Below are 57671 nucleotides of genomic sequence, written 5' to 3'. Positions count from 1 at the left end.
AACAAATAGCAATGTAGCAAAAGCTAGATACGAAGATTATATGAAATCTTATTCTCAAAATGAGCAAGCCATTAACGACCAACGAGTATTACAAGAGAATGAGATTGCGTCACTTCAGCTCGAACAATCTCAATTGAAAACCAAAATTGTGGAAACAAAAACTCTTGTGGAGGCTGGGGCTTTACCTTCTAAAGATTTAACGAACTTAAACGAGCAGCTGGCTGCACTTGAATTAAGAATTCAATCAGCGAATAAAAGGTTAGAATCGTTACGTTCACCTGTGCTTGCTGATCAAGAGCTAAAGGCTTCGATAGAGGCTGCTTCTGCCAAAGTGAGTAAGCAAAAATTACTACTAGATAAATACACAGTGAAAGCACCGATGGATGGAATCGTCATGGAGCGTATAGTTGAACCAGGAGCTTTTGTTCAGGCTGGGGAAGTAATCATGAAAATGGCTTCTGATCGTCACAAATACGCAGTCGTTGATATGGATGAGAAATATTTAAACGATGTTGCACTTGGAAAGGAAGCCCAAATTACGACAGAAGCTTATCCCGATGATGTAGTGAAAGGAATGGTAGAAAGCATCAGTCCAGAGATTGACAAGGACTCAGGTACTGTTCGGGTAAAAGTGAAGATTAACGATCAAACAGATCTTTTCCTACAGAATATGTCTGTGAAAGTAGAATTCGTTGGTCAAGCCTATGATCAAGCCATCGTGATTCCTGGTGACTATCTCATAAATGATGAAACACCAGCTGTTTATATCAAGGGTGAGAATGGAAAGGCTGTGAAGCAAAAGATTGTCATTGCTAACAAAAATGCCAAAGATATTATGGTCTTAAAAGGGCTCTCAGCTGGAATGGTGCTCTTAGATCCTGAAAAATTAGAGGAAGGCATGGAAGTCAATGTGACTCTTTCTGAAGAAAGTGAGAAAGGCCGATGATTTTCGAATGGAAGGTTGCCGTCAGGTTTCTTAAGGAAGGGAAAGGCCAGACATTATTTATTTTGCTTGGAATTACCGTTGGCGTTGGTGTCATGGTTTTTTTAAATACGTTAATTACAGGACTTCAAGCCAATATGATTCATACGGCTGTCGGTGATAGTCCGCATGTATGGATTTCTGGTGATGATGATTTTTATCAATTAAAGACTACAGAAGAAAGCAGCCATTCTATAAGAGGAAACTTTACCGAGAAAGATACAAGTCTTGGTAATTGGGAATCGATTGAAGAAATCTTAATGGGTCGTGAAGATATTTCAGCTGTTTCACCAGTTGCCGAAGGCAACGGTTTTGTTAACAAAAGCGGGCAAACATCCCCCGTCTTGGTAAGAGGAGTGGATCTGGAGAGGGCGAATAAAATTTACCGCATCAGTGATCGATTGATAGATGGCATGGGAATTCTAGATGGAAACTATGTGATGATTGGGAAAGAGTTAGCAGCAGAATATGAAATAGCTGTCCATGATGCGATGACCATTCAACTTGCCAATGGGACGACTCATTCCTTTACTGTATCAGGTATTTTTGACTTAGAAAATAAAGCTTTGAATAGTAGCTGGATCTTTATGGATTTAGAAAGGGCTCAAAAATTATTAGGCTTAAGAAATGATATTTCAAGTATAGAAATGCAAATCCATGATGTTTTTGATGCAGAACTTGTCATGGCTTCCATTGCGAATCGATTGGATGGGATTCACACAGACAACTGGATGGAAAGTAATGCTTCTTTATTAACGGGTCTTCAAAGTCAGCAGCAGTCATCACTTATGATTCAGGGCTTTGTTCTATTGGCTGTAACATTAGGGATCGCAAGTGTGCTTGCTGTATCAGTGGTGCAGAAATCTAAGCAACTGGGAATTTTAAAAGCGATGGGTACGAAAAGTAGAAGCGCCAGCCGGATCTTTCTTTTTCAGGGTGGCCTGTTGGGCATTATTGGGAGTACCCTTGGAGCAGGAGTGGGAATTGCCTTAGTAAAGGCTTTCCTATGGGGGACCTCCTTAAAAACAGGTGTACCACTTTTTCCGTTGCAACTAGAGGCGGGCAGTATTGTCCCTATTTGTATGATAGCCATCGTGGCTTGTACCATTGCGGCTTTTTTACCTGCACGAAAGTCATCCAAGTTAAACCCTGTGGAGGTTATTCGCCATGGATAATCATGTTTTAGAGGCTCGTCATATAAAAAAAGAATATGGCACAACGATTAAAACAGAAATTCTACATGGCATTAATTTTTCACTTACTGAAGGTGAATTTGTTAGTATCATCGGCTATTCCGGATCTGGAAAATCTACATTGTTAAACATACTTGGCGCGCTTGATACGCCTACAAGCGGAGAAATTCTTTTTAAAGGACAAGAATACGGGAAAATGACGGAGGATCAATTAGCGGACTTCCGGAATCAAAATATGGGTTTTATTTTTCAATTTCATCATCTATTACCTGAGTTCACAGCGATCGAAAATGTGCTTATCCCAACCTGGATTAAAATGGGGAATACGAGTAAAAAGCATGTGAATCGTGCGGAAGAGCTGCTTGAACTGGTTGGGTTGAAAGAGTATATCCATCATAAATCAACCAATCTATCAGGTGGTCAGCAACAAAGGGTGGCGATCGCTAGAGCCTTGATTAATAACCCTGCCATTTTACTTGGCGATGAACCCACTGGAAACTTGGATACAGAAACAACGGAACACGTCTATGAACTATTTAGAGATATTAATAAGGAATTTGGAACGACCATTCTAATCGTTACTCATAATGATAAAATTGCTAAAAAATCTGATCGAGTCATTGAAATGAAGGACGGTAATATTAGTAGGGATTATATGAATTAGAAATACGTGACGGTGTTTTGAAACACTCGAGTGAAGCATGCGGGCGAACGGAGTGGTGACATGTCTCCATTCTCCCCATGCATCAGTCCCAGTGTGACTTTGTTAGGTCACACTGTTGAGTTATCTTACGTTCTTTAATGCTGATGACCAGTTAACTAGCTGATCTAACATTTCATTCACAGTACCAGCATGCATTTCAGCTGGTTTGAAATCTGTTCCATTTTCAAAATCTGTGAATAGTGACAAGGCAGGGTGTGTACGGACATCAGCAACTGCTAATTCTCCTAGGATTCCGCGTAAATGTTCTGCTGCACGAGCTCCACCTACTGAACCATAGCTTACGATTCCCGCAGCTTTGTTGTTCCATGCCTCACGAGCAAAATCAAGTGCATTTTTTAATGCCCCAGTGATACTGTGATTGTATTCTTGAACAATGAATATGAAACCATCCAAGTTGGCAAGTTTTTCATTCCATGATGCAATTCCAGGTTCGGTACCATCGGTTGTTCCTAAAAATGGCAATTGGAAATCAGCAATATCTACAATTTCATAGTTGGCATCTCCGCGCTTGTCCGCAATTTCTTTTACCCAATTTCCTACTTGTGGACTGAGACGTCCTTGACGTGTACTACCTAAAATAATTCCGATATTTAATTTTTCTGTCATGGATTCTTCCTCCTTCGTTGTTTTTCCAAATAGATTGTCTAAGAACCCCATTTCATACACCGCCTATTTCTTTGGTTGTTTCTAACTACAGGACAAACTCACTTCCCTAATTTTTTTCTGGACAACTGGAGCCCAATAGGAGTAATTACGGGTGGAGATAGAGAATGCCTAATACTTTTCACTTATATATATTACTTTATGTAAGTAAGTATATTTATATAATTATATTTTGTCAAGTAACCTAGTTTTATTAAGTAAATTAATTCCTAAATTATAGGGTTATGAGGAACGGTGTCAGATAAACATTCCCTTCATAATTAAATAACGAATCCATTACAAAGGATTAATACTAAATTAAAACTTGTCGTGTTTAATAGAGTTATAAACCACAAGGAGGATTTAATAGATGACAAATAAGAAACTTGTGAAAAAGGGAGCTGCTTTGGCACTAGCTCTTGCGATTACAGTTCCGGCATTATCACCGGCAGAAGTAGCTGCTCAGGGGAATCTTAAAGTAGATTCTGTTCAATTTAATGGAATGAAAGCCCCATCTACTATTGATGAAATGGTAAAGACATATACAACTGCAACAGTTACAGTGAAATACAAAAACGGAAAAGAGCAAACATTCCCGTTGACCTACAAATCTTTATTTAAGTCAGAAGATAAAGTAGCAACAGTCAATGGAGAAGAAATTCCTGCAGGTACACCGATTGATGTGAATGGAAAGCCCATTGTTGATCCAAGCAGCCCAGAGAAAAAATACTTTGTTTCAGATGCTCCTGATTCCAATTCATTGTTAAATCCAATTAACGGCAAACTGTACATGATAACGCATTATGAATATCAAACAGTGGATGCTGCTGGGCAATCTGCTTATGGATTAGTACCTGCTTCCATGTCTTTGACTGAATTGACTCAAGATCCAAAAACAGGTGAGTTGAAACAAAAATCTGTGAAGAAAATTGACTTTTCTGCAGTAAATGGACTATGGATTCCATGTAATGGCTCTTTATCACCGTGGAATACACATATAGGTTCTGAAGAGTATGAACCAGATGCTCGTCAATTTTTGGATGTAAATTCAAAGACAAGAAGCCAAGTAGAAACCTTTGCTCAATTTTATTTTGGCGATAAAGCGAAAGCAAATCCATACTTCTATGGGTTCACTCCGGAAATTTCAGTAGATAATAAAGGAAATGCTTCCGTTGTAAAACATTACAGCACGGGACGGATTTCTCATGAATTAGCAAAGGTTATGCCAGATCATCGAACGGTTTATTTTGGTGATGATGGTGGCAATACTGGATTATTTATGTATGTAGCAGATAAAGAAAAAGATTTATCAGCAGGTACATTGTACGCAGCAAAATTCAATCAAACAGGGACTGAAAATGGTGGTTCTGGGGATTTGGAATGGATCAGCCTAGGGCATGCAACGGATAAAGAGGTGGAGAATATCATTCATAGCGGCATAACATTTGATGATATCTTCGAAACTTCAGAGGTTCCTGCTGAAGGGTTTACAGCGATTAAACAATATTCTTATGGTAAAGTGGAATATTTAAAAGTAAAGCCTGGTCAGGAAAAAGCAGCCGCTTTCCTTGAAACACGCCGATACGCTGCGATGCTTGGGGCAACGACTGAATTTAATAAAATGGAAGGTTTAGCCTTAAATCAACAAGATAACAAATTATATATTGCCATTTCTGATCAAAGCAAGGGCATGGAGAAGGATTCTACTGGAAAAGACCCGGTGGATCACATTCAATTGCCTAAAATTAAATCTGGTGTAACCTATGAGTTAGATTTGCAAAATGGTCAAAAGGACAGCAAGAGAGCATCTATTAATAGTTCTTATGTAGCTCTTTCCATGCATGGATTAGTTGTAGGTGAAGATCTTCCTGAAGCGGATGCTTACGGTAATACTGCGAATGTAGATAAAGTAGCGAATCCAGATAACTTGAGTTATTCTGAAGCCATGAGAACACTTTTTATCGGCGAAGATAGCGGCAACCACACAAATAACTTCGTTTGGGCTTATAATGTGGATACCAAAGAGTTAGAACGTATTTTATCGAATCCAGCTGGTGCGGAAGCAACTGGACTAACTGCAGTAGATGATAGCAATAACTTCTCCTATATCTTTAGTAACTTCCAACATCCTGGTGATGAAGTGGCTGATAAGGCTATTACAGCCATTAATAAGGACGAGCTGCTGAAGGCAGTGGATGAACAAATTGGAATTAATAAGACAGGTGGTATTGGATACATCTCTGGTCTACCTTCTTTCACAAAAATGTCAGATGTCAATCCATCGAAAAAGTAAATGTTAATGTAAAAAAAATCTTCCCTGAAGAGAACTCAGGGGAGATTTTTTATGCGCCAAAAAAGAATGGTTACATGGAGGTTGGCATGAATAGTGAAGAAATTTGTTTCTTGATGGGATTATTTAAAGATCAAATTTTTCCCCGGACCAAAGACTGTGCTTTTTTTCTTTTTCCCGCGCGCACGGAACTTGTTTTCTAGGAATTGAAAAGATACGTTTTTATACCTTCCTTTTCGTTTTCGATCCTTACAATATACGATTTTCGTTTTCTTATTGTTTATTTGTAGCCGATAGGCACTTAATCTTCTGCTAATCTGCGAGAGGAGTGATTTTGCTTCTTTTTTACTTCGACAATGAATGATGATATCGTCCATAAATCGTTCAAACACTAAATTTGGATGATGCTGTTTCATCCACTGATCGAAAATCTCATGCATATAGAAGTCTGCGAGAAAAGGGCTGAGTGTATTATCATGTGGTAGGCCTTTTTTAGGTCTGAATAGTAAAGATCCATTCTTTGTTTGGATAGGCACTTTCAGCATTCTCTCTGTATAACGCAATACCCATGGACTGTTGAAGTGTCTTCTAAGCATTTTCATCAGGCTCCGATGGATAATGTTGTCCCCATACTTCTTAACATCTAGGATGAGAGCCCAATCATATTTTAAACAGCGCTTTTTTGCTGCTTTGAGGGCTGCTTTTTTCGCTGCTTTTCCCCGCAGGCGCAAAAAAGAGTTCGGATGCCATCGTTCCTTGAATGCAGAGGAAAGATAATCTCTCAGCATGGTTTGGACGATATGATCACGCACAGTAGGGATTCCTAAAGCTCTCATTTTTCCATAGGGGGTACGAGTGTAAGCTCTCTGAACAGGAAAAGGGACATATTCCCCTGATGACAATTCCTCCATTAGATGATTCAGCATTCCCGTCGAGTGGAATTTCTGGATGGACTCCATATCGATGCCAAATGTTTTTTTTCTTTTACATTGTTCGTATGCTTCCGTAACCGCTTGTTGGGGGATATCAAATCTGACGACTGTTGTGGGGAAGGTGTAGACCTTTTGTGCTCGGGAGTTGGGAGGAACCACATGGGGCTTGTAATCCTTCATTTTACCTACTTTACGAGAATAATGAACAAGACGTCTCCTGTTTGTTTTCCACGTATGATTACTGTTTCGTTTTCTTCTTTTATAGACATAAAAAAAGCGATTGGTAGAATATATTTTGAGGCCATTGGCATGACAATCCTCGTAAAATCGGTTATCTTCCCCTAAAGAAACATCTCTAAACTGGACCTTTTCAAAGACTTTCCGTTTCGCAAGAATGGTGCCACCCTGAATACGTGAAACAAACTGATTCTCCCGGGTTGGAAAGCGAAGATATAAACGCTTGCTGTCAGGCAAGTACATGAAATGGGTCCGTTTACCTACCACATCTGCATTGGTGAGTTGCATCGCATGCAACGAATCAGAAAGATAGGCAGGAGCATAATAATCATCATCATCAAACTTGGCGATGTGATTATATTTTGCTTTTGTTATGGCGTAATTTAAACAGTTGCCGAGAGAGACTTTTGCAGAGAGTTGGTACACGGAAACATTTTCAAATTTCCTTGCTTCCTGTCGCCACTCGTTCAGGTTTAATTGGTCATTGTTGAGAATAATAATGAGTTCTTTGTTATTCACCGTTTGCTTGTGGTAGTTGGTGAAGATGTTTTTCATAAACCTGGATTTATTGGTACAGGTAATGACAGAGACACCGTAATTTACGTTTGTTCTTTCCATAGGAAATCGCCTCCTTATTTATTCGTAAATATCGGTCAGGAGGAGCTAAGATGGCTGACTTTCTTTTTACTTATATATATATACGAATTAGTTAATAGTTTGCGATAATGCAATCGTGGAAATTGGTGACTTTATTTCTATAAAAATATTAAGCTCAAGGTTCGAAGGTAGCCATTATAGGTTTGAACTGATGGATTTAGAAGGGTTAGAGAAAAACGGTGGCCGATTCGGACTGAAAGCAGGCTAGAGGGAGAAACTGAGTCCGAAACCGAGCATGATTCGGACTGAAACCAAGGTAGAGGGAGAAGCTGAGTCCGAAACCGAGCATGATTCGGACTGAGAACAGGGTAGAAGGAGAAACTGAGTCTGAAACCGTGTATGATTCGGACTGAGAACCGGGTAGAGGGAGAAACTCAGTCCGAAACCGGGCATGATTCGGACTGAGAACTGGGTAGAGGGAGAAGCTGAGTCCGAAACCAGGTATGATTCGGACTGAAACCAGGGCAGAGGGTAAAACTGAGTCCGAAACCGAGCATGATTCGGACTGAGAACAGGGAAGAGGGAGAAACTGAGTCCGAAACCGAGCATGATTCGGACTGAAACCAGGGCAGAGGGTAAAACTGAGTCCGAAACCGTGTATGATTCGGACTGAGAACAGGGCAGAGGGAAAACTGAGTCCGAAACCAGTTATGATTCGGACTGAAACAAGGGCAAATGGAGAAACTGAGGCCGAATCCAATCCTCCATACCTCTATCTGTAATAAGTATCTTTGGTAGTTCCAAACGAGGTATAGTTTTTCTTTAAAACCCTAGAGTAGGTCTTACTATTTAGATCCGCATTGCACCAATTATAGATGCTATGGGTTGTAATCTTGCGGTCGGGGAATAGAAATTTAAATTCTTCCACATTTCGCAGGATGGCGTGTTCCATGCTTTCTCGTTCCCCGCATGCTGCACATACAAAATCACTCTTTCTTTTATCAAGCAAAAATGAACCGCAATTTTTACAGTAAATCCCCTTATGTAACCTGTCAAAATCATACTTAGGCAGCATCGGAAATGGATTCTTCGTTTGATGTAGTGAAAGTAATTTTTGGGCCAATTTTTTGTGTCCTTCATCTAATATGGATGGGGTTTTATTTAAACCTTTTAAAAAACGATTGATTTGGGTAGGCAAAATGATAGGTTGATCAAATGGGGCTTGATATAGGGTGAACTCGGGGTTGATAAAAATTACGAAGGCTTGAACCGTATAGTTTTGTTTAAAGCTATGGAGGAGTTGGCGGAAGAGGGCATCGGTTCTTTTTAGCTGGATCAATGGGTTTTTATATTCTCGTCCGGTTACCAAGGCAATAAACTTGTCTGATTCAAAGTAGTAATCACCTTCAATATTCTTTATTTCAAAAAGATGAATAATCCCCTGTGAAATCATTAATGAATCAATTTGAAAATAGGAGCCGCACACCTCGAGGAGTAAGTCATTGAGTATAAGCCTTTCTTCTTTAAGATTCTCTATTAGTTGATCAAATTCCAACTCGCCTTGATAACCTTTTTCAAGATATTGTAACTTCTCCTTTTCAGGTAACTCCATTCGCTTGTCTAGATACCGCATTGCTATTAATTCGTCCGATTCGGACCGACCTCTAAGAAACATAGGAAACTTCCTTTCTTTTGATTTTTTATTGACTATTCAATATATTCGGTTTAAATTATATTTATCCTCTTTTAAACTTCTTAAAAATACCTCGGAATTCCCCGTGTAACAAATAGTCCACTAACCGATTGAAGAATAGATAAACGCTAGAATCCCCAACACTCACCATGAGCATTGGGGATTCTGCTTCTCTCCCGATTATTCAGGAATATTTCCACCGGCAATGCGTGCCCCTGCATTCCCAGCTGGGTCGGATTTGCCATCATCTTCAGTAGCGTGGATGATGAGTGATTTTCCATAAATAGAGTTGGGCTTTCCTTCCTCAAGTGTCACGCCCGGTACGGGGATGAGTGCTTCTACGTTTCCGTTCTGATCCACAACTAGATTTTGCATGTCACCGAGATGTGCGCCTGCAGGATTATCCTGACCATGCTGTTTTCCTTCAGGATTGAAGTGGCCGCCAGCGGATGTCAAATCACCATTGGCAATTGGATTTTCATGGATGTGGAATCCATGCTTGCTGTTCGGAGTCAATCCAGAAGCTATTACTTGGACAAAGGTTTGAGGTCCAAGATTATAGAAAGCAGCATACCCAATCTTTTCCGATTTATCGTTCAGCAGATCGACTTTTACTGTTCCGATCGACATCTGCTCTTCATCCGTAATAAAGTAATTATGGATATCAAAATGCGGTGTCTCAAATCCAGGATGTCCTACTGGTTGGTGTTCAATATCAGTCTGAACAACGGTTGGGGACGGCAAGCCTTTCATACCTGGTACATTGCGATGCGATTTTCCTTCCACGAAATCCTTTTGAGCAATCATATATTCCAAGAAAACCAAACGTCCGTCAAGGACACCGTAGATCGGTCCCAGCGGCATTTCATCAGGTTTTGCCCAATGTTCTCCCATCGCAGGAACAATTTCTCCCGGAGATAAATTAATTGTTCCTTCAGGTAAAACAAGCACATAAATTTCCTGGGCGGCTCCATCCAGCGTAATGCGTCCGTTGACTGCATTGCTTAGGTCTTTAATCCAAGCCGTTTGCTCGCCGTTTACTGTTTTGGTTGCCATCGTTTTTCCGTTAAAGGTAACACTCTTTTTATCTGCAGACCAGATAACGGGCCGATCGAATAGATCCGTATAGGCCTCTACAGATACATAGTACTTATCACCTTCCATATGGTTCGCCTTGGATTTGACCTCCACTCCATTGACGAGAACCTTTGCTGCATTGCCGATCTTGACAGGGGTATTGACGGGAGCCTTTTCCGCCTTCTGTGGAACGGGTGTGCCTTCGTGTGCGGCAGCCAGTCCAGAGCTAAGAAGCAGCGCACCGGATGTGAATAATGGAATCATTTTTTTCATATGTATTTCCTCCTTGATTCGTGAAAATTAGATCGTTTTTACCATTTGCACCTAAAGAATAGTATATATCACCTAATTTATAAAATAAATAAGAATATTTTGAAATAATTTAACAGATTCTGTCGGAATAGAAAAAGCCGCCAAAATAGGCAGCTCTAATTTTTCTTTTTCGTTAAAGCCGTTTCGGTGACTACCGCAATCAGGGCACCAAACACCAGGCCATTGCTCAAGATCGAGACAAGCGTCGGTGACATGTTGGAGAATGCCTCGGGGGGAATAAACATCGTGCCCATCCCGGCAAATAGAGAGATACCAACGATTTGATAAAGAGCCTTCTTGTTTTTTACTGATTCAAATTCATGCAGCGCCATACCAATGAGACTGGCGAAAATCGGGAAAATGGCAGCATAGCCAACGGCTTTCGGGATCGCAGCGACAAAGGATGTAAAGGGTGGAAAAAGACTAATTAAAATGATCGTGAACGAACCCAAAAGAAAAGGGAGCTTGCTTGTTATTTTGGTTGTGTCAATAAATCCGGCGGACCCGGAAATTGGCACGGCCCCGATGGAAGAAAACAAGCCGCCCAATAACTGATTCACCCCCGATACCACCCCCGTCTGTTTTAAACGATTACGATCAACGCTTACCTGGTGATTTTCCAACACCTGCGAAACGACATGAACGGAAGCTAATAAGTTTGCAAGCAGCAATAAAGTAATAAAGATGACCATAATGATCATGCTTGGCTCGATTCGCGGTGGACCAAAGGCAAAGATCTTGGGCAGATGAAAGAAGTCATTTACTTTCGTAATAGGCTCGGCAAGACCAAAAAGGGAAAAAATCACCCAACCAAATATAATACTGACTAACACGGAGTAATGTCCGACCCGGGGGATCCTCATAAAAACATATGCAACGAGGATGATTAGAAAGGAAAGAAACAGGACTTTGGTATTCACATTGGGGTTTAAACCCTCTAAACCAAACATCCCTTGAAAAAAGGACTGGCTTAATTGGGCGATTAGCAGGATCAAATAGATGCCAGTGACGGTTGGTGTGAACAGACGTGCCAGCTTTTCAACCAATCCGAAGACACTCAAGAGAATAAAGATCACGCCGCTTAATAAAAAAGCATACTGCATAACTCGCAGTGTCTCGATATGTGACCCGAATAGAACGGTACCAAGGCCAGCATATAAGGAAAACACTCCCCACCAAAGACCGGCAGGTCCTTCTTGAATGGGCATGTGATGACCAAAAAAAGTTTGTAAAACTCCCGCCAACCCAAGGACAAATAAGGTTCTTTGCACAAATTCAATTGTTTCCATTGGGTTGAGCTCATAGGTAGAAGCGATGGCGACAGGAACCACAACACTACTCATTAAAATAAATAAAGCCCATTGCAGAGATGAAAAGATAATTTTCATATTGATCCTCTCCTTCGGTGATAACTATAGCATGGACTTGATCCTCTCCTTCGGTGATAACTATAGCATGGACTGGATGGTGGAAAATCATGAGAGGGATGGGCAATATGGGTAATTTTCTCGCCTATCCATGAGTCAGCAGGTGCCATTTTTACCCTTATTCGGGCTATTTTTATTCCTTTTTGGAATATAAGGGGGGATTATCCAATCTGCAGCTGGATTTCAAAGGCTGATTCATCTAATAAATAGATCACTTATATACTAAACATATATTGTTTGGCATGAATCAATATCATAAAATAAATCCATCAAATAAAAAACACAGGATTGGGAAACAGTTGGGAGATGAAACCATGAAAAAGGTAGAATGCATTATTCGGCCGGAAGCCTTTCAGGCGCTTCGACACAGATTAGATGAGATCGGGATTTATGGACTTACGGTTTCAGAAGTCGCTGGGTGTGGCAAACAGAAAGGGAAAACGGGTTTTTTTCGTGGAAGTACGTACGAAATTAACCTCAACGCCAAGGTGAAGGTGGAAATGGTTGTGGATGATGAGCAGGTAGAGGGCATCGTTGAGGTCGTTATTGAAACATGTTCGACAGGTGAGATTGGGGATGGAAAGATTTTTATCCTGCCAATCGATGATGTGATTCGCATTCGAACCAAAGAAAAAGGAAGAGAAGCATTAATATAAAAAAGATATTCCTGGGAGGGAAGAAATCATGTTAAATAGGTTAGCTGTATTAACCATAGGTGGATTTGCACTTGCACCTGCTGTGTATGCGGAGGGGAATGTACCAGCAGTTGAAGAAGTCGTCCAATCGGTAGATCTAGTATGGATGATGATGGGAGCGTTTCTCGTATTTTTCATGCACGCAGGCTTTGCCATGTTGGAAACAGGGTTCACGCGTTCAAAAAACGCATTAAATATTTTGACTAAGAACATCTTGACGATGTCGATCGGTTCGACTTTATATTTTCTCATTGGTTATGCCATCATGTTTGGCGAGTCGTTCCATGGGTTGATTGGTACTAGCGGGTTTTTATTAGACGGTCATTCAGATCAAATGGGTTTCGCCATCTTCCAAGCGGTGTTTGCTGCAACTTGTGCAACCATCATATCCGGGGCTGTAGCGGAACGAATGAAATTGGGTTCTTATATTGTGTTAACGATTTTGATGACGGGATTCATTTATCCCATCGTGGGACATTGGGTTTGGGGCGACGGATGGTTGGCTGAGCTTGGATTCGTTGATTTTGCTGGATCATCGGTGGTTCATTTAACAGGGGCGATGGGTGCTGTGATTACCGTAATCATACTTGGCCCAAGATTTGGCAAGTACGCACAAGAAAGAGTCAATGTCATTCCAGGACATAATCTTCCATTGGGTGCTTTAGGAGTATTTATCCTTTGGTTTGGTTGGTTTGGGTTTAATGGAGGAAGCACATTGGCTGCTGATCCAGAGAAAGTACCTGGTGTGATCGCTGCTACCTTGCTTGCTGGAGCGGCGGGTGTTTTATCATCGTGCTTCTACACCCAGTTTAAATATAAGCGGATCGATCCTTCTTTAACCATGAATGGTGCTTTGGCAGGTTTGGTTGGAATCACTGCGGGCTGTGCAAACGTTACGCCTGGTGGAGCGATGATCATTGGTTTGATTTCAGGAATTTTTTTAGTCGAGGCTGTTCCATTTTTTGATCGCGTAGCGAAGTTAGATGATCCTGTTGGAGCGATTGCTGTTCATGGGGTATCTGGAGTATGGGGAACCCTTGCGGTAGGACTCTTTTCAACAGACGGTGGATTGTTCTATGGTGGAGGATTACACCTTCTAGGGATTCAGGCTTTGGGCGTACTTGCCGTTATGGTCTGGACGGTTGCAGCCACCGCAGGTTGCCTTTGGGTGATGACTCGATTTAGCTCGATTCGGGTTTCCAGAGAAGAGGAGATCTCCGGGTTGGATTTTGCGGAACATGGATCCACTGCTTATGAGACGACGAAGAGCATCTTTAACGAGAACTTTGTGGATCCCTCTCATGAAGCTTTTGGGATTGGGTTGATCCAACGATTGGACCGTTTGACGCCCACCCCAAGCAATACAAAAGCAGAATTAAGTTAGAACTATATTCGCCTTTACATGTAGAATTACTTTGCAGAGTATTATAAAACCAATTAAATACACCTAAACACGAACGTAGCAAAGATTAACTATTGACAGTTCCCACCATCTAGGGTACGATTCAAATGTCGAAAGTTAAATCAATATATCTAATTAAACGTTCGTATATCCTCAAGTATATGGTTTGAGGGTTTCTACAAGGAGCCATAAATCCTAACTACGAATGGGGCGGAATCAATCTATCTGCACCCATTCGTCGTTAGGATTTTTTATGTTAGGAGGACAAAAATGAGTAAACGATATGACATGATTGTAGTTGGCGCAGGACCGGCAGGTATTTTTGCCTGTTATGAAATGATGTTGAAGTCTCCAAACGCGAAAGTGTTGTTAATAGATAAAGGTCATGATATTTACCGTAGACGCTGTCCGATCTTAGAAGAAAAAATTCAGCTTTGCCCACCACCAGCAGGGAAAAAGGATTATGCAGGATGCTTGCCTGCTTGCTCGATTACCAGTGGATTTGGGGGTGCTGGAGCATATAGTGATGGAAAGTTTAATATCACGACGGAATTTGGCGGCTGGATGACCGATTATTTAAGTCCTTCCAAGGTCTTGGAACTGATTAAATACGTGGATGAAATCAATTTACAGCATGGGGCCACCACGGTTATAACCGACCCGACCACGGACACGGTGAAAGAGATTGAACAGCGAGGATTTGCCGCTGGTTTGAAACTGCTAAGAGCACAAGTTAGACATCTAGGAACTGAACAAAACCTGCAGATCTTGCAGTCGATCTACGAATATTTGAAGACGCGGATTGACATGATGTACAAAACCGAAGTGGAAGACATGATTACAGAAGGGAAAAATGGCAACTATGAGGTGCAAGGGGTCGTCCTGAAAAATGGAGAGACGTATTTTAGCAATCAGGTGGTGATTGCACCGGGGCGGGATGGGTCCGCTTGGCTAACCGAGATTTTAAAGAAGAGAAAGATCAAAATGTACAACAATCAGGTGGATGTAGGGGTTCGAGTGGAAACGTCTGATGTCGTGATGCGCGAGATCAACGAACATCTGTACGAAGGGAAATTTGTCTATAATACATCCGTGGGTACGCGGGTTCGAACCTTTTGCAGCAACCCATCCGGCCATGTCGTCGTGGAAAACCACAGCGGCGTGATGGCGGCAAATGGGCATTCCTATAATGATCCTGCGCTTGGTTCGCCGAATACGAACTTTGCCCTGCTTGTCTCCCATAAGTTTACCGAACCGTTTGATAAACCAAACGAATATGCAAGAGAGATTTGCAAAAGGGCGAATGATTTATCCAACGGTGGGGTCATCGTCCAGAAATACGGCGATATCATGAGAGCGAGACGCTCAACGGCGAGCCGGATCAAGGAAGGATTTATCGAACCTACCTTAAAAGAAGCGGTACCGGGTGATCTGGGATTAGTGCTCCCGTATAATACCATGAAAAGCTTAATCGAAATGATTGAAGCCCTCGATAAGGTGACCCCGGGAATTGCCTCTGAGCATACCTTGTTCTATGGCGTGGAAGCAAAATTCTACTCTGCCCGTCCGAAATTGAACGAGGAATTTGAAACAGAAATCAGGGGTCTTTATTGCGGCGGCGATGGCGCCGGAATCACCAGAGGGTTGGCTCAAGCCGGTGCAGCTGGGGTATGGATTGCAAGAAGTATCATAAATCGAATGGGATAATCAGAAATTCAGCCCCTATGCGTAGGGGCTTTTTTCTGTTACATAGTTAACAAGGAAAGCACAGTAGTAATATATGTTTTTAATTCCATAAACTAATAGTTGTATGATACAATGACTTCTATAAAATAGAAATTGTTTGGGATAATAGTAATCAATTATCAGTCTATGATTTTTATTATCTTAAGGAGGATGAACATGAAAGCCCATGAAATCATGATTCGCGAGGTTTATAAAGTCAGGGAGACCGATTCGGTGCGCTCAGTTATCTTACAGTTTATTCAACACCGGATTAGCGGTATGCCGATCGTCAATGAAAAGGAGGAGATTGTAGGGTATATCAGTGATGGAGATATCATGCGCTATATCGGGAAACACAAAGATATTGTGATCGACTCGATCTTTTATGTCAATGTGATTAAAGGTGATGACTTCAATTTTGAGGACAGAGCAAAGAAAATACTTGATCAAAATGTCATGCTGCTGGCCAAGAAACCGATTAAAGTGGCTTGGGATGAAGAGGTCGAAGATATCGCTGCTACCTTGGGAAAAAAACAATTCAAGAAGTTGCCTGTGGAAAAGAACGGAGTGCTAGTTGGAATTATTAGTCGGGGCGATGTGATTCGTAACACATTTAGATCCCTCCTATAAAATCTCATTTTTTTGAAAGGGAGTAACATATGTCATCTATTACACATGATTCTAAAACTGTTCACGAGGAATCAGGTCTGTTGAAACAGCCAAAATCCGTATGGGCAGTCTTTTTTGCTTCGATCATTGCTTTTATGGGCTTGGGTCTGGTGGACCCCATTTTGCCGGCTATTGCGGATAAATTGGAAGCCACACCAAGTCAAGTGACCTTGCTTTTTACGAGTTACAATGCAGTCATGGCCGTTGCTATGTTAATTACTGGAGCGATCTCTTCTAGGCTTGGGATCAAGTGGACCCTGCTTTCTGGAATTATTGTTATTGCTTTATTTTCTGCTTTAGGGGGTCTATCCAATAATATTTGGTCACTCGTCGCCCTGCGTGGAGGCTGGGGTCTCGGGAACGCTTTATTTGTGGCAACTGCTTTGGCTGCTATCGTGTCGTTGTCGAACAGCGGGACGGCAAAGGCGATTATCTTATACGAAGCTGCCATTGGGTTAGGTATTTCCGTAGGTCCGCTGCTTGGCGGATGGTTGGGCGGTATTTCCTGGAGAGGTCCATTTCTTGGTGTGGCTACATTAATGATTATTGCATTTATAGGTCTTTCTTTATTCATGCCAAAGGCTGCTTCCAAATCATCAAAAAAATCGAAGACATCTTTAGCAGACCCCTTCCGTGCCCTAAAGCACCGTTCACTGCTAGTTTTTGGGATTGCAGCGGCGCTGTACAACTTTGGCTTTTTCACCCTGTTAGCCTATGCGCCATTCGTCATGGGACTCGATGAACATGGGTTAGGCTACGTTTTCCTTGGTTGGGGAATTCTTTTGGCTATTACCTCTGTTTTCATGGCTCCGAAGCTTCAAGAATGGATGGGAACAGTGAAAGCCATGTGCACGATGCTGACTTTGTTTGCCTTGCTATTACTTGTGATGGGAATTTGGACATCGGTTCAATGGGTCGTCATCGTAGCCGTTATCCTTGCCGGCGCCCTTCTAGGGAATAACAATACGCTGATTACAACAGCAGTAATGAACGCCACCACAGTGGAACGCTCAACGGCATCCGCTGCCTACAGCTTTCTGCGTTTTATCGGGGGGGCGATTGCACCGTTTATGGCTGGAAAATTGGCGGAGCTATACAATTCCCATGTTCCGTTTATTGTTGGGGCTGGATTTGTGCTTGTCTCCGTTTTATTTATCTGGTTTAATCATACTCATATTAAACATGTCGATGAGGTGGAATCTGCCCATTGATCCATGGTGGCCCGGCATGTAGGAGTGGTTTTTGATGTTGGAATTTATCAAGGGAAAAGCAGCAGATTTGTTTCCCGGTTATTTTGCCATGGTGATGGCAACAGGAGCGCTATCCATTGCAGCCTTTTTACTGGGGATGCAGTTGATCTCCAAGGGATTGTTATACTTCAATATTTTAGCTTATCTCAGTCTTTGGTTTTTTACCCTCTTGCGGTTGACCCGGTTTTTCCCCCGGATGCTTGATGATTTAACGAGTCATACACGCGGTCCGAGTTTCTTTACCTTGGTTGCTGGGACGTGTGTATTTGGCAGTCAGTTGGTGATTATTAATGAGGCCTATCAATTGGCCACCTTTTTGTGGGGTTTGGGAATCTTTCTATGGGTCGTCGTGATGTATACCTTTTTTACGGCAGTAACTGTCCGGAAAGATAAACCTCGGTTAGCGGAAGGGATTAACGGGGCTTGGTTAATTGCAGCGGTAGGAACCCAGTCGATTTCCATTCTGGGTACCCTACTCTCCCCATCTTGGGGAAGCGGTCGGGAGATCGTCTTGTTTTTCACGTTATGTATGTATTTTCTCGGATGTATGCTTTATTTGAACATCATTACCTTGATTTTTTACCGCTTTACTTTTGTTGAGTTAAAATATGGCGCCTTGACACCTCCTTATTGGATTAATATGGGGGCGGTGGCGATTACTACGCTGGCAGGCTCAACGCTGATCCTTCACGCAGAAAATTGGTCCCTTCTGGGGGAGATCACCCCTTTTCTGAAGGGGTTTACGCTGTTTTTTTTGATCACAGGGACTTGGTGGATTCCTTTGCTCTTTATTTTAATGATCTGGCGTCATGTCTATCACCATTACCCGATCACCTATGATCCTCAATTTTGGGGAATGGCCTTCCCTATTGCTATGTATACAACAAGCACGTATCAGCTGTCGCAAGCACTAGGCGCCTCTTTTCTCCAGGTAATCCCCAGGTTCATGATATATATTGCAATGGCAGCTTGGATTTCCGTCCTTTTTGGATTTTTTCATCATGTTTATAAGGATATAAAAAAGAAGTCCCGGGTTTAGCGACCCGGGACTTATACTCCTACGAGATGTCCCTGTTCTCTTAGCACATGCTTGAGGATCTTTCCTAGGCCATTTTTAGGGAGCTCGGTGACAAACACAACTTCGGGGATTTTATATGCCGCAAGCTTTTCCCGGCACTTTTGAATGATCTCCCGCTCGGTCAGAGAACTCTTCCCTTTTTTAATGACATACGCCCGTGGAGCTTCACCCATCACCGGATGAGGCACACCGACAACAGCGACTTCCAGCACATCCTCGATTTGATGGATGACCTCTTCGACTTCTGTCGGATAGACATTGTCCCCGCCGTACACGATCACGTCTTTATAACGACTCGATATATAAAGGAAGCCTTGTTCGTCCAGTCTACCTGCATCCCCCGTATGCAGCCAACCGTCGATTAAAACTTGGCGAGTAGCATCTGGATTGTGAAAATACCCTTTGAAAAGATAGGGGCTTTTCACGATAACCTCCCCTACTTCTCCAGGCGGCATAGGCTGTCCAGTTTCTGGATCTATAATTTTGACTTCTACGTGGAGCGCCAGCTTGCCAACAGAATCAGCCGTATCCAATCCCATCTTCGGATGCCAACTGCTGACTACTGTCGCTTCGGTACTGCCATAACCCTGTGTCATGGGGATACCCTGGGATACGTATTGCTTAATTAGCGCAGAAGGTACCTGGGTACCACCAGAAGTAACGGCAAGTAATGTGGTGAGATCATATTTTTTCTTTTTCATTTCCTCTAACATGTAAGTGTACACGGAAGGAAAGGCAAACATTAGGTTGATTTTTTGCGTTTCAATGGCCTTTAAGATGGAGACTGGATCCGTTTCCTCAATAAAAACCATGGTCTGGCCACCATAAATAATACCGAGTGTAATGGACGTGCTGCTTAAGTGAAACAGTGGATGGACAGAAAGAAATCGGAGTCCTTCTCCCATTCGTTTCCCAAATTGGCGATAAAATAAATCCCAACTACCATGCCGCATCATACAGCCCTTGGGAGTTCCTGTAGTCCCAGAGGTAAACAAGAGAAAAGCTAGATCGTCTTCTGTGACGGGTGCTACGGATGGTTCTTCAACAGGGTACTGCGTAAAGATATCTGCAAAGTTTCTCGTTAGACACATCCCAACCCCTACCGGGATTACTTTTTCAATGAGCGGATGAATGGGAGAAAGGTTTTCGGAAAATTCTTCATCGTAAAAAAGGATCTTTGGCTGTGCGACTTTTGCTGTTTTCTCTAATTCAAAGGAGGTCAGGCGCCAATTGAGAGGAACGGCAACAGCCCCAATCTTGAGTGCTGCCATCACAATGGTTGGGTTAGGGTGATTATTTTTGCAAAGGATAGCGATGCGATCCCCTTTTTGTATCCCTGTTTGTAGAAGGTAATGGGCGAGCTGGTTGGTCCGCTCATTAAATTGCTTGTAGGTATATCGTGCATTGGGAGATATGATAGCTTCTATGTTAGGTGTCTCAGCAGCCCGATCCCGTAAATAATATTGTAAGGTTCCCATAATCATGCCTCCAAATCATACTTTGCCATTCTTAGTATGATCCAGTTGGTGGAGGGAGCGGAAAGGAAAGATATGGACGGCATTTAGGGCGCGTCCTATTTGATTGGGACAGGGATAGTGGGAAACCGCCGAGAGCTGTCGCGAATCGGAGTGAGCCGAGACTAATTCAGCGCCCTCCTCCCTCCCACAACAAAAAAGCCCGGCTCTTCTGCCGGGCTTCCCTTACTATAAAAGTTCCTTACGTAATTCAGCTGCGGACTTTGGAGATAAGTAGCCAGGGGCCACGTCGAATACAGTTTTAGCTCCGTATTGTCCTTCTTTGTTCATCCGGTAAGCAGCACGGGCATAGGCCACAAGCACACTAGAGGTAAACTCTGGATTGCTCTCCAATTTCAAAGAGTATTCAATCACTTGCTTTGTATTCTCACCGGTTTTTCCGCCGCGAATGACGAATCCGCCATGTGGCATGGTGGAGTGTTCTTTCCGAAGCACTTCTTCCGAAATGAAGTTGACGGTTGTATCATAGTCGGAGAAATAGTTTGGCATCGTTTTGATTTCGTTCTCAATTCGTGCCAAGTCTGCTCCTTCTTCAGCTACAACAAAGCATTCACGTGTATGCTTTTCTCTTGTTGTTAGCTCAGGGTTTTCTGCATTTCGAACTCGCTGAACGGCTTCTTCAACCGGGATTGTGTATTGCACCCCAGCCTTAACCCCTTCGATTCTGCGGATCGCATCAGAGTGCCCTTGGCTTAAGCCTTTACCCCAGAATGTATAAGTTGAACCCTCAGGAAGAGCAATTTCTCCCATCAAACGGTTTAATGAAAATAAACCTGGATCCCATCCTACAGCAATAATGCTTGTTTTTTGGTTAGGCTTAGCTGCCTCATCCACGTTCCCAAAGTATTCTGGGATTCTCGCATGTGTATCAAAGCTGTCAATGGTGTTAAATAATCTGGCATACGTAGGCCCTTGCTCAGGAAGATCTGTAGCAGAACCACCACATAAAATCAAAACGTCGATTGCATCTTTGTATTGTTCGATCTCTGAAATAGAAACCACTTTAACATTTGGATCCTGCACCCCTACACCTGCTGGATCCCTTCTAGAGAATACGGCAGTCAAAGTCATGTCAGGATTTTGTTTAATGGCTGATTCTACACCTCTTCCGATGTTCCCGTACCCTACAATTCCAATTCGAATCTGATTTCCCATACTTTTCACTCCTCCTGTGTGTCCAATTATATTTACCCTTTTGGGAAAGTTGCTTGTTTATCTCCATAAGAGTATGAAAGGAAGCCTATTTTATAGTATAATACTAACTTCTACTGCATATCTATATCAGTTCGGCATCATAAGGATATTGATTTGGCATAAATAAGGTATTTTTCATTCTGTATAATAACATTCCCAACTAGTGAAACTTCAACCACAGAGAAATCCATAGTGGTAAAAAGCATCCAGACAAAAGGATGATGAAGAAACCAGAGAGCTTATTTCCTTCTCTCTGTACCGAACGGGCATAAGAAAACGTGTAATAAGTTAAATAGAGGGAGAAACCTCCTAGAACCCAGATCACACTTAACACTCCCTTTATTGCTCATGAATTTGCGGTGGTTTAAACTGTTTTCCAAAGCTTTCGATGCTTGGCATAAACTCAATCTGAACTTTTGCCTCGGTATATTTCTTTTCCCATTGATATTCCCTGTAATCCTTCATTGTCCAAAATTCCTTTCGAGCAAATAGATACCATTTAAAGGGTTCTGAAGCAAATTGTTCTTGTGTCTTTTTGACCAGAGCATTTGCTTTCGATTCCAATGACTCCTTAATCGCCCTTTTTAGCTGTTCCTGGTATTTTAAGTCCAAGACATAATCGACTAGACTTGGGATTTGAATAACTTGTACCTTTAGTGGAACCCTTACTTTCACTTCAGTTGGGTCCTTGTGGACATTAATTTTAACATCGGTTGGGCTGACGCGAAGCAATCGTACGGTAACTCGGAAATCCTTTTTTCGTGGATCGGGGTAAGAGGCAACAACGGAACGGTTTACAGCCTTTGGTCGGAGGAACAGGGCAATTCGTGTTTCCTCCCCAGTCAAGGTACCGATCATCTGACCGAATTTAAAAACGGCAGAGCCCATGACTTGAACCGGGTCCCCTCCCTGTTGCGGGACTTGTCCCGCTAAATATTGATCTTCATCTTTCTCGTGTTTAGGACTTCTCGTTGTTGTCGCATAAATCGCAAGAAAGAGCTCGCCGGATAATCTCTCGAAATAACGGTTAATCGTAGCGTCTGGAACAAACCCAATATCCCTCCACCGGTCTTGCATAAAGGCATAATATTTATGGGGACGTGTTTCAAGCTTAGGTTTATTGGCATGGATAAATTCGCTTGCCTTTTCCTTTGAAATGATAATATGAATTTCCCTGCGCATTTCCCGATCCCCTGTGGAGGAGGCAATGACATGGTGGAACTGCTTGGTGCGTGCCAGCTCTTCGCTAATAATCATCGTATTTAAATGGGTAAAATTAAGCTTCCGAGAAGCGACACTTTGGGCTAATTCTTTGGCTGAAACAATATCTGGAGCCGTAATGGTCAAAATGTCGCTGGGGGGTTCGTTTTCAGCAGATGCTTGGGATGTAGACCCTACCTGTGGGTTGGCAATCTGAAAGGTGACGGCAACCTGATGATCTTCTGCTTTATCCACCCCTAGGACAACGACATGTCCGAGGTCCTCTAGTTCTGCCCGATCGCCGCAAGCAGTTAGAATCAGCATAAAAACCCATGGCAATAGGAAACTAAGCTTTCTCACTCTGTCTGCGCCCCTTCCATCGATCTAACCCCCAGAGGAATAATGGCAAGAAAAAGACGATTGCAGATGCACTAAAGATGACGAACTCCCGGCTTTGATTCAATGTGATGATATTATCCGGGATTAATCCGATCAATAAAATCAATCCTGTCAAAGGCAACAGCAGTGGCTCGAATGCATCCAGCCGCAGTGTGCGCGCGAAGATATAAGCGGTCATATATAAGTAAATAGAAAAATGAAGGACAGATGCAATCACCCAAAAACCAAGAAATATGGCATCTAAATGGGTAATCAGTCCGCCAAGACTGGCAACCCTGGTGAGTTGATGGTACGGGTAATTTAGATACTCCACAGAAGGATAATCAAATACCATCGTGTAGAATGCACATAAGATGGCGACCCAAAAGGCTGAAAATCCGAACCCAATCAGGGAAGCTTTTCGGAAATCCTGATAACTTCGAAGAAATGGAAGGAAAACCGCAAGCAAAACGATCTCCCCAAAGATGGAGCTATAAGCCGCCCCGTCCCGAAGTAATGGAATGATTCCAGGACCGGCAAGGGGGAACAGGTTTAGCCAGTGCGATTTCTTCCATACCGAAAATAAAAGGATGATGCCAGACACAACGAGGTACCAAACCATGACAGAGGAAGCCCGTCCGATCGATTCAAAGCCCCGTTTCGCAATAAAATAACAAACCATCAAAAATAAAAAGTATTGAAGTGTCAACGGGGTAAGGGGGTAATACATGGTATTGATAATATCGATATAACTTCGACTGTTTACTGTGGTGGATGAGAGTATCACTAGGAATAAGAGAAAGCAAATGAGAATCCCGACTTTTTTCCCTGCCAACCGAAAAATGAGCTCCAACAAACCTTGATCATGCTTTTTCATTAGAGGAAAAAGGATCAACAAGGGAATAAATATAAAGACAGTGAAGAAAATGGGAAGCACCCATGATGCATTCATTCCCGCATAGATCAGCAAGTCCGGAGTGGTGTCCGTCCCCTTTATCGCAATCGTGACAAAAACGAGTGCTGTGAATTCTTTCACTCCTAATTTCCCATCAGATATTTTTATCATCGGGATGATTTCCTTTCTGTTTTTTTCTGCCTGACTTGATCTTGAGGACTTGCATAAAAAGGGCGCAACAGACGATCTCTAAGAATTGGGCGATACAGTAAATCTTTCGCAGAAGGCTGAAAAGGTGCCATCGGGGAAAGAAAAGGCACGCCGAATGATTTTAAAGAGACCATATAAGCAACTAAAAAGGTAGAGAGCAAGCCAATTCCAAAGAAACCGGTGAAGAACGCTACGAATAGCATTAAAAAGCGTAAAATACGGATGCCAAAATTAAAACTAATCTCCGGGATGGCAAACGAGGACAAACCTGTGATCGCTACGATGACAACGAGGATCGGACTGACAATATTGGCTTGCACAGCGGCCTGGCCAAGGATGAGGGCGCCAAGGATGCCGATGGTCGGTCCAATAACACTTGGAATCCGGATTCCAGCCTCCCGTAATATTTCGAAAGAAACCTCCATAATCAGGACCTCAACAAGCGTGGGAAAAGGGACCCTTTCCCTTGTTGCCGCAATTGCCAGCATCAGATCAGGGGGAATCATCTCAACGTGAAAAGTCACGGCTGCAATATAAAGCGATGGTGTAAACAAAGCGACAAATACGGAAATTAAACGAATGAGGCGGATAAAATTTCCATAGGCCCAACGCAGGTACCAATCTTCGCCCGTTTGAAAAAGGGCCCAAAAGGTTACCGGAACGATTAATGCCAACGGAGAATTATCCATGATTAAAACGATATGTCCCTCATACATAAAGGAAGCCGCTCGATCTGGCCTTTCTGTTGCTAAGATCGATGGAAAAAGGGAGTAAGGCCTTTCTTCCAAATGCTGTTCTAACATAGACAGATTCATGATGGTATCTGTATCGATGTCCATGATGCGTTTTTTTACTCCCTCAATTAGCTCGGAATCAGCAATCGAATGTAAATACATCATCGAAACCTGTTTCGGAGCCCTCTCTCCAACGGTAATTAATTCACAGATCAAATCATGCTCCCTTACATGCTTGCGAATCAAAGAACGATTGACGGATGCCGATTCAATAAAAGCCTCTTTAGGCCCTTTGACGGCGTTTTCCACTGTTGGCAGGGAAATGGTGCGCCCTTCAAAGCTCGTTGTAGAGATGGATAAGGCATGGGCATATCCTTCGGTGAAAAGGACCGTGTTTCCGTTGATTAACTCATCTATGGCCTCTTGAATGAATGAAATTTTTTTTGACGATGCCGCCGTTAACACATGCTTTGTTAATAATGTGGCAATATCGCCGCTGTCCATTGCGATTTCCTTTGTTTGCAATAAGGGTCCAACAATATGGGCCTCAATCGTCTGAGTATCCACAGAATCCTCCCAATAAAAGACCATCCCTTCACGATCTAACAAAGGAATATATAGGTTGCGAACTTTTAAGGCTAGATTTGTTGGATAGTAAAAGATTTCTTTCAGCAGATCGGCATTGGTTTGCAAGCGAAAAGAAAAAGGCTGATCTTCTGTCATTAGATTGTCAGCCGTTTTTGCCCTCGATTTGCGCCACCCTTTGTCATGAGGCAACCCTGCTCACCTGCCTTAAAAAGAATTTCCCAATTAATGAAACCTATTTTTCCCTAGTCAGGTTATATTATCCGCTAAGGTAAAACACCCTTTGTGATTTTTAAAATTTTCAAGAAGTTGTAATACCTGATCTATCACGGAGACTTGTGAGGAGTTATGATGGAGGTAGATTCTATCCTTTAAGAAGAGGGATTACATATGAACGCAATTATTAGGGTGAAGGGGATTTCGAAGGTTTATCAGATGGGCGAAGTCCGCGTGGAGGCATTAAAAGAAGTGAGTTTTGAGATCAATCAGGGGGAATTTATAGTCGTGCTGGGGCCGAGCGGCTCGGGGAAAAGTACGATGATGAATCTGATTGGTGGGATGGATACGGTGAGTTCGGGTGAGGTCTATTATAAGGGGCAGCCTCTCCATCAGGCCACAGAAAAGGTGTTAACGGAGTACAGGCGACATGCGGTTGGCTTTGTCTTTCAGTTTTATAATTTAATGCCCAATCTGACCGCCTATGAAAATGTGCAAATGGCTGTGCAGATTGCCAAAGACCCTTTAAATGTCAAGGAGGTTTTGGCACAGGTCGGCTTGGCTGATCGGGCTGATCACTTTCCAGCCCAGCTTTCCGGTGGGCAACAGCAGAGAGTAGCGGTGGCTCGTGCCATTGCGAAAAATCCTGATCTTTTGTTATGTGATGAGCCAACGGGTGCCCTGGATTTTGCAACAGGGGTGCAAATGCTGAAGCTATTGAAAGAATTCAGTGTGCAATACAAAAAAACGGTGATGATTATTACCCACAATGCGGGGATCGCCGAGATGGCCGATCGTGTTTTCTACATGAAAGATGGCAGGCTGGAAAACATTACGGTCCATCCGCATCCTGTCCCTCCGGAGGAGGTCGTTTGGTAATGTTATGGCGCAAAATGTGGCGGGACATGGCCGAGAATAAAATCGCCTACATTGCCTGTACGATTGTGATTGCCATCGGGCTGATGACCTATACCTCCATGTCGATGTCTAAAGACCATTTATTTGCCGCGAAGGATGAGTTCTATCGTCACTACCATTTTGCCGACGGGTTTGCCAAGGTCAAGGCGATGCCATTATCGAAGGCGAAAGCAATAAAGGATATGGAGGGTGTGGACCGGGTGAATGGTCGGCTCGTCAAAGAGGTCAGAGTGCTGATCCCCTCTTCAGATTCAGAGGATGTTTATTTACGATTGATCTCCTTTGATGAAACACTTCCACACCGGTTAAACGATGTCGAGCTTTTACAGGGGTCCTTCCCGCAAAAAAATAGCCGCCAAATCTTGTTGGCAGACAAATTTTTAAAGGCACATTCGTTAGGGCTTAGCGATCAAATTGATGTCGTGATTGATGGAAAACAGGTCGGACTGACCGTCAGCGGCAGCGGGCAAAGTCCGGAATATGTCTATGCTTTAAAGGAAGCGCAAGCGATTGCTCCTGATCCGCGGACTTTTGAAGTGGCCTATCTGCCTTATGAGGATATGGAGATGTTATTTGGCCAAAAGCAAATGGTCAATGATGTCGTATTTACCTTGAAACCCGGGGTTAAATTTGCGGATGTGGAAGCGAAACTCAAGTCCACCCTGAAGCCCTATCAGCTTGAGGCGCTGTATGGGGCCAATGACCAACTGAGTAACGCGATGCTATCGGAAGAATTGAAACAGCTGGAGAAGATGGCGAAGAGCATGCCGATCCTGTTCCTTGGGGTTGCAGCGATCATTCTCTACATTATGCTAAAACGGTTAGTCGAATCGCAAAGGGGTCAGATCGGAACACTTAAGGCATTTGGTTATCGCAATGTGGAAATTATCCTTCATTATCTGTCATACGGGCTTTTGATCGGGCTGGTCGGCGGGATTCTAGGGGGGGTTCTAGGAACGGCGCTATCCGGATTAATGATCGATTTGTATCAAAGTTACTTTAGTCTTCCGAATCTAGCCGCAGGGTTCTCGCCTGAATATTTCCTGTACAGCTTGATTATCTCTACCCTGTGTAGTCTTTTTGCCTCCTATCAAGGGGTCAAGGGTGTTTTAGGGCTGCAGCCGGCAGAGGCGATGCGTCCACCGATTCCTGTTTTTACGAAGAAAAACATGCTGGAGAACCTGCCGGGATTTTGGCAAATATTCACGATGCAAGGTCGGATGGCACTGCGAAATGCGACACGGAACAAAGGACGTAGTTTTTTTACCTTTATCGGCATTGTTTTCACATTTAGCATGATGGCTTGTTTCTTTTCCATCGGGAATATGGCCAGTGAGATGATCATGGATCAGTTCACACAGGTGCAAAAACAAGACGTGAAGCTAAGTTTTTCCGCTCCCCTTCCGCGAAGGCAGGCGGTACGGGAACTGCAGCATGTTCAGGGAGTCCATCGGGTTGAGCCAATGGTCGAGGTACCTGTCAGCTTGCAATTTTTGAACCATCAAGAAGACGTGGTTGCCTTGGGAATATCCAACAATGCCAACCTCTATCAGGTGTTTGACAAGCAGGGGGAACGAGTACAGATTCCGCGAACAGGTCTAATGCTTTCTGTGCAGGTGGCTGAACAATTGCAGGTGAAAGCGGGAGATGTGCTAGAGATGGACAGTATATGGGCCAAGGAGAAAATGAAGGTCAAGGTTGAGCGCATTGTTCCCCAATACATAGGGGCCAATGTCTATATGAATCAGGATACGCTGTTGGGATTGTTAAAACAGGGAGATCTTGCGACATCTGTTTTGTTGACGATCGATTCCAAGCAACTGGTCCCATTTAAAGACCAGTACAGCACCTCTAAATTTGTGGGGAACCTGGAGATCAGACAGGAAATGATTGAAAAGTATGAACAACTCCTTGCCTCTTCCACCTACACGCTGTGGATCATGGGCGTGATTTCCGTGATTACCGGGTTTGCCATTGTTTATAATTCGAGCATTATTTCGCTTGCGGAAAGGAAAAGGGAGCTTGCCTCTTTACGCGTGATGGGCATGACGCCACGGGAGGTAATGGAGATTATCTCGGTTGAACAATGGTTTCTCGGATTTTTCGGGATTTTGGCTGGAATTCCAATTGCGTTGACTATGAATCAAGTTCTTGCCAAGGGGATGAGCAGTGATTTATATACACTTCCTGGAACGATTAGTCCCGAGGCGATTTTGCAAGCGGTATTGGGGACGATTTTTGCGATCTGGATTTCTCAGCAATGGGTGTCGCGAAAGGTTCAAAAATTGGACTTGGTGGAAGTATTAAAGGAAAGAGAATAGCGGGGGAAGAGCTATGAAAAAACAGATCAAGTGGGTAGCCGCAATCGTTTTTGCCTTCATAATTGGGGGATTTATCATTTATTCGTCTGTGAAAGCACTAGATGTGGAATGGCTTGAAGTTCAGCCGCAAACGGTAGCGCAGACCTGGAAGGAAGAAGGCATCGTCACTGTGGCAGCAGAGAGACCAATCTATAGTCTGATCAGTGGCCAGATTAACGGTCTTTTTGCAAAGGAGGGCCAGAAGGTGAATCGCGGGGATTTGCTTCTTGCGATTGATTCGAAGGATTTGGAGTTTCAATTAGATCAATTGAAGGCACAGAAAAAGGGGCTGCTTGGTCAAGAGCGAATGACTGAGCAGGATATGCAAAAGCAGCTAGGTCAGTTGCAGGGTCAGCTGGAAAGTATTGAAGGGCAGGAAAAGCAGGCAGCAAAAAGCCCTTATCAGGCCGAAATCAAACGCCAGCAATTGGTCATCGAAGAGACTGGGCGGCAACTTGCAAATAGTGAAGAGGATTACCGCGAAATGAAGGTATTGTATGAGAGCGGTGCTGTATCCAAAAAGCAAATGGAGCAGGCAGCACATACGGTAGACCAGCTTGAAAACAGTTTGCTGCAGCAAGAACAGGAATTGAAGCTAATGAATGAACAAGCGATCCCGTTGCCAGGGACGGTCCAATATTATAGCGGGTTAAAACAGGCCATTCAAACACAGATTGATATTTTACAGCAGGAATTAAATCAGGAGAAAGCCGAAACGGGCACAAATCAGTATTATCAGGGACAGCTGGAAGCGGTGGAGGCTCAGATGAAGCACCTAACCTACCAGATGGCAAACAGGAAGGTTTTTTCACCGATTCAGGGGGTCGTCAAGGAGGTCAGTACCAAAGAGGGCGCAGCGATCCCGGTGAATGCACCGTTATTAACCGTTATTCCGGATGGAGGTCTTCAGGTGGAGGCCTATCTTCTGACCGAGGATGTCATGGATGTGAAAAGTGGAATGAAGGTACAGCTCATCCAAAAAAGGAGGAATGGGGAATACACTTTTTCGGGGACAGTCCAAGCGATTGCTCCAGCAGCGGTGGAGAAGATCTCTTCTTTGGGTTTAATCCAGCAAAAGATCAAGGTGACCATCATCCCTGAAGATCAGGAAGTCGCGCTGCGTCCTGGCTATGCCATAGATGTTCTCTTTACCACTTTGGAACAGCCCAATCAATTGGCGGTTCCACCTGAGGTGCTTTTTCCTTACGAAAAGGGGGATGCGTTATGGGTGGTCCGTGACGGAAAAGCTGTCATTCAACCGGTGCAAAAAGGAATGGAGACCGACGATTTAGTTGTGATTGAAAAAGGGCTGAGCGCTGGGGATCAGGTCATTCTCAATCCACAGCAAGAGGGATTAAAGCAAGGGAAAAGGGTAAAATAAGGCCCCTTTCCCTGTTCATGAGTCTACATTTTCATTGATTCGGAGGGGTGATAATGCAGCAAGTCAAACAGCTCTCCTAGCTCTCCCTTGCTAAGATCACGCCACTCTCCTATTTTGAGATTGCCCAGTTTAATATTCATAATCCGCACCCGTTGCAGCCTCTGCACCTTATAGCCAAATACGGCACACATCCGGCGGATTTGCCGGTTTAACCCTTGGTTCAGGACAATGCGGAAGACGCGGTCAGAGACCTTCGTCATTTTACAGGGAAGGGTTTTGGTCCCAAGAATTCGAACACCTTCAGACATGCCTTTTAGAAAAAACGGAGTGACCGGTTTATCGACCGTGACGATATATTCCTTATCATGCATGTTTTCTGCTCGTAAAATTCGGTTCACGATATCGCCGTCATTGGTCAAGAGGATCAATCCATCCGAATCTTTGTCAAGTCTGCCGATCGGGAAGATCCGTTGTGGATGGTTAACGAAATCGATAATATTTCCCTTGATATGTCTTTCTGTTGTACAGGTAATCCCCACCGGTTTATTCAGGGCAATATAAACCAGCTGCGGTTTTTGACGGATTGGCTTACCATCCACTCGCACATCATCATCAGCTGTCGCCTGGCTGCCTAATTCAGCGACCACACCATTAATCGTAATTCTTTTTTCGCTTATATATTGGTCTACTTCTCGGCGGGACATGATCCCCGTTTCACTGATTAACTTATTAATTCGCAAATTGTTTCCCCCTTAGGGCTGGTCCATATGAATAGAATAACTCGGAAATGGCATGGTATGCAGGCACCAAATTAGGGAATTTCCAGCAAAGAAAGAGCATCTTTCAGCTTCGCACAGCTGGATGCTCTTTTTTTCGAGGACAATCATCCTAATTTATTTCGCTTACTGGATAAATTTACCCTTAATGTTAAAGGAAGCCCTCCGTCATTCTCATACCGAAACTCAATTTGAGATCTGGTCCTAATTTAATACCTGATCTAATAGATGATCGGCCTGCTCTTCGGGGATTCCCTTTACCAGAATCATTTCACTGATTAAAATTTGTCGTGCTTGGTTCAGCATGATTTTGTCGCCTGTGCCAAGTGTCCTTTTTTTCCCGATATGGGATAATTCATGAATCACTTCGGCCACTTCGAAAATATCACCGCTCTTGATTTTATTTGAATGGATGCGATATCTTTGCATTTGATTCGTGCTTGGCTCAGGATCATTCTTTAGGAAAGCGGAAAGGACATCTTCTAATATGGTCATATCAACCACTTGTCGAATCCCCAGCTTTTCGGCACTTGCCTTGGGAATCATCACGTTCATGGATTTGAGAGGAATATTTATGACATAATACAGCTGCTTTTCCCCAAGGATTTCCTTCTCCTCAATGGCTTCGATAATACCTGCACCATGCATTGGGTAAAATATCTTATCGCCTATATGAAACATAAAAATCCACCCCCTGTTTGAAGTAACCTATTAATCATACCACAAATCAGCGAAATATAAAAATTTTTATTTTAACACCTCTAATTATATCATGTCAATATGAAAATGGGGGGATTTTTATGCTGATTTTTGCCCAAAAAAAAGAACATGGAAAGCTCCATGCTCTTTTGGCTTGCCCCGAAAGGTAGTTGAACAATTAAAGTTTAACTACGTTTTCTGCTTGAGGACCACGGTTTCCTTGAACGATGCTGAATTGAACGCGTTGTCCTTCTTCTAAGGATTTGAATCCATCGCCAGAAATAGCGCTGTAGTGAACGAATACGTCACTTCCGCCTTCAACTTCGATGAAACCAAAGCCCTTTTCAGAGTTAAACCATTTTACTGTTCCGGTTGTTTGCATATTAATTACCTCCAAAAGATGTTTATAATATGTTCTTGATATTTACTGCGTAAATAAAAATTCACATATTATAACGGGAATCATTGATACTGAAGTGATAACCCCTGATAATATGTGAATTATTTCCCTCATTATATTTAACTATATATAGTGTACCATCTTTTAAAGAGAAAGTCTAACGCAAAATAGGGGGATGGGGCAAGATTTTATATCTTTTATTTAAAGTATAGCTTGGAATTGGGGAAAATATACGCAATTATAGAGGAGCAGTAAAAAGGCTGCCGACAGAGTCGACAGCCTGGATAGACAGATCCGATATGATCTGATTTAAATAAGTTCAGTTGATCTTATACCCAACCACGAGTTTTGATTGCTTCTGCAATACGCTTCATGGAGATCATATAAGCACCAGTACGGAAATCAACATTGTGCTCATTAGCAAGGGAACGAACTGCCCAATAAGCTTGGGTGATAACATCTTTCAACTTGGAGTTTACTTCATCTTCGCTCCAGTAGTAGTTCATCAAGTTTTGTACCCATTCGAAGTAGGAAACAGTTACTCCACCAGCATTAGCTAAGATATCAGGAATAACGATGATGCCTTTTTCAAATAAGATTTTGTCTGCATCTGGAGTTGTTGGTCCGTTAGCAGCTTCAGCTACGATCGCAGCTTTTACTTTATCTGCATTCTTTCTTGTAATAACATTTTCAAGAGCAGCTGGAACTAGGATGTCAACATCAAGCTCAAGAATTTCTTCTGGATTTTGTAAATGATATTTGGAATCATAATCTAAAATGCTGGAGTTATCTTTCAACTCTTCAACAGTTGCCAAGTCAAGCCCTGCTGGGTTGTAAATAGCACCTTTGGAATCACTTACAGCTACAATTTTGCAACCTTCTTGGCTTAGAAGATCAGCAGCGATACGTCCTGCGTTACCAAATCCTTGGATGGCAACTGTAGCACCTTTTAGTTCTTTACCAAGATCTTTCATAGCTTCAGCGATTACATATGCGCATCCGCGTGCAGTTGCTTCGTTACGTCCTTTTGAACCACCAACGATTAAAGGCTTACCAGTAATAACACCTGGGTTGTTGTAACCTTTCATGCGGCTGTAAGTGTCCATCATCCAGCTCATGATTTGTGGTGTAGTGTATACGTCTGGAGCAGGGATATCTTTATCTGGACCTACGATATCAGCGATTGCTTCCATGAATCCACGGCTTAAACGCTCTAATTCACCTTTGCTAAGTGTGTGTGGGTCAACGATGATACCGCCTTTACCACCACCATAAGGAAGGCTAACAACACCGCACTTGAAAGACATCCACATGGACAATGCTCTTACTTCGTCGATTGTTACGCCTGGATGGAAGCGAATTCCACCTTTAGTTGGTCCAATTGCATCGCTGTGCTGAGAGCGGTAACCTTCAAATACACGGGTGCTTCCATCGTCCATTTTTACTGGGATGGATACGGTAAGAACGCGCTTAGGTCTTTTCAATATTTCTACAATGTCACGGTCGAGGCCTAGGATGGCCGCTGCAGTTTCAATTTGTTCTTGAACGATTTGATAAGGGTTTAGAACTTCTTCTTCATTTTGCAGTTTTTGTGTAGCTACCATTTTACTCCACCTCTTCATTTTATTTTTTCAGGGTATCTAGGTTGCAGATATTTTTATTTGGTTAGTATTGCTCTAAACCCTGCAACGGAATGCCTTGTTTTGATATATTTATTCTATAGTCCATGATCGTTCTAAACAATACGGATTTTAGATAGGATTAATGTCACGCCGCGATGAATAGCAAATGATGGGGGTTTAAAAAATGGAATTAAGGCAGATTGAATACTTTATTGAGGTAGCAAAACGAGAACATGTAACAGAAGCTTCGCATGCTCTGCATGTGGCACAGTCCGCGATCAGTAGGCAAATTTTTAATCTCGAAAAGGAATTAGGTGTAGATTTATTCATCCGGGAAGGCCGAAATGTCCGCCTCACGTATGTGGGCAAGCTTTTTTTAGAGCATATGGAGCAGGCCATGCACGTTATTGATAAGGCCAAACGGGAAATTGACGAATTCCTGGACCCTCAGCGCGGAACCATTCGCGTAGGTTTTCCAAGCAGTCTTGCTTCTTATTTACTACCGACGATTATTTCTGCTTTCCGGGATAATTACCGCCAGGTTAATTTTCAGCTGTTCCACGGATCTTACCGTCAATTGATCGAAATGGTGATAAAGGGGGATATCGATCTGGCTTTGCTCGGTCCAGTGCCGAAAAATGAAAAGCAGATAACCGGATACACCCTGTTTTCAGAAAATATTGTGGCTTTGTTACCTTCACATCACCCGCTGGCGAGTAAACCATCTATACAATTGAGTGAGCTTCGCAGCGATTTGTTTGTGTTGTTTCCAGAAGGGTTCATCCTGCGCGAGTTGGTTGTCAATGCCTGCCGGAATTTTGGCTTCCAACCTAAAGTTTCCTTTGAGGGGGATGATATTGATGCGATCAAGGGGTTGGTCGCAGCAGGCCTCGGGATTACGTTACTGCCTGAGGTTACCTTGGTTGACAATATTCCCCGGACAACGGTCAAGCTACCAATCGTGGAACCCAATGTCACCCGTAGTGTGGGGGTTATTATCCCCAACAATCGGGAGCTTCCGCCTACCGAAAAGTTATTTTATGATTTTCTGAAGCAGTTTTGTGCGGTTTTGATTGGATATAAAGGATAAGTTGGAGTTTAAGGGGCCAGTGGCGGTTAAGTCATTTGGGCCCTTTTTTCATGTGGAAAAGGAAAACATAAAGGATCAAAAAATGGAGTTTTTTTCTTCTATGTGTGACATTTTTCATTCTAATTTAATTAAATATTTGGTATATTAATAATTGGTAGAAAACTATAGTTGTGAGGAGGGAAAGGAATGAGTATTGGAATTTTGGCTTTTCTTTCATTGCTGCCAATTTTAGCTGTTGCTCTGTTTCTCGTTGTTTTGCGATGGCCGGCCAGTAAGGCGATGCCGATTTCCTACATTGTCGCGGTCTTGCTTGCCTTATTTGTGTGGCAGGTTCCCGGTGCACAGGTGGCTGCTGCTACGGTAAATGGCTTGGTCGTCACGATCACCCTGCTATACATCATTTTTGGTGCCATCCTGGTTTTGAATACTCTCCAGGAGAGCGGTGGTTTAAAAACCATTCGTCAAGGTTTTACGGATATCACCCCGGACCGTAGAGTGCAGGTCATTATTATCGCTTGGCTGTTCGGCTCCTTTATTGAAGGTTCGGCTGGTTTTGGCTCGCCCGCTGCAGTCGCTGTTCCACTGCTTGTCGGCCTAGGTTTTCCAGCGCTCGCAGCGGTTATGGCAGGGATGATTATTCAGAGTACCCCTGTTTCTTTTGGAGCGGTGGGAACCCCGATGATTGTCGGTGTTGGTACGGGCCTCGGTTCAACGGAATCTGTCAAGACCTTTGCAGCGAATCTTGGGTACGCGGATTGGGCTCAGTTTATCGCGATGATCGCTGCCAAGGTCGCCTTGCTACATATGATTGCTGGAACCTTGATCCCGCTTTTCGTCGTTGCTCTCATGACTAAATTTTACGGGAAAAACAAGACGTTCCGAGAAGGTATGAAAATGTGGAAGTTCGCCTTGTTCGCTTCGTTCTCCATGACCATTCCATATATCATTGTGGCGAATCTGTTAGGACCGGAATTTCCTTCGATGCTTGGCGGGCTCATTGGTTTAGCGATTGTTGTCAGCGCAGCCAAAAAGGGATTCCTTATGCCTGCAAAAGAAGACTGCTGGGACTTCGCTCCGAAAGAACAGTGGGATCCGGAATGGTCAGGGAAAATTGAAATTCAGGATATTTCCGGGGCAAAGGGAGAAATCTCTATGCTTAAGGCTTGGGCTCCCTATGTTTTGGTGGGGTTATTCCTGGTTTTAAGCAGGCTTGAATTTTTACCATTCGCTAGTCTATTGAAGTCTTGGACCTTGTCCATTCCCAATATTTTTGGCACAAAAATCACAGCCAGTTTCCAACCCCTCTTTTCACCGGGAACGATCTTTATTCTTGTGTCGTTGATCACCTATTTCATGCATCAAATGACACCTAGTTCCTATAAAAGGGCCTGGAAGAATTCAGGGAAGACCATGATTGCAGCTTCAACCGCCTTAGTGTTCACTGTCCCTATGGTTCAGGTCTTTATCAATTCCGCTGGCGGTGCCGCAGGTTATGATCAGATGCCTATTGCCTTGGCTGAAGGGGTTGCTGCTTTAGCTGGATCCGCCTGGCCAATTTTTGCGCCTTTTATTGGTGGGCTGGGTGCCTTTGTGGCGGGGAGTAATACCGTCAGCAATATGATGTTCTCATTATTTCAGTTTGGTGTTGGGGAACGGATTGCCGTCGATCCGACCTGGATCGTAGCACTTCAGGCTGTTGGCGGTGCTGCGGGTAATATGATTTGCGTGCATAATGTAGTGGCTGCATCGGCTGTGGTTGGTTTGGTGGGGAAAGAAGGTTACGTCATCCGGCAAACCCTTCTCCCTTTTACCTATTATGCACTCTTGCTAGGATCGGTTGGTTATTCCATCGTGTGGACCGCACAAAAAGGTTTCTTTAATATCGGCACAATCATTGCGTTAATCATTGCAGCTGCTGCCATCTATATCATCAGCACGAATCAAAAGCAGTTAAATAGCATGTATCCGAACAAAAATATATCCTCGTAATCTGTTTGATAATATCTGTAAAATTAAGCCGTGCGGGTTGTCTCACCATTTAATTATCAACTTTTCTCTCCGGGTCATCCATCTTGGATGACCCTTCTTCTTATTCATTTGTGACTTATCTCACAGGAAAACATGCTTGAGTTTGCGATACTCAGAATAGGTAAAAATGCTGATATCCAAGCTAAGATATTTATATGCTTCTTGGTGTCAATGAAGAGGGGTAATGCTGTGGGCTTTCCACAACTACAAATTGCACATATCAAGCCAAAGGTTCCGATTTTTCAAGGTGGAATGGGTGTTGGGATTTCTTTAAGCAGTCTTGCAGCAGCTGTTGCAAATGCCGGTGGAGTTGGGATCATCTCCGGTACAGGCATTTCGACAGATGAAATGAGGGAGCATATTCGGAAGGCGAGAGAGCTAACTAAAGGAATTGGGTATATTGGGGTCAACGTATTGTTCGCGATGAAAGATTTTGCAGAAAAGATGAAGGCGGCCATGGAGGAAAAGGTTGATTTCATTATCTCCGGCGCCGGCTTTTCCCGTGATATGTATGCTTGGGGGAGAACTTTTGGGATCCCCGTTATCTCTATTGTTTCTTCAGCAAAACTAGCGCGGCTTGCCGAGAAATTAGGTGCCGCAGCCGTTGTTGTTGAAGGGTTTGAGGCAGGTGGGCATTTGGGGACGGACAGGCCGTTATTCGATATCCTCCCGGAAGTGATTGAAGCCGTTCAAATTCCCGTCATTGCTGCGGGAGGTATTCTCACCGGAGAAGATCTTGCCAAAGCACTCCAGATGGGTGCAGTCGGGGTTCAAATGGGGACGCGTTTTGTTGCCAGTGAAGAGTGTGATGCCCCGCTCGCTTTTAAGCAGAAATACGTAGATGCGCAGCAAGAAGATACAATCCTCGTTAAAACTACTGTCGGTTTGCAGGGAAGAGCAATCAAAAACCATTTCACAGATCTAATTAGTGGAGATCAAAAAGTGAAAATTGAGAAGTGCCTCGACTGTTTAAAGGATTGTTCTTATCGGTTTTGTACTCTTGATTCCTTGCTTAAATCTGTGGATGGAGATGTAGAAAATGGATTGGTCTTTGCTGGTTCCCGTGTTTCTGAGATTAAGGAAATACTTCCGGTGAGACAGATTATCGATAATATCATGGATGAGTATAATAAAACGGTAGAGAAAATAGTTTAAAAAGGAGATTGAGGGTGCCGATTGTGTGGTGGTAGGTGCCCTTTTTCCTATTTGTAGGGAACCGGATGCTTTCGGTAGTTGTGTTGTTTCGACTCTTTGTGGCCATTATTCCATTCGCTCAGGAAGAACTTTTGTTTCTTTCTATTTTATTTGGTGTGCAATAGTCCGAGGTGATAGTATATATTCTTGTAACCTATGCCCACTATCCCTTTCTCTCAGACGACAAATTTTCGTGTGTTGAGACCCTGTTTCTCTTCGCGAAATAGAAAAATAGTGTGTACAAGGGGCGGGGATCTTCTTTGTTTTGTCTCCTTATGACCCCTATCCCTTTCCTTCAGGGAGATATTTTTTAGTTTTTCTTGTTGGAAAAAGTGGGGGTGGTGGATAAGTGATATATATATATTCTGTTGCCCTACGCGCACTATCCCTTTTTCTCAGGAGAGACTCGGGTGGGTGGGTTGCTCAATTTTATCGTAAATGGGGAGTTGGTTTTGAACTCCTCTTTTTTTGTTTTTTTGTGGATTTAGGGACCTACATCGCCTGTAAGAGGTTTGACTCCCTGTTTTTTCTTCTCCTTCTGGTCACCTGCCAGTAGTTCGCCTTCTTCGTTGAGGCACATAGTTGAATAAGCCCCTGGAAAAGGGGAGCTTGATCCAGTGCCTGATTGACCCGATAGCAAAACTCGTCCAAATAAGCCTGTAAATGGCGAACGCCGATCCCGTGAAAGGTTTCGTTCAACCACTGAGAAGCCTTTTTGAAATAAGGATATCCTATCTTGAGTCTGCGGGGCTTGAGTCGCTGTGTCATATATTCCACTTCAGAATCCTCTGCCTCAATATACCTCTCCGCAAATGACTTTTTTTGTGGAGTCGAAATAAACTTCTCTCTCGGAGATTCCAAGAGAAGTTTCATTTTGATATAGGTGGGTTGTTTTTGCTCATTCAAGGATGTACCCACAAGGAGAAAATGCTCTTTGGGATGGGTCTGGTGGGTTATGTTGTAGGGGTGGCCGTAGCAGGCATCATGCACTTGGACCATGCCGGACAATAGATGGGTGGCATCGGACGTACTCATGGCCCGACGGATCTTCTGAAGGATTAACCAGGAGGTTTTGTAGGTGACTTGGATGATCTCTTTCAGTTGCACCGCATTGATCCCAGGAGAAGGGCGGGAGGCCAAAAAGATGGCAGTAAACCATTTTTGCAAGGGGGTCGGGCTCCCTTCCATAACGGTTCCAACGGTTAAAGACGTCTGATGGCTGCACTGGGCACACTCGTAGAGGGGAAGCCGGCGGGTAGTAATCAGATAGAAATGCCGATGGCTGCATTTGGGGCAAACAAACCCATGAGGCCACTTCATTTGAAACAGATAGTTCGCACAGATGTCCTCGGAGTAAAAACGGTCTTGAAATTGATCGAGATTCATCGTATCCATGAATAACTCCTCCTTTAACGAACGTATATTCTATTTGTAGAATAACAAACATGTGTTCCTGTGTAAAGAGAAAGTTTTCGACAAAGGTTTAAGCAATTGCCCCTGAAAGAGAGGGATAGTGGTCAAAAGAAAGCGAGAGAAGGATGGTTGATGGAGGAATGCTAACAAAACATGAGGCAACAACCCTGAAGCCAAGGGATAGAGGCCGAAGAGAGCAGCAAAGAACATAAAGCGCGCTAAAGAGTGCTCGAATTCCCGCTAGCATTCCTGAACGAGAGGGATAGTAGACAAAAGGAAGCCGAAGAAGGAATAGTTGATGGAGGTGTGCTAACAAAACATCGCGCAGCAACCCTGAAGCAAAGGGATAATGACCAAAGAGCAGCAAGGAACATAAGGCCCTCTCAAGGTTCCTGAATTTCCACTAGGCTCCCTGAACGAGGGGGATAGTAGTCAAAGAAAAATAGGAGAAGAGATGGTCGATGTAAGGTGTCAAGAGAATTCCGGGTATCACTCTGACACAATGGGATAGTGGTCGTAGAGGCCCGGCATAATACTCACCTTTCAAAACAAGGCAGAAACCACCAAATTATCATCACCAACCCATTCCCACCATGGATTTAGTGGAAAACATGATATGCATCACAGCCTCGAAAGGAGCAGCTCTACTATAATGAAAAGAGGCTCCGATGAAAGAAGGGATTAGCGATGAACTGGGGAGAAAATCTACTTGATGTACCGGGATTTTATATAGAAGAACAAACCTTGCGTGTGATTCAAGATTATATGTTTAGTGGTTTTCACATTTTACTTTCAGGGAATCCGGGTTGCGGAAAAACGGAATTTGGCCAGGTATGGGCAAAAGCCTATGGACTCCCTTATCATAAAGTCAATAGCGGAGCGATTCGGAGTCCGAGGGACTGGTTTGGGCGTTGGGAGTTTCGGGAAGGGAAAGGCACCATTTTTGTCCCAAGTAAATTTATTGAAATGATTGAACAGCCTGGACTCATCATTATCGACGAAATCAATCGAACCACGCCAGATAATCACAATCCAATTATGAATATTTTAGATGGAAACCGCGAAGTGTACGTTGAGGAATTGAACCGGATGGTTCACGTGCATGAAAAAACTCTATTTTTGGCTACGCGAAACATTGGGAGACAGCATACCGGGACTTTTCACTTGGACCATGCGCTAGAGGATCGGTTCCAGGAGATCAGACTGCTGCTCCCCCCGGAATCGGCGATCATTGATTTATTGCAAAAGCGCTATCCAATTAACACAGAAGATGCACGTCAAATTGCGGCTATTACGAGAAAGCTGAACGACATGTATGAAGAGGAATTACTTAGCAAAACGATGGGATTGCGGCCTGCATTAGCAGCAGCAGCACTCCTTGCCAGAGGAAATACACTAAAAACAGCGCTAACCTACTCTTTTGTTAATCGTTATTCACATGAAGGCGGAACAGATAGTGAACAAACTTCCGTCATCCAGGCCATTCAAGGGGTGGTGGGGTATCGTGTCCTCACTTAATACATTTTTAGATGGTTTGTTCCGGCCCTATGTTAACGGTTGGCTACCGGGAATCAAGCGGGCGACGAAAGAAGAATTAGACCCAGTCTATAGCCAAGTGTGGTTAAAGCGAGTCGAAGATCCGCTGCAGCAAAAAGGGATTGATCGGGCCAAATCGTTGTACGCCGTGATGCAGGGGGTTTTTCGAGTCATAGCAATCATATTTGGGTCAAACCTTTGCAGGGTTACTTTTGAGGGAGAAGATGAGAAACAGGAAGTGAAGAGTAACACGCCGTCAAGCGTTAGACTTACCTGGAATCCTGTGATCCATCGGCCACGGGGATATAGTTTTTATGATGCAGTTGACGTCATCGTCGGATCGGCAATCCACCAGGCAGCCCATTTGCGTGAAGGAAGCATAGTGAAACCATTTAGGGATATCGAGGAGGAAGAACAGCGAAAAGTATTGGAAATTCTTTATCATTTGGTACTCGATGTGTTTCATGATCAAATCATTACCTTCCTGTACCCAGGGTACGAGGGCTATTTACTTAAATACAGACATTACCTATTACATGAAGAGCTGCTAAAACAATGGGGACAGAAAAGTCACACGCGGGTGAACCTGCTTTATCAAGCTTTGCGTTCGACGGAACCGGTACCGCTTTACAAACGAAATGTGCAGCGGGCCTACTTTTTTATGCTTCATCACCTGTCCAACCACCAAACGGTTGATGACTTAAGAAAACTTGATGCTGTGAAATTGGCGAAACAACTATACACGATTCTTTTCGATGAGAAGGCCTTTACTCACACACGTGAACTCAACTATATGTCAGAACGATTTGTCATGGCAGAAGAGGGTCTTCCGACACCTGGGGAGAACGGAAAACAAAAAGGTGGCAAAAGGAATCAAAGCCAAGAGGGAACTCGCCGCCGGGAACCCCAACAGATGGAGATGAAAAGTCACGTCCCAATTACCGGAGCCTTGCTCAAGGAGCTGAAAGAAGATCACCAAGATCTTGTTAACCCCATCGAAATGGAGGTCGGCAAGCTGGTCCCGCTGCCCGCAGGTGAATCGGTGAAAACCGCCGATTGGAATAGCCTTCTTCACCAGGAAGGAAGCGCGGGGACGGCCTTTTCCAGGCGGGGGTTAAAGCGGCAGGATATGGAAAATATGAAGAGGTTGAAAGATGAAGAGTATACAAGCCTCGACCATACGGATGCAAAATTCCATTATCAAATTTGGCGGCAAACCCCAAAGCTTACTGCAGAATTAAAAAGCGAGTACGCCTATGAGCGGGAAGCGATCCAAAGCCAAATTGTTTTGCTTCGCAATCAATGGGCATGGTCCAACACCAAAAGAGTAATGCACCAGTATGGGTTGAAAAGTGGTCGGCTTGACGAGGATGCGCTTTTTCAGGCAAAGTATTCACAGGAAGTTTTTATGAATCCGATTATCGAGAATACCAGAACAAGGCAGTTAGACGTCGTGTTGTTAATTGATGCCAGCTCTTCGATGTACGAACAAGCGGAAGGAACCACGATACCCAAATATCGGGCAGCCCGCCAAATGGCGGCTTTGTTTGTCGAGTCGTTGGAACCCGTTGACTCCGTTCAGACTTGGGTGTACTCATTTATGCAGGATTCAAGCCAATCGGTGTTACTTCAGGAATTGTATACCCCTCGCCGAAATGCGCGGAAAGAGCGGATCGCTGCCCTTCGTCCCGGCAGAAGGACACCGGAGTATGAGGCATTGCTTGCCGTTTCAAAATTAGTGGAAAACGAAGGTAGACAGGGTGTACAGAAAGTGCTTCTCGTCCTTTCTGACGGACAGCCAGGAGATGATATGATCCCCTATCATGTTCAGAAAAAGAAAATCAAAGAGCTGGTCACAAAACTGCAGAACCAGGGTTACCTCATCATCCAGCTGGCTTTAGGACCTGAAGCCCTATCGAAGGAGATGTACAGTCATTTTGTTGCTTTTCCAAAGGAAGGATACCGAGGGCTTGTTATAAGTTTTGGAAAGCTGCTGAAAAGTCTTTTATAGCTTTGTGCAGATTCCCGCTGTTCAAGACTTTTTTACTTGTTCTGTTCATTAATTATAGAACTCTGCCAGGAGCCTGGTCGTATTTTATTGGCAGCTTCAACAGAAAATAGGGATAACCAACTTTTATTGGGCTGCATTTTTGATGCGGTCCAATTTGTTTCTTCCCTAATTCCTGATGTAAACGGGCAAAATATATTTTACAGACCTTTCCGGTTATTGCTATTATAATCAATGTTCTTTAAAATTTAAGCTGGAATTGTGTTCAACTTGCGAGTTAACGAGGAAGGAGGCGTAAGATGAGATTAGCAATGATTGCTGATGATTTAACGGGAGCAAATGACAGTGGAGTCCAACTGGCCAGATTCGGATTACATACCTCGGTTCTTTTTCACCCGGATGAAGAGGCTTTAGGGAAAAATGAAGCGGTTGTGCTGGATACGGACAGCAGGTCACTTCCTCCAGACGAGGCTTACCAAAAAGTCAAAGAGGCTTCTCAGTTAATTAAGGAAAAGAAATTTGATGTAATTTTTAAAAAGATCGATTCAACCCTTAGAGGGAATCTTGGTACGGAAATAGATGCCATCTATGACGTGTTTCAGCCTGATCTGGTTGTCATCGCTCCAGCATATCCGAAAAACGGCAGACAAACGATGGATGGTATCCATTATTTAAACCAGCAAAAAGTGAGCGAAACGGAGATTGCCAAGGATCCTAAAACCCCGGTTCGTGAATCCTATATTCCCACATTGTTGGAAGGTCAAACTAAACATCGAGTCGGATTAATTACCCTGGAGGATTTGGATATTGGCCTTGATGCTGTTCTGACAAAGCTGCAGGACCTTAAACAACAAGGGATTTCTTATGTGGTTTTTGATGCGAAAGAAGAGGATGATTTGCGCCGGCTGGCCGGTTTTGTTTTGCAAAGCAACTATTCAGTTTGTTGGGTCGGATCGGCCGGATTAGCCAACCATCTGCCAGACATCTATGGGTTGCAAATGAAAAAGCAAGTAGTGGAGATCCCGCGAGATGGAAAACCAGTCCTGTTGGTGGTTGGAAGTGTAAGTGGGGTTTCTCGAAAACAGCTGGATTTGGTCCTTGAGCAACCGGGTATCAAAGGCATTGCAGTACAATCGTCAGCCGTTGTTTCGAGTTCGGAAGACAAGAGGGTCGAGATTGGTAAAGCCTACGATCAAGCTGTCAACGATCTAAATGCAAGTGCCCGCTGTTTGGCCATTTACTCTTCCGGAACGCCAGAGGATATTCGTCAGGCACAGCAAGTCGGAAAGCAGCACGGCTTTGATGAACGGGAAGTAAGCAATCTGATTTCTCAAGCTTTAGGAGAGGTTGCCGCTAAGCTTCTCGAAGTGTTTCAGATCAAAGGCCTTGTCTTGACTGGCGGCGATACAGCGAAACAGGTTTGCAATCAGTTGGGAATTACAGGCTTTAAGTTGATTGATGAAGTGGAAATTGGGATTCCATTAGGAAAAACAGTGGGAAAAAGAGAGCTTTATGCGATTACGAAAGCAGGGGCCTTTGGCACAGAACGTTCATTGCTTCATTCCATCAAAAAATTGCAGGGGGAAGATATCCAATGAAACCGGTAATCGGAATAACTATGGGGGATGCTGCTGGCGTTGGTCCCGAAATTATTGTTAAAGCGTTGCTGGACAAAAACGTATACGAGCAATCCCATCCACTTGTGATCGGTGACGCTAAAATTTTAGAGCGGGCAAGAAAAATTGTAGGTGCAGATGTCGAGATTCATCCCATTCAAAATGTAAGTGATGCTAAGTTTTCATGTGGGACCATTGATTGTATGGATCTTGATCTTTTGCCTGTAGATTTGCCATTCGGTGAGGTTTCCTCTGCAGCTGGAGATGCTGCTTTTCGATTTATTGAAAAATCCGTGGAATTGGCCCAAAAAGGTGATATCCAGGCCATATGCACGGCGCCGCTGAATAAGGAGGCCCTTCACAAAGGGGGTCATATATTTCCAGGGCATACTGAAATTTTGGCTGAGTTGACGGGGACCAAGGATTTCTCCATGATGCTCTCTTCACCAAAGTTAAAGGTTATTCATTTAACCACACATGTTGGACTAATCAAAGCCATTGAGATGATCAATCCCGAGCGCACCTATACGGTCGTCAAGCTGGCGCATGAGACCCTAACAAGGGCCGGGATGAAAAACCCCAGCATTGCAGTCTGCGGAATCAACCCCCACGCAGGGGAAAATGGTTTGTTCGGTAATGGGGAAGAAGAAGAGAAGCTTGTCCCCGGTATTGAAAAAGCCAAATCCGAAGGGATCAATGTGTCTGGTCCACATCCTGCGGATACATTGTTCTTCCGTGCCGCTCGCGGTGATTTCGATATGGTTGTGGCTTGTTACCACGATCAAGGTCATGGACCCATCAAGGTGTTAGGTTTGGAGGCCGGTGTAAACATAACGGTGGGGCTGAAAGGTGGAATTATCCGTACTTCCGTTGATCACGGAACAGCCTTTGATATTGCCGGTAAAAATATTGCAGACGAACGCAGTATGCTTGAGGCGATTCGCATTGCCATTGAGTTAGCTCCGAAAGACCAAAAATAGATTTACCCTATTGTTTTTTTATGGACGGACCACTCCATTGTTTGAGAAAGGGGGTGGTTCGTTTGTTTTTAAATTGCCGAAGAGCTACCCTTGGTATATGTATTCTTATACTCTATGCCCACTATCCCCTTCTCTCAGACGACAAAACTTCGTGCCATCGTGTTCCTCCTATTTTTCTTCGCGAATTCGCGAAATAGAGAAAGGGTGGGTTCCTGGGGTGCTAGATTGTTTTGTCTCCTTATGTCCACTATCCCTTTTTCTCAGGAGAGACTCGGGTGGGGGGGTTGCTCAATTTTATCGTAAATGGGGAGCCAATTTTTGAACTCCTCTTTTTTGTTTTTTTGTGGGTTTAGGGGCCTACATCGCCTGTAAGAGGTTTGACTCCCTGTTTTTTTCTCCTTCTTCTGGTCACCTGCCAGTAGTTCGCCTTCTTCGTAGCGGCACATAGCTGAATAAGACCCTGGAAAAGGGGGGCTTGATCCAGTGCCTGATTGACCCGATAGCAAAACTCGTCCAAATAAGCCTGCAAATGGCGAATACCGATCCCATGAAAGGTTTCGTTCAACCACTGAGAAGCCTTTTTGAAATAAGGATATCCTATCTTGAGTCTGCGCGGCTTGAGTCGTTGCGTGATATATTCTACGTCAGAATCCTCTGCCTCAATATACCTCTCCGCAAACGACTTTTTTTGTGGAGTCGAAATCAACTTCTCTCTCGGAGATTCCATGAGCAGTTTCATTTTGATATAGGAGGGTTGTTTTTGTTCATTCAGGGATGTACCCACAAGGAGAAAATGCTCTTTGGGATGGGTCTGGTGATATATGTTGTAGGGGTGTCCATAGCAGGCATCGTGTACTTGGACCATGCCGGACAAGAGATGGGTAGCATCGGATTCGCTCATGGCCCTACGGATCTTCTGAAGGATTAGCCAGGAGGTTTTGTAGGTAACTTGGATGATCTCTTTCAGTTGTACCGCGTTGATCCCAGGAGAAGGGCGGGAGGCCAAAAAGATGGCAGTAAACCATTTTTGCAAGGGGGTCGGGCTCCCTTCCATAATGGTTCCGACGGTTAAAGACGTTTGATGGCTGCACTGGGCACACTCGTAGAGGGGAAGCCGGCGGGTCGTGATCAGATAGTAATGTCGATGGCTGCATTTGGGGCAGACAAACCCATGAGGCCATTTCATGTGAAACAGATAGTCTGCACAGATGTCCTCGGAGTGAAAACGGTCTTGAAATTGATCTAGGGTCAACGTAACCATTAATGAATCCTCCTCCAAATCAAACATTAGTTCTACTTACACAATAACAAACACATGTTCCTATGTAAAGAGAAAGTTTTCGACAAAGGTTTAAGCAATAGCTTCTGACAGAGAGGGATAATGGTCAAAGGAAAGCGCGAATAGGTATAGTCGACAGAGTGGTGCCAAGAGCCAAGAGAATCTCGGGTATCACCTGAAAGAAAGGGATATTGGTCAAAAGGAGCGCGCAGAAGGGAAGGTCGGAGGAGGGTGCCATCAACACATGGGGTATCATCCCTGACAGAGAGGGATAATGGTCAAAGGAAAGCGTGAATAAGTATAGTCGACAGAGTGGTGCCAAGAGCCAAGAGAACACCAGAAAGCAACCCTGAATGCAAGGGATAGTGATCAAAAGGAGCGGGAGGACGGGGTGGTCGAAAGAAGGTGTCAGGAGAAACTTGGAGCAGCACCCATCCCTGACAAAATGGGATAGTGGTTAAAAGGGTAGGAGAATATAATATAGTAGACTCTTGGACTCCAATCTAGTTATGGTCCAACTGTCCACTGTCCATTTACGAAAACTAAAAAAGAACCCCCGTAGGATTCTTTTTTTATCCCATTCTTGACGAGATGGTTTTAGCGGCGATGCCGCCTTGTCCGACTGCTAATGAAATGCTGGAATAAACGGGGTGGGTGCAGACGTCACCAACGGCAAAAATGTCGCTGTAGCTGGTTTGATGGGTTTTGTCTATGATAATATACTTGTCTTTATCTAAGTCGACAATTCCCTGGAGTAACTCACTGTTTGGCGACATTCCAATACGAATAAAAACGGCATCTACAGGGAGAAATGTGGTTTTTTTCGTTCCAGTAGTCACCAACTCGATCCCGGAAACGGACCGGTCGCCCACAATACGATGTGCTACCGTATGGGTCAAAACCTGAATTTGTGGATGGCCGAGAACGGGCCCTATATATTCGCTCCTTGCCCTAAACTGGTCTGTGCGATGGATCAGGAATACATGCGCGCCGCTGTTTGCAAGGAGAAGAGCACCTTCGAAAGCGCGATCGCCGCCTCCGATCACGGCGACTTGCTTGTTCTTAAATTTGAACCGGTCCTTTGAGGCAGAATAACGCTCCCCTCGTTTGATCATTTCGTCCTCACCCGAAATGTGAAGTCTTCGAAAAGAAGATCCGGTGGAAAAGATCAGAAAGCGATAACCTAGTTGAAACTCCTGCTGCTCTGGTTCAACAACCGTAACAATCCGTTTTTCCGGATCAATCGCTTTAATAGAAGTGTTCAGCCTATACGAGCACTGCAGATCTTCCATATGATGCAAAAGAGAACTTTGCAGCTCTTTTCCATTCGGACTTAGGAGACCTGGGTAATCGATAATTTGGTTTTGAATTTCTAGAAGTTGCCCACCTAAGGTATCGCGAGCTTCCAGAAGAAAATGATTCAAGCCTAATCGTTTGCACCAGATTGCCGCAGAGATTCCCGCAGGTCCTCCACCGACAATCACAACATCGGCGTACTTTTTCACTGATTTTCGCCCCACTTGTGTACCCATTTTTCAAACTCCAACCAATTTTTCACCCGCTCTACAGCAAGATCCCGATTATATGGATAGTCCATTGCCACCACCGGTCTCCCGGTTTTTTGGAAAGCAAGAAGATTGTGCGGTGCGTCATCAAACAGCAAATCCCCGCGAATCATTTCCTTGCGATGCGTGAAAATCAGGTTATGCCTGCCAATAAAAGGGAGATGTTCCTCCACCCATTGTTCTTTTTCTGTATAGGCATAGGTTCGGCTGCTGGTGACAATCAAAATTTCATAGCTTCTTTTTAGTCGCTGAAGGACCTCCACTGCAAAAGGGTAAGCTTTCAGCTTGAGGAAAATCCCGGGTTCATCCAAATAATCATAGATTTTCATCCCACATTCAGGTTTTACATAGTTTTCCGATTTCCAACAGAGAAGCTTGTCCACCGTTAGATGATCGTGATAGTCCGCATTATAGCGGCGATGCCACTCCGACATCAGGTCGCAGATCACCGAATCCATATCAATGAGGAGCGTTTTCAATTTGCAACACCCTTTAACCACTTTAATAATCATAGTTTATCAAAATAGGAGAGAAAATACACTTTTCCTAACTATGAATAAAACAGGTTTATTAAGGGTTTGCTTTGGTCATAATGATACTAAACCTATTTCTTTCAAAAGATTTTACGCACGGGAAGGAAATAGTGTGTTAATGATAGAATCTATTTTTAAATCTATTGATTTGGAGGGATTGGAATGAACAAACCGGAACTGATCTCTTTCGTAGCGGAACAAACAGGCTTATCAAAGAAAGCAGCAGCAAAAGCGGTAGACGCGGTGTTCAGCGCTATTCAAGGATCTTTAAAAAAGGGCGAGAAGGTTTCGTTGATCGGGTTTGGGAACTTTGAGGTAAGAGAGCGTGCAGCGCGTAAAGGACGCAATCCGCAGACCGGCGAGGAAATTGAGATTTCAGCGTCAAAGCAGCCCGCTTTTTCAGCAGGAAAAACATTAAAGCAAGCAGTGAACCAATAAATTTTAGCAGAAACGAAAAAAAGAAAGAGGAATCCTCACCCGAAGGTGTGAATCCCTCTTTTTTTTGTATTCAACGGTATTATTTCATGCCAAGCTTTTCTTTCCCTGCTTCCAAAACCTCGATAATGCGGTCTACGTCATAGATTCCGCCTCTCCAGGTTCCGCCGCTTACGCCTTGAAGAGCAGCCCACAGACGAGTGTCGTCTGGCAAATCTGGATCCTGACGAAGATCAGGATGCTGTTCTCTGGCTGCGAGGACAGCTGCGCCTTCTTCTGGTGTATAGGATTTATCATCTTCACCGACAAAGTTTACACTTCCGACAAGGGTATTCCGGTCGACAGTAATTTCGATTACGTCGCCGTTGCGAAGTTTACTGATTGGACCGCCTGCAAGAGCTTCAGGCCCAACGTGTCCGATACAAGCCCCTGTGGAGACCCCGGAGAAACGGGCATCAGTAACCAAGGAAACGTACTTCCCAAAGGATAAGTGTTTTAACGCAGAAGTTAACTGATACGTTTCTTCCATCCCTGATCCAGAAGGACCGCGACCCATAACAACCATAATATCGCCGGCTTTGATGCCGCCTGTTTTGATTGCTTTAATGGCATCTTTCTCGGTTGTAAAGACTTTTGCTTTTCCTTTATGACGATAAACCCCATCTTCCCCAACAACAGATGGATCGATGGAAGTGGACTTAATGACCGAACCTTCTGGAGCAATGTTTCCAGTTGGGAACGTAACAGTAGAAGTCAGACCACGAGATTTCGCTTGATCAGGGCTCATGATGACATCATCTGGATCCACACCGTCAGCTTCAATAAGATGTTTTCTCATTTTTGCGCGACGCTCGGAATCTTCCCACCAGTCAAGGATGGTATCTAATTTTTCACCAGTAACAGTCAAGACGTTTGTATCCAATACACCCATGCGGCGCAAGTGAAGCATAACTTCAGGTACCCCACCAGCAAGGAATACGCGAACTGTTGGATGATAGATCGGTCCGTTTGGAAGTACACTGACAAGACGTGGCACTTCACGGTTCACCGCACTCCAGTCTTCAACCGTTGGCAGCGTACATTTTGCAGCATAGGCGATTGCAGGGATATGAAGCAATAGGTTAGTTGAACCACCGAATGCAGCATGAAGAATCATCGCGTTGCGAATCGCTGCATCTGTTAAGATATCACGGGTTTTCAATCCTTTCGCTTCCATCTCAATGACCGCACGAGCAGAAGCACGTCCCATTTCTTCCCAAACCAATTGTCCGGATGGAGCAAGCGCAGCATGTGGGATGGTCAAGCCAAGGGCTTCCGCAACGACCTGAGCTGTTGCCGCAGTACCTAAGAACTGACAGCCTCCACCAGGTGTAGCACAAGCGCGGCAGCCTAGATCAGCTGCATCCTGTAAGGAAAGCTCATTGTTTGCATAACGTGCACCGATGGTTTGGATCGTTCCAGCATCTTCTCCGTTGGTTGGCGGAAGCGTGACCCCACCAGGTACGATGATCGTTGGCAGGTCATGCATGGCAGACAAAGCCACCATGGTTGCTGGCATCCCTTTGTCACAAGTAGCCACCCCAATAACCGCTCTGCGAGTAGGCAAAGAACGAATCAAACGACGGAAAACCATCGCCGCGTCATTCCGGTATGGGAAAGAATCGAACATTCCGGTTGTACCTTGGGAACGACCGTCACAGGGGTCACTAACATATCCAGCAAAAGGAACCCCACCTAGTTTTGTAATTTCCTCTGCGGCCGCTTTCATCAATAAGCCGACTTCCCAGTGACCAGTATGGTAACCTAGAGCAATGGGCGTCCCGTCTTCGGCGCGAATCCCACCCTGGGTACTAAGGATAAGGATTTGTTTTCCGTTTAATTTCGTCGGCTGCCAACCCATCCCCACGTTTTGGCTTAAACCAAACAAATCACCGCTTGGTGAGTTAAGCAGCATTTCAGGTGTTAAAGGCAAAGAACCAGATGCCCCGGCGGCATGGGTTTGGATCTTGTACAGATCTTCCCGTTCTGATCCCATAATGTTATTTAAGGATGTACTCATTTTATTCTCTCCCCCGATATAATAAAAATGAAATACTTGAAATTTTGTCTAGGATGAATCTTTCGTCTTACACGTCCCATTTTACTATTAAAAATTTGGTTTGTCGTTCATTTATTAAAAAAAGAATCGTGGTTTTATTTCCAATATTTTACCCAATGTTGACAAGCTTGCTTTGGTTTTGAGGGGGTCATTTGGTAGTATGGAGGAAACGCCTTAATTTACTCGGAAAGAATGGAGAAGCAAGATGGAAAAGCTGCAAAATTTACTCACCGAACTACTTAATCATCAACAATTACTAGAAGGGATTTTAAGCAATGTCAGAAGCAAAGATCCCGAATCCTATAACAAGGTGCAGGTTAAACAGGTGGAGTTAAAGGGAGAACTTTATTTACAGTTCAGCTATTTTTATGAAAAGAAAGTCCTTCATGAAAATATTCTGCTAGGGGAAGCAACCGAAAAACTCATGCAATTGTTTACGGAAAAGTTCAAGCAAGGCATGCTGCACACAGAGGAAGCGGATTATCAGATTCTGATCAGCAAAAAACATAAGGTCACGATCCTCAAAAAGAATCCCACGAAGAAAAAGGACCCGGTTGCCCTTTCCCATAACCGCAAGAAAAATTATCTGCTGGAAGAAGGCGTTCCTGTTCCTTTCCTTGTGGAGCTTGGGGTGATGACGGCGGAAGGAAAAGTCGTGGCCAAGAAATACGATAAGTTTCGGCAGATCAATCGCTTTCTGGAAATGGTGCAGGATATTGTCCCTCATTTAAGCCGTGACAAAACCGTGCAGATTATTGACTTCGGCTGCGGGAAGTCCTACCTCACTTTTGCCTTGTACCATTATTTACGAGAGCTGCAGGGGCTTTCCATTCGCGTGGTAGGGCTGGATTTGAAAGCCGATGTGATTCGCCATTGCAACGCGCTGGTGGAGAAATTCGGCTATGATCAGCTCAGTTTTCAGGTGGGGGATATTGCCCAGTACGAGGAAACCGCCCAGCAAGTGGACATGGTCGTGACCCTGCACGCGTGTGATACGGCAACCGATGCGGCTTTGGAAAAGGCGATCCGCTGGGGAGCAGAAGTGATCCTGTCAGTCCCTTGCTGCCAACATGAGATGTTTTCGCAAATGGAAAACGAGGCCTTGGAACCCCTACTCAAACATGGGATCTTAAAAGAAAGATTTTCCGCTTTAGCAACCGATGCCGCACGGGCCCAGTTGCTTGAGATCATGGGCTATAAAACACAGCTGCTGGAATTTATCGACATGGAACACACCCCGAAAAACCTGTTGATTCGGGCGGTCAAAGGCGGGGGACAGGGGTCTCCAGAAGATCTGCAAAAATACCTGCAATTTAAGCAAGCTTTAGGGATTGATCCGTACTTGGAAAGGGCTTTGGAAGATCGGCTGAAAGTAGTAAAGCGGGAGGAATCGTGAAGATGGTATAATGAAAACATTTAAACCATTGTCTTCGTTTGAAGGAGAATACCATTATGTTTAAATGCTTTGTAGTTGCCCCATACAAAGGTTTTCGTGATTTAGTTTTGTCTGTTGCGGATTCCTACCCTTTTCAAATCGAAGTGGGGATGGGCAGTCTGGAAGAAGGGCTTGCCCTGGCAAAAGAAGCAGAACGGCAGGGCTTCGATGTCATAGTCGGCCGCGGCGGAACAGCGAGGTTAATTGAAGAGAACTGCCAGGTTCCGGTTGTCGAGGTGAAGGTGACAAGCTATGATATCCTGCGGGTGTTGACCCTTTTGAAAGGATATCAGGGGAAAATCGGGATCATTGGGTCTTCCAATATGGTACATGATGTGGCATTGATTGCTGAGCTTTTGGAAATCGAAGTCATTCAGTTGATTATCCGGAATGAACAAGAAGTAGAAACGGCTCTAAAAGAAGCAACTCGGGCTGGACTCAATCTGCTCATTGCTGACGTGGCAGCGGGATCGCTTGCCGAGAAGAAGGGATTTACCGCAGTCCTGATCACCTCTGGCAAAGAGGCGATAACCGTAGCTTTGGACGAGGTTAGACAGATGATTCAGTTTCATGAATACAGGCAAAAGGAGATTGAGCAAAAGATCCTTCCGCGTCCGAGCCACCCCGTGGAAATGGATCAGCCAACCTTAGGCCAGTTGCTACGTACAATGGAAATTACCTCGGAGGTGTATGAAGGGGCGCAAAAATATAGCCGGCTGCGGGAGCCTATCTTACTTTGTGGAGAATATGGCACAGGCAAACGGCGGTTGGCCAAGGCGATTCATCAGGGAAGCCCTTTTTCCGATGGACCTTTCGTTGTGCTCGATCCACAGAGTGACCCGCAAACCGTAAATTTTGATGCCTTATTCGATCCCAAACATGGACTGCTGTCTCTGGCCCATCGCGGGACACTTTTCATCCAATCGGTGGAATCCCTGCCGATGCCAGTTCAAGGGCAGCTCTATAAACTTTTGTTAACCCCACAGTTGGATTTTCAATGTGTGTTTGCTAGTTCGATCGATCTAAGAGAAGCGATGGAAAATGGAAAGCTTCATCCGGACCTGTTCTTCCTCCTATGGCAAACCCACCTGGACCTGCCTCCCTTGCGAGAACGGTTAGACGAGTTGGAGGATATGATCCGCCTTTACATCGCAGAAATGAATGAATCCATGGGGACAGAAGTAGCTGCTGTCAAACCCGATGTATTCGAAGCGCTGCGTTCTTATACCTGGCCGGGGAACATCACGGAATTGAAGGCCATCATCCGCTTGCTCGTGCAAAATTGTTCAACCATGTTTATCACGATGGAATCGGCTCAACCGGTTCTGGACCAGCATCTCGCAAGGAATGCACAGAAGCTGCAATTAAGTCAGTGGATTGGCAAAAAAACATTAGAAGAAATGGAAATGGAAATCATCGACACGGTCATAGAAGAAGAGGATAACAACCAATCAAGGGCTGCAAAACGACTTGGCATAGACCGTAGTACTTTGTGGAGAAAAAGAAACACACCCAAACGGATGGAAGTAGATATCGTTGCCAAAGGGGCAGAAGATGAACCGTAAAATGCGGGTCTTCGCCCTTTTTTTCTTTATAAATTGATGCAAAATGCAACGTTATTTGAATGGATGGAACCTTATAACAAAAATAATATTGTATTTTAAAACATACAGTTTATAATGAAAATTAGGACGATTGGAAAAGGGGGCTGAGGCTATATGAAGGGATGTTTTTATCGAAGTTGGTTGCTTTTTTTATGCATTGCTATAGGTAGTATGTGGATTGTCTCCGGTTGTCAAACCACCCCGGTTGGCCCCGCGGATCGGGAAACATCCGAACCCGCTTTTCCATCTTCGCAAACCCCTGTTGTAAAGGCCGATGCGGCAGAACACCTTCTCTTGCGGATTGCCTTCACCCAAGGGAAAGAGGGGATTATGTTCCAGGCTGCTGAACGATATCAGCGGAGAGTCCAAGAGATGTCTAAAGGGAGAATTATCATTGAAACCTTGCCAGACGGACAAATGGGTACGGAGAATAATCAATGGGAAGCCTTACAAAAAGGCAGCATTGAGATGATGATCGCCCATTCTATTCTGGATCAGATTGCTCCGGAATTTCTTGTATTTGAAATCCCGTTTTTTTTTGCCGGCCGTGCCGAAGTGGAGCGGTTTCTTAATAGCAGATTGTGGCAGGTTGATTTTCAGGAGATTCTCGGAGAAAAGGGATTAACGGGCATGGGGATTTGGGATAGCGGGTTCCGACAAATGACAAATCAGAAGAAAGTGATTAAGAAGCCCGAGGATCTGGCGGGGTTAAGCATCCGGATCCCGCAAAATCCGTACCGGGAAGCCTTATTTCAAGCCCTGCAAGCGAAACCGACCTATATCCCTTTTCACGATTTACGACCCTATCTTCAACAGAGGATAGTGGACGGACAGGAGAGCACACTGCTTACCATAGAAGGGGAGCGCCTCGCGGACATTCAACCCTTCGTATCGCTTACCAATCATATCTACTCCCCAACGCTTTTGCTCGCCAATCAGAATTGGTTTGCACAGCTTGCAGCAGAGGATCAGCAAGTGCTCTTAAAGGCGGCTGAGCAGGTTGGAAAGGAAATAAGAGAAATGGTGAAGGAAAAAGAGCAGCAAATCATTAAGCAATTAAAGGAAAACGGGATGGTGGTCAGCACAGTGGACAGGGAGTCATTTCAGGACAAGGCGTTGCCTGTGATCGATCATCTAAAAAGACAGATGAACCCCGATTTTGTAGACAAGGTCATTCAACAAATTCAAGTAAAGGAAAAATGATGAGGTTCAAAAGAAGGGAAAGACCCTCAAATGAAGAAATTAATATAAATGCTTATTCCTATTGGGTACTTATGGGTAAAATAGGAAAGAGGAAAACCATGAACTGAGGGTGACTATGCAAATTTTTAAAATCATCGTTTTGATTTCCTTGGCTGTCATCAGTCTGATTCTTGCCTCCAATGCCATCCCGATTATGCTTGCGTTAGTGACAGCCATTTTGCTTGAACCGATCGTAAAACTATGGATGCGTTGGTTTCGCATGAATCGATTGTTCAGCGTAGCAACGACCTTTATTTTATTTCTACTATTTATGGGTGCCTTTACCTATTGGGCTAGCACCGTTCTCATTGTGCAAAGTATGGGATTTGCGCAGCGGCTTCCGGCCTTGTCGCAGCACTTCTTTGAGTGGGCTGAATCCTATGTGTTGGAATGGGAGCATTACTATGCTACCCTCCCGCCAGAAACCGTGTTTACCATTCAGCAGGTCCTCTTGTCCTTGAAAAATTCCGCCATTACGTTTGCAACCTCAATCACGAGATGGCTGTTCAGTTCGGTCGCAGCCCTGCCAGAACTTCTCTTGGTTTCACTTGTTTACTTGGTTGGACTCTTCCTCATTAGTTTGGATCTTCCAAAAATTCGAATCGTTTTTTTACGCCTATTTTCGCGGTCTGGCCGGGAAAAGGTGGAGCTTGTTTTAAATGAATTATCACGCGCCTTTGTCGGTTTTGTCGGAGCGCAACTGGTGTTAAGCCTGTTGACCTTCCTAATCACCGTAGCTGGTCTGATGATTCTAAATGTGAAATACGTTTTCGTCATTTCCCTCCTCATCGTCTTGGTCGATATCTTGCCGATACTCGGCACGGGATCGTTTCTTGTTCCATGGGCGGCATACAGCTACCTAGCGTTAAATAATTCCCATCTGGCCATTGGCCTGGTGATTTTGTTCCTGGTTATCACGGTTTTCCGTCGGACGATCGAGCCAAAAATTTTGGGGACAAGCCTGGGAATCAGTGCTCTGGCTGCCTTGACCAGTCTCTACATAGGTTTCCAGTTACTCGGATTCATTGGAATGATCTTGGGACCTGCAGTCGTGATTATTTTTGAGGCACTGCGAAAAGCGGGATTTTTGAAAATCAAAATCAATTTTTAAGGAGTAAAACAGATGTCCACGATTTATTTGATTACCCAATTTGATGTAGAAGATCTTGACCAAAAGTCATTTAACCAACATGTCTCCCAGCTTAATGAGACACTACAGAAAAATGGGTGTAACCTATTGATACACAGCGACCAGTTTGAGTTTTCCGTCTATGGAATAGAAGATACAGAGTATGCGAAAATCAAGGAGATCTGTGAAGCTTTCCATAAGTATTCTGTCGACATTGTCAAAACCGACTTCAACTTCGACTTCTTCACCTGGGTGGAAATTGAGGGCAATGAGAATTTCAGCGAAGAATTTAAAAGCGCGTTGCGTATGGCGCAAGGGAAACAATAGCCTAGTAGGAAGCGGGAAGCCGATCGTGTATCGGCTTCTTTGTGCGCTTGGCAGCGCACTATACTTATCGGGTTCAAGTCCCGTGTGCACCGACGGCCGGAAGCGCTAGCAGACAGACAGTGCGTCACCGT

The 57671-nt window shown here is 44.1% G+C and carries 45 protein-coding genes and 1 riboswitch (1 of these 46 running past the window's edge); of the genes, 26 read left to right on the top strand and 19 right to left on the bottom strand.

The window, feature by feature from the left end:
- The 3 genes in view from J2Z37_RS21590 to J2Z37_RS21580 are tightly spaced (each overlapping or abutting the next) and all read left to right on the top strand, a layout consistent with a single transcriptional unit that may run on beyond the window.
- Positions 1-946, top strand: the 3' portion of a protein-coding gene (locus J2Z37_RS21590) for an efflux RND transporter periplasmic adaptor subunit (protein ID WP_209812394.1). 299 nt of this gene lie to the left of the window's left edge; the window shows 946 of its 1245 coding nt (coding positions 300-1245); the start codon falls outside the window, past its left edge; its stop codon occupies positions 944-946.
- Entirely contained in the window at positions 943-2157 is a 1215-nt protein-coding gene (locus J2Z37_RS21585; RefSeq protein ID WP_209812393.1) for an ABC transporter permease, read from the top strand. Before J2Z37_RS21590 ends, J2Z37_RS21585 begins: the two co-directional genes overlap by 4 nt.
- Entirely contained in the window at positions 2150-2839 is a 690-nt protein-coding gene (locus tag J2Z37_RS21580) for an ABC transporter ATP-binding protein (protein ID WP_209812392.1), read from the top strand. The genes J2Z37_RS21585 and J2Z37_RS21580 overlap by 8 nt, the downstream gene beginning before the upstream one ends.
- A gap of 120 nt (positions 2840-2959) precedes the next feature.
- Here the strand turns inward: J2Z37_RS21580 and J2Z37_RS21575 are convergent, their stop codons facing one another.
- On the bottom strand, positions 2960-3556 hold the full coding sequence (locus J2Z37_RS21575) for an NADPH-dependent FMN reductase (RefSeq protein ID WP_209812391.1): 597 nt from the start codon (positions 3554-3556) through the stop codon (positions 2960-2962).
- A 355-nt stretch (positions 3557-3911) separates the two neighbouring features.
- Here J2Z37_RS21575 and J2Z37_RS21570 point away from each other — a divergent pair, with 355 nt between their 5' ends.
- The gene (locus J2Z37_RS21570) at positions 3912-5834 is read left to right on the top strand and encodes a PhoX family protein (protein ID WP_209812390.1); all 1923 of its coding nucleotides are present in this window, start codon (positions 3912-3914) and stop codon (positions 5832-5834) included.
- A gap of 119 nt (positions 5835-5953) precedes the next feature.
- Here J2Z37_RS21570 and J2Z37_RS21565 read toward each other — a convergent pair whose 3' ends face one another.
- From J2Z37_RS21565 to J2Z37_RS21550, 4 genes are all read right to left on the bottom strand, one after another.
- Positions 5954-7618 carry a reverse transcriptase domain-containing protein gene (locus J2Z37_RS21565; protein WP_209812389.1) on the bottom strand — a complete coding sequence of 555 codons (1665 nt, stop codon included), beginning with the start codon at positions 7616-7618 and terminating at the stop codon, positions 5954-5956.
- A gap of 751 nt (positions 7619-8369) precedes the next feature.
- Positions 8370-9272, bottom strand: coding sequence for an NERD domain-containing protein (locus J2Z37_RS21560; RefSeq protein ID WP_209812388.1), 903 nt, complete (start codon positions 9270-9272; stop codon positions 8370-8372).
- Positions 9273-9470: 198 nt separating this feature from the next.
- Positions 9471-10640 carry a superoxide dismutase family protein gene (locus J2Z37_RS25640; RefSeq protein WP_245204084.1) on the bottom strand — a complete coding sequence of 390 codons (1170 nt, stop codon included), beginning with the start codon at positions 10638-10640 and terminating at the stop codon, positions 9471-9473.
- 155 nt (positions 10641-10795) lie between these two features.
- Entirely contained in the window at positions 10796-12067 is a 1272-nt protein-coding gene (locus J2Z37_RS21550) for a purine/pyrimidine permease (protein ID WP_209812387.1), read from the bottom strand.
- Positions 12068-12420: 353 nt separating this feature from the next.
- Here J2Z37_RS21550 and J2Z37_RS21545 point away from each other — a divergent pair, with 353 nt between their 5' ends.
- The 6 genes from J2Z37_RS21545 to J2Z37_RS21520 all read left to right on the top strand — a co-directional run bounded on the left by J2Z37_RS21545 (position 12421) and on the right by J2Z37_RS21520 (position 18886).
- Positions 12421-12762: a P-II family nitrogen regulator gene (locus tag J2Z37_RS21545; protein WP_209812386.1), complete on the top strand. Its 342-nt coding sequence runs from the start codon at positions 12421-12423 to the stop codon at positions 12760-12762.
- Positions 12763-12790: 28 nt separating this feature from the next.
- The gene (locus tag J2Z37_RS21540; RefSeq protein WP_209812385.1) at positions 12791-14185 is read left to right on the top strand and encodes an ammonium transporter; all 1395 of its coding nucleotides are present in this window, start codon (positions 12791-12793) and stop codon (positions 14183-14185) included.
- Between the two features lie 141 nt (positions 14186-14326).
- Positions 14327-14425, top strand: a riboswitch (purine riboswitch).
- A 48-nt stretch (positions 14426-14473) separates the two neighbouring features.
- A complete protein-coding gene (locus J2Z37_RS21535; RefSeq protein ID WP_209812384.1) occupies positions 14474-15910 on the top strand; it encodes an NAD(P)/FAD-dependent oxidoreductase in 1437 nt (478 codons plus the stop codon).
- A gap of 195 nt (positions 15911-16105) precedes the next feature.
- Positions 16106-16558, top strand: a complete 453-nt coding sequence (locus J2Z37_RS21530; protein ID WP_209812383.1) for a CBS domain-containing protein — start codon at positions 16106-16108, stop codon at positions 16556-16558.
- Positions 16559-16587: 29 nt separating this feature from the next.
- The gene (locus J2Z37_RS21525) at positions 16588-17808 is read left to right on the top strand and encodes an MFS transporter (protein WP_209812382.1); all 1221 of its coding nucleotides are present in this window, start codon (positions 16588-16590) and stop codon (positions 17806-17808) included.
- Between the two features lie 34 nt (positions 17809-17842).
- Positions 17843-18886 (top strand): tellurite resistance/C4-dicarboxylate transporter family protein, encoded by a 1044-nt coding sequence (locus tag J2Z37_RS21520; RefSeq protein WP_209812381.1) that lies wholly within the window; start codon positions 17843-17845, stop codon positions 18884-18886.
- Positions 18887-18897: 11 nt separating this feature from the next.
- Here J2Z37_RS21520 and J2Z37_RS21515 read toward each other — a convergent pair whose 3' ends face one another.
- The 5 genes from J2Z37_RS21515 to J2Z37_RS21495 form a co-directional block, all read right to left on the bottom strand.
- Complete coding sequence (locus J2Z37_RS21515) at positions 18898-20403, bottom strand: class I adenylate-forming enzyme family protein (RefSeq protein ID WP_209812380.1); 1506 nt, start codon at positions 20401-20403, stop codon at positions 18898-18900.
- Positions 20404-20628: 225 nt separating this feature from the next.
- On the bottom strand, positions 20629-21615 hold the full coding sequence (locus J2Z37_RS21510; protein WP_209812379.1) for a diaminopimelate dehydrogenase: 987 nt from the start codon (positions 21613-21615) through the stop codon (positions 20629-20631).
- Between the two features lie 378 nt (positions 21616-21993).
- Positions 21994-23214 (bottom strand): Ger(x)C family spore germination protein, encoded by a 1221-nt coding sequence (locus tag J2Z37_RS21505; RefSeq protein WP_342453865.1) that lies wholly within the window; start codon positions 23212-23214, stop codon positions 21994-21996.
- The gene (locus tag J2Z37_RS21500; RefSeq protein ID WP_209812378.1) at positions 23201-24298 is read right to left on the bottom strand and encodes a GerAB/ArcD/ProY family transporter; all 1098 of its coding nucleotides are present in this window, start codon (positions 24296-24298) and stop codon (positions 23201-23203) included. The genes J2Z37_RS21505 and J2Z37_RS21500 overlap by 14 nt, the downstream gene beginning before the upstream one ends.
- Positions 24295-25848, bottom strand: a complete 1554-nt coding sequence (locus J2Z37_RS21495; RefSeq protein WP_245204083.1) for a spore germination protein — start codon at positions 25846-25848, stop codon at positions 24295-24297. Before J2Z37_RS21495 ends, J2Z37_RS21500 begins: the two co-directional genes overlap by 4 nt.
- A gap of 198 nt (positions 25849-26046) precedes the next feature.
- On the opposite strand from J2Z37_RS21495, the gene J2Z37_RS21490 reads away from it, so the two are divergent.
- From J2Z37_RS21490 to J2Z37_RS21480, 3 genes are read left to right on the top strand one after another with little or no spacing between them, the layout of a single operon-like run.
- Positions 26047-26751 (top strand): ABC transporter ATP-binding protein, encoded by a 705-nt coding sequence (locus J2Z37_RS21490; protein WP_209812377.1) that lies wholly within the window; start codon positions 26047-26049, stop codon positions 26749-26751.
- Positions 26751-29111, top strand: a complete 2361-nt coding sequence (locus J2Z37_RS21485) for an ABC transporter permease (protein ID WP_209812376.1) — start codon at positions 26751-26753, stop codon at positions 29109-29111. The genes J2Z37_RS21490 and J2Z37_RS21485 overlap by 1 nt, the downstream gene beginning before the upstream one ends.
- A gap of 13 nt (positions 29112-29124) precedes the next feature.
- A complete protein-coding gene (locus J2Z37_RS21480) occupies positions 29125-30531 on the top strand; it encodes an efflux RND transporter periplasmic adaptor subunit (RefSeq protein WP_209812375.1) in 1407 nt (468 codons plus the stop codon).
- 23 nt (positions 30532-30554) lie between these two features.
- Here J2Z37_RS21480 and rluF read toward each other — a convergent pair whose 3' ends face one another.
- From rluF to J2Z37_RS21460, 4 genes are all read right to left on the bottom strand, one after another.
- Positions 30555-31271, bottom strand: a complete 717-nt coding sequence (gene rluF / locus J2Z37_RS21475) for a 23S rRNA pseudouridine(2604) synthase RluF (RefSeq protein ID WP_209812374.1) — start codon at positions 31269-31271, stop codon at positions 30555-30557.
- 240 nt (positions 31272-31511) lie between these two features.
- The gene (locus tag J2Z37_RS21470) at positions 31512-31988 is read right to left on the bottom strand and encodes a CarD family transcriptional regulator (protein ID WP_209812373.1); all 477 of its coding nucleotides are present in this window, start codon (positions 31986-31988) and stop codon (positions 31512-31514) included.
- Between the two features lie 196 nt (positions 31989-32184).
- On the bottom strand, positions 32185-32388 hold the full coding sequence (cspD, locus tag J2Z37_RS21465; protein WP_209812372.1) for a cold-shock protein CspD: 204 nt from the start codon (positions 32386-32388) through the stop codon (positions 32185-32187).
- Positions 32389-32735: 347 nt separating this feature from the next.
- Positions 32736-34010, bottom strand: coding sequence for a Glu/Leu/Phe/Val family dehydrogenase (locus J2Z37_RS21460; RefSeq protein WP_209812371.1), 1275 nt, complete (start codon positions 34008-34010; stop codon positions 32736-32738).
- 202 nt (positions 34011-34212) lie between these two features.
- Here J2Z37_RS21460 and gltC point away from each other — a divergent pair, with 202 nt between their 5' ends.
- The 3 genes from gltC to J2Z37_RS21445 all read left to right on the top strand — a co-directional run bounded on the left by gltC (position 34213) and on the right by J2Z37_RS21445 (position 38301).
- Complete coding sequence (gene gltC, locus J2Z37_RS21455) at positions 34213-35118, top strand: glutamate biosynthesis transcriptional regulator GltC (protein ID WP_209812370.1); 906 nt, start codon at positions 34213-34215, stop codon at positions 35116-35118.
- A 186-nt stretch (positions 35119-35304) separates the two neighbouring features.
- Entirely contained in the window at positions 35305-37107 is a 1803-nt protein-coding gene (locus J2Z37_RS21450) for an L-lactate permease (RefSeq protein ID WP_209812369.1), read from the top strand.
- A 210-nt stretch (positions 37108-37317) separates the two neighbouring features.
- Entirely contained in the window at positions 37318-38301 is a 984-nt protein-coding gene (locus J2Z37_RS21445) for an NAD(P)H-dependent flavin oxidoreductase (RefSeq protein ID WP_209812404.1), read from the top strand.
- A gap of 531 nt (positions 38302-38832) precedes the next feature.
- Here J2Z37_RS21445 and J2Z37_RS21440 read toward each other — a convergent pair.
- Entirely contained in the window at positions 38833-39735 is a 903-nt protein-coding gene (locus J2Z37_RS21440; protein ID WP_209812368.1) for a transposase, read from the bottom strand.
- A gap of 705 nt (positions 39736-40440) precedes the next feature.
- Between J2Z37_RS21440 and J2Z37_RS21435 the strand changes: the two genes are divergently transcribed.
- From J2Z37_RS21435 to pdxA, 4 genes are all read left to right on the top strand, one after another.
- Positions 40441-41271 carry an AAA family ATPase gene (locus J2Z37_RS21435; RefSeq protein ID WP_209812367.1) on the top strand — a complete coding sequence of 277 codons (831 nt, stop codon included), beginning with the start codon at positions 40441-40443 and terminating at the stop codon, positions 41269-41271.
- The gene (locus tag J2Z37_RS26045; protein WP_209812366.1) at positions 41258-43300 is read left to right on the top strand and encodes a vWA domain-containing protein; all 2043 of its coding nucleotides are present in this window, start codon (positions 41258-41260) and stop codon (positions 43298-43300) included. The genes J2Z37_RS21435 and J2Z37_RS26045 overlap by 14 nt, the downstream gene beginning before the upstream one ends.
- Before the next feature lie 296 nt (positions 43301-43596).
- Positions 43597-44895, top strand: a complete 1299-nt coding sequence (locus J2Z37_RS21425; RefSeq protein WP_209812365.1) for a four-carbon acid sugar kinase family protein — start codon at positions 43597-43599, stop codon at positions 44893-44895.
- Positions 44892-45893: a 4-hydroxythreonine-4-phosphate dehydrogenase PdxA gene (gene pdxA / locus J2Z37_RS21420; RefSeq protein WP_209812364.1), complete on the top strand. Its 1002-nt coding sequence runs from the start codon at positions 44892-44894 to the stop codon at positions 45891-45893. The genes J2Z37_RS21425 and pdxA overlap by 4 nt, the downstream gene beginning before the upstream one ends.
- A gap of 349 nt (positions 45894-46242) precedes the next feature.
- Here pdxA and J2Z37_RS21415 read toward each other — a convergent pair whose 3' ends face one another.
- The 3 genes from J2Z37_RS21415 to J2Z37_RS21405 all read right to left on the bottom strand — a co-directional run bounded on the left by J2Z37_RS21415 (position 46243) and on the right by J2Z37_RS21405 (position 49195).
- The gene (locus tag J2Z37_RS21415; RefSeq protein ID WP_209812363.1) at positions 46243-47154 is read right to left on the bottom strand and encodes a transposase; all 912 of its coding nucleotides are present in this window, start codon (positions 47152-47154) and stop codon (positions 46243-46245) included.
- Between the two features lie 590 nt (positions 47155-47744).
- Positions 47745-48704 (bottom strand): NAD(P)/FAD-dependent oxidoreductase, encoded by a 960-nt coding sequence (locus tag J2Z37_RS21410; protein ID WP_209812362.1) that lies wholly within the window; start codon positions 48702-48704, stop codon positions 47745-47747.
- The gene (locus tag J2Z37_RS21405) at positions 48674-49195 is read right to left on the bottom strand and encodes a 5' nucleotidase, NT5C type (protein WP_245204081.1); all 522 of its coding nucleotides are present in this window, start codon (positions 49193-49195) and stop codon (positions 48674-48676) included. The genes J2Z37_RS21410 and J2Z37_RS21405 overlap by 31 nt, the downstream gene beginning before the upstream one ends.
- Before the next feature lie 237 nt (positions 49196-49432).
- Here J2Z37_RS21405 and J2Z37_RS21400 point away from each other — a divergent pair, with 237 nt between their 5' ends.
- Complete coding sequence (locus J2Z37_RS21400) at positions 49433-49708, top strand: HU family DNA-binding protein (RefSeq protein WP_209812361.1); 276 nt, start codon at positions 49433-49435, stop codon at positions 49706-49708.
- A gap of 79 nt (positions 49709-49787) precedes the next feature.
- On the opposite strand, the gene J2Z37_RS21395 is transcribed toward J2Z37_RS21400, so the two are convergent.
- Positions 49788-51764 carry a YjhG/YagF family D-xylonate dehydratase gene (locus J2Z37_RS21395; RefSeq protein ID WP_209812360.1) on the bottom strand — a complete coding sequence of 659 codons (1977 nt, stop codon included), beginning with the start codon at positions 51762-51764 and terminating at the stop codon, positions 49788-49790.
- A gap of 244 nt (positions 51765-52008) precedes the next feature.
- Here J2Z37_RS21395 and J2Z37_RS21390 point away from each other — a divergent pair, with 244 nt between their 5' ends.
- The 5 genes from J2Z37_RS21390 to J2Z37_RS21370 all read left to right on the top strand — a co-directional run bounded on the left by J2Z37_RS21390 (position 52009) and on the right by J2Z37_RS21370 (position 57540).
- Positions 52009-53199: a class I SAM-dependent methyltransferase gene (locus J2Z37_RS21390; RefSeq protein ID WP_209812359.1), complete on the top strand. Its 1191-nt coding sequence runs from the start codon at positions 52009-52011 to the stop codon at positions 53197-53199.
- Positions 53200-53255: 56 nt separating this feature from the next.
- Positions 53256-54803, top strand: coding sequence for a sigma-54-dependent Fis family transcriptional regulator (locus J2Z37_RS21385; protein ID WP_209812358.1), 1548 nt, complete (start codon positions 53256-53258; stop codon positions 54801-54803).
- Positions 54804-54956: 153 nt separating this feature from the next.
- Positions 54957-56045 carry a TRAP transporter substrate-binding protein gene (locus J2Z37_RS21380; RefSeq protein WP_209812357.1) on the top strand — a complete coding sequence of 363 codons (1089 nt, stop codon included), beginning with the start codon at positions 54957-54959 and terminating at the stop codon, positions 56043-56045.
- Between the two features lie 115 nt (positions 56046-56160).
- Positions 56161-57195 carry a sporulation integral membrane protein YtvI gene (ytvI, locus tag J2Z37_RS21375; protein ID WP_209812356.1) on the top strand — a complete coding sequence of 345 codons (1035 nt, stop codon included), beginning with the start codon at positions 56161-56163 and terminating at the stop codon, positions 57193-57195.
- Between the two features lie 12 nt (positions 57196-57207).
- Complete coding sequence (locus J2Z37_RS21370; RefSeq protein ID WP_209812355.1) at positions 57208-57540, top strand: hypothetical protein; 333 nt, start codon at positions 57208-57210, stop codon at positions 57538-57540.
- The last annotated feature ends 131 nt before the right edge of the window (positions 57541-57671 follow it).

The organism is Ammoniphilus resinae (genome assembly GCF_017873965.1).
In the GTDB taxonomy this organism is placed as follows: Bacteria; Bacillota; Bacilli; order Aneurinibacillales; family RAOX-1; genus Ammoniphilus_A; species Ammoniphilus_A resinae.
Note: the sequence above shows the minus strand (reverse complement) of the source record. Positions and strands in the feature narration are given on the sequence as shown.

Excerpts from the sequence above, each read along its gene's own strand:
- J2Z37_RS21515 (WP_209812380.1), bottom strand. The coding sequence starts at position 20,403 with ATGGGAACCTTACAATATTATTTACGGGATCGGGCTGCTGAGACACCT.
- J2Z37_RS21440 (WP_209812368.1), bottom strand. The coding sequence starts at position 39,735 with ATGGATACGATGAATCTCGATCAATTTCAAGACCGTTTTTACTCCGAG.
- J2Z37_RS21535 (WP_209812384.1), top strand. The coding sequence starts at position 14,474 with ATGAGTAAACGATATGACATGATTGTAGTTGGCGCAGGACCGGCAGGT.
- ytvI (WP_209812356.1), top strand. The coding sequence starts at position 56,161 with ATGCAAATTTTTAAAATCATCGTTTTGATTTCCTTGGCTGTCATCAGT.
- J2Z37_RS21370 (WP_209812355.1), top strand. The coding sequence starts at position 57,208 with ATGTCCACGATTTATTTGATTACCCAATTTGATGTAGAAGATCTTGAC.
- J2Z37_RS21425 (WP_209812365.1), top strand. The coding sequence starts at position 43,597 with ATGAGATTAGCAATGATTGCTGATGATTTAACGGGAGCAAATGACAGT.
- J2Z37_RS21395 (WP_209812360.1), bottom strand. The coding sequence starts at position 51,764 with ATGAGTACATCCTTAAATAACATTATGGGATCAGAACGGGAAGATCTG.
- J2Z37_RS21570 (WP_209812390.1), top strand. The coding sequence starts at position 3,912 with ATGACAAATAAGAAACTTGTGAAAAAGGGAGCTGCTTTGGCACTAGCT.
- J2Z37_RS21565 (WP_209812389.1), bottom strand. The coding sequence starts at position 7,618 with ATGGAAAGAACAAACGTAAATTACGGTGTCTCTGTCATTACCTGTACC.
- J2Z37_RS21560 (WP_209812388.1), bottom strand. The coding sequence starts at position 9,272 with ATGTTTCTTAGAGGTCGGTCCGAATCGGACGAATTAATAGCAATGCGG.
- J2Z37_RS21435 (WP_209812367.1), top strand. The coding sequence starts at position 40,441 with ATGAACTGGGGAGAAAATCTACTTGATGTACCGGGATTTTATATAGAA.
- J2Z37_RS21500 (WP_209812378.1), bottom strand. The coding sequence starts at position 24,298 with ATGATAAAAATATCTGATGGGAAATTAGGAGTGAAAGAATTCACAGCA.
- J2Z37_RS21385 (WP_209812358.1), top strand. The coding sequence starts at position 53,256 with ATGTTTAAATGCTTTGTAGTTGCCCCATACAAAGGTTTTCGTGATTTA.
- gltC (WP_209812370.1), top strand. The coding sequence starts at position 34,213 with ATGGAATTAAGGCAGATTGAATACTTTATTGAGGTAGCAAAACGAGAA.
- J2Z37_RS21530 (WP_209812383.1), top strand. The coding sequence starts at position 16,106 with ATGAAAGCCCATGAAATCATGATTCGCGAGGTTTATAAAGTCAGGGAG.
- J2Z37_RS21470 (WP_209812373.1), bottom strand. The coding sequence starts at position 31,988 with ATGTTTCATATAGGCGATAAGATATTTTACCCAATGCATGGTGCAGGT.
- J2Z37_RS21480 (WP_209812375.1), top strand. The coding sequence starts at position 29,125 with ATGAAAAAACAGATCAAGTGGGTAGCCGCAATCGTTTTTGCCTTCATA.
- J2Z37_RS21485 (WP_209812376.1), top strand. The coding sequence starts at position 26,751 with ATGTTATGGCGCAAAATGTGGCGGGACATGGCCGAGAATAAAATCGCC.
- J2Z37_RS21410 (WP_209812362.1), bottom strand. The coding sequence starts at position 48,704 with ATGGGTACACAAGTGGGGCGAAAATCAGTGAAAAAGTACGCCGATGTT.
- J2Z37_RS21550 (WP_209812387.1), bottom strand. The coding sequence starts at position 12,067 with ATGAAAATTATCTTTTCATCTCTGCAATGGGCTTTATTTATTTTAATG.
- pdxA (WP_209812364.1), top strand. The coding sequence starts at position 44,892 with ATGAAACCGGTAATCGGAATAACTATGGGGGATGCTGCTGGCGTTGGT.
- J2Z37_RS21445 (WP_209812404.1), top strand. The coding sequence starts at position 37,318 with ATGAAGAGGGGTAATGCTGTGGGCTTTCCACAACTACAAATTGCACAT.
- J2Z37_RS21540 (WP_209812385.1), top strand. The coding sequence starts at position 12,791 with ATGTTAAATAGGTTAGCTGTATTAACCATAGGTGGATTTGCACTTGCA.
- J2Z37_RS21525 (WP_209812382.1), top strand. The coding sequence starts at position 16,588 with ATGTCATCTATTACACATGATTCTAAAACTGTTCACGAGGAATCAGGT.
- J2Z37_RS21390 (WP_209812359.1), top strand. The coding sequence starts at position 52,009 with ATGGAAAAGCTGCAAAATTTACTCACCGAACTACTTAATCATCAACAA.
- J2Z37_RS21380 (WP_209812357.1), top strand. The coding sequence starts at position 54,957 with ATGAAGGGATGTTTTTATCGAAGTTGGTTGCTTTTTTTATGCATTGCT.
- J2Z37_RS21580 (WP_209812392.1), top strand. The coding sequence starts at position 2,150 with ATGGATAATCATGTTTTAGAGGCTCGTCATATAAAAAAAGAATATGGC.
- cspD (WP_209812372.1), bottom strand. The coding sequence starts at position 32,388 with ATGCAAACAACCGGAACAGTAAAATGGTTTAACTCTGAAAAGGGCTTT.
- J2Z37_RS21450 (WP_209812369.1), top strand. The coding sequence starts at position 35,305 with ATGAGTATTGGAATTTTGGCTTTTCTTTCATTGCTGCCAATTTTAGCT.
- J2Z37_RS21490 (WP_209812377.1), top strand. The coding sequence starts at position 26,047 with ATGAACGCAATTATTAGGGTGAAGGGGATTTCGAAGGTTTATCAGATG.
- J2Z37_RS21415 (WP_209812363.1), bottom strand. The coding sequence starts at position 47,154 with ATGGTTACGTTGACCCTAGATCAATTTCAAGACCGTTTTCACTCCGAG.
- J2Z37_RS21575 (WP_209812391.1), bottom strand. The coding sequence starts at position 3,556 with ATGGGGTTCTTAGACAATCTATTTGGAAAAACAACGAAGGAGGAAGAA.
- J2Z37_RS21460 (WP_209812371.1), bottom strand. The coding sequence starts at position 34,010 with ATGGTAGCTACACAAAAACTGCAAAATGAAGAAGAAGTTCTAAACCCT.
- J2Z37_RS21545 (WP_209812386.1), top strand. The coding sequence starts at position 12,421 with ATGAAAAAGGTAGAATGCATTATTCGGCCGGAAGCCTTTCAGGCGCTT.
- J2Z37_RS21585 (WP_209812393.1), top strand. The coding sequence starts at position 943 with ATGATTTTCGAATGGAAGGTTGCCGTCAGGTTTCTTAAGGAAGGGAAA.
- J2Z37_RS21405 (WP_245204081.1), bottom strand. The coding sequence starts at position 49,195 with ATGGATTCGGTGATCTGCGACCTGATGTCGGAGTGGCATCGCCGCTAT.
- J2Z37_RS21510 (WP_209812379.1), bottom strand. The coding sequence starts at position 21,615 with ATGGGAAATCAGATTCGAATTGGAATTGTAGGGTACGGGAACATCGGA.
- J2Z37_RS25640 (WP_245204084.1), bottom strand. The coding sequence starts at position 10,640 with ATGAAAAAAATGATTCCATTATTCACATCCGGTGCGCTGCTTCTTAGC.
- J2Z37_RS21400 (WP_209812361.1), top strand. The coding sequence starts at position 49,433 with ATGAACAAACCGGAACTGATCTCTTTCGTAGCGGAACAAACAGGCTTA.
- J2Z37_RS21520 (WP_209812381.1), top strand. The coding sequence starts at position 17,843 with ATGTTGGAATTTATCAAGGGAAAAGCAGCAGATTTGTTTCCCGGTTAT.